The following is a 57,671-nucleotide window of genomic DNA, read 5'->3' on the forward strand; positions in this document are numbered from 1 at the left end:
AACTTCTGTATATTTACTTGCATAGGAATCACTCTTTGGTAATGACTATAAACTGAATTGATCAAAAATGAGGGTCTGTGTTTTTTTAGCGAATGATATAGTATAGCAATGGGTAATGCTTAAAAACGAGCTTTGTAATTATATCAATAAAAAGATATACCTTTGCAGCATGAATAAATACAGACTGGAAGATTGGTTGCCTACTACTAAAAAAGAAATAGAGGCAAGAGGGTGGGATTACGTGGATGTAATTTTCTTTTCGGGAGATGCCTACGTTGATCATCCTTCTTTTGGCCCGGCTGTAATTGGCCGAACATTGGAAGCCCTGGGGTTGCGAGTTGCTATTGTACCACAACCTAATTGGCGTGATGATTTACGTGATTTTAAGAAGCTGGGAATTCCACGGCTATTTTTTGCAGTTAGTGCTGGTGCTATGGATTCGATGATAAATCATTATACAGCCAACAAACGTTTACGTAGTGACGATGCGTACACTCCTGATAAAAGAGCTGGAATGAGACCCGATTATCCAAGTATCGTTTATACACAAATATTAAAGAAGTTATATCCTGATATCCCGGTTGTATTGGGTGGCATAGAAGCTTCTTTGCGCCGCCTTACTCATTATGATTATTGGCAAGATAAGCTTAAACCAGGTATATTGATTGAGAGTAGGGCTGATTTACTTATTTATGGAATGGGAGAACAGCCATTAAGATCTCTTGTAAACAAATTAAAAAGAGGTGTTCCATTTTCCGATATAAAGGATATTCCACAGACGGCCTATTTAACTTCGTCGGAGGATGTATCTGCTCATATACTACCTGGAGATATAAATCTCTTTTCTCATGAAGAATGCTTGCTTGACAAACTGAAACAGGCTAAAAACTTCAAACATATTGAAGAAGAATCCAATAAGATGGAAGCATCCAGGATTATTCAGCGAGTTGGTAATGAATCAATAGTTGTGAATCCTCCTTTTCCTCCAATGACAGAGGCTGAGTTGGATGCCAGTTTTGATTTGCCATATACAAGACTTCCTCATCCTAAATATAAAGGAAAGACAATCTCTGCATTTGATATGATACAGTTTTCTGTAAACTTACACAGAGGTTGTTTTGGAGGTTGTGCCTTTTGTACTATTTCAGCACATCAAGGAAAATTTATTGCTTCCCGAAGTAAAGATTCCATTTTAAAAGAGATAAAGATTATTACAGGTATGCCCGATTTTAAAGGGTATCTAAGTGATTTAGGCGGTCCTTCGGCTAATATGTACCGAATGAAAGGAAAAGATATATCGATATGTAGGAAGTGTAAAAGACCGTCTTGTATTTCTCCTAAAGTGTGTAAAAATCTGAATGCTGATCATACACCAATGCTTGAGTTGTATAAAGAAGTTGACAGTATTCCGGGGATAAAGAAATCATTTATTGGAAGTGGAGTTAGATATGATTTGTTATTAAACAGGTATGATGATAATGCGTTGAATGATTCGGCTAATAAATATATGAGGGAGCTTATTGCTCATCATGTGTCCGGTCGTTTGAAAGTGGCGCCAGAACATACTTCAGATGAAGTACTAAAACAGATGCGTAAACCTTCATTTACCCAGTTTGGTCAGTTTAAGAAAATATTCGATCGTATAAATAAGGAAGAGGGATTAAATCAGCAATTGATTCCTTACTTTATTTCAAGTCACCCGGGATGTACTGAGGCGGATATGGCTGAGTTGGCTGCAATTACAAAAGATCTTCATTTTCATTTGGAACAGGTGCAGGATTTTACGCCGACACCAATGACGCTTGCTACTGAAATGTATTACACAGGCTATCATCCCTATACATTGGAGAAGGTTTATACAGCCCATACAAAAGAACAAAAATTAGCGCAAAGGCAATTTTTCTTCTGGTATGACAAGTCTTATAAAAATCAAATAACCAAGACATTACAACGTTTAGGAAGAAAAGATCTTATTTCCAGACTTTTTGGAAAATAGTGATCGCCAGTATACTTTGATGCCATTGTAAACTATCATATACAGATAAGGCTTTCATAAATTATGAAAGCCTTATCTGTATATGATAGGGAATTATTATTCTTTTACAGCAATAACCTCAATTTCAACTAATCCGTTTTTGGGTAATGTTTTAACGGCAACAGCTGAACGAGCAGGGAAGGCACCTTCGAATTGAGATGCATAGACGGTATTCATTGCGGCAAAATCATTCATGTCGGCAAGAAAAACAGTTGTTTTAACCACATCATTCATCGTATAGCCTGCTTCCGTAAGAATAGCATTCATATTTTTGAAAGACTGAATAGTCTGTTCGGTTACTCCACCCTCGGCAAAAGCTCCGGTTGAAGGATCAATACCAAGCTGACCAGACATGAATAACATATTCCCAACCTGAATTGCCTGGCTGTACGGACCAATTGCAGCAGGAGCGTTAGATGTTGAAATTACTTTTTTCATATGAATCTAATTTATATTTGAGGTCTGAAACCTACTATAGTTAAATATTCAGCAAATTTTAATCGTTAAAACTTAGTGTTTTTCGTTCATTCTTTGTCTAACAACCTCGTAAACAAGAATTGAAGATGCTACGGATACATTCAATGAACCAATAGTTCCAAATTGAGGAATCTTTACCATTTGGTCGCACATTCTAAGGTTATCCATAGAAACACCCGTATCTTCAGCACCCATAACAATGGCTACAGGTCCGTCGTATGTCACAGCCGTATAATTTTCATAAGCTTTTTCGCTGGCAGCATAAACTTTGACTCCTGATTCCTGCAAGAATTTAATAGCTTGTGTAATGCTTTTTTCTTTACATACCGGAAGTACATGCAGTGCACCAGCTGATGTCTTCATTGCATCTGCATTTACTGTTACACTTCCTTTAGATGGAATAACAATGGCATCAACACCTGCACATTCACATGTTCTGGCAATAGCACCAAAATTACGTACATCTGTAACGCCATCAAGTAGAACAATGAATGGATTCTTACCCTGTTCGTAAAGAAATGGAATGATGTCTTCCAATTTCTGATAACTGATTGCCGGAATAAAGGCAATTACTCCCTGGTGATTTTTACGGGTAACACGGTCTAGGCGTTCAGCTGGGACACGTTGCACAGCAATCTCTCTTCCTTTAAGTGCGTCAAACAACTCTTTAGATAGATCGCTTTGTAAATCCCTTTTCACAAGGATTTTGTCTATTTCCTTTTCTGCCAGGATTGCTTCTATTACGGCACGGATGCCAAATATCATTTCATTTTCTTTCATCTGATTTGCGTAAAATAAAAGGTCGACAATTAATATCAACCTTGAATGTAATTGTTTATGTTGTCTGATTGACTACAAAGATAGCTCATTTCGATTTACATGATACCATGAATCATGAAAAATCTGGTTAACTGACCTTTAATAGTAAGTAAACCTTTTATCTTTAAGGTTTGTTTTGTTGGTATTGAATATATAAAGGAGTTAAATAAAAAGAAAATGCAAATATTGGAGGTTGCTGAAGGTGTAATTTTATCTAGACCGGATAGCTTTAATATGAATCAGATTATTACTTCCGGACAATGTTTCCGTTGGGATGAAATTAAGACGAATGTTTGGAAGGGGGTTGCTTTCGATACATTGTTGGAAATAGAACTTCTGGATGATAATTCTTATTTATTTAAATGTACAAAGGAGACCTTTTATTCACTTTGGTATGATTATTTTGACTTTGAACGAGATTATGAACAAATAAAAAGGAGTGTTTCAGGAGATAGTTTTCTTGAGAAGGCAGTTGTCGTTGGAGATGGAATACGTATTCTTCGTCAGGATCCTTTTGAAATGCTTATTACATTTATAATTTCGCAATGCAGTAATATTCCTAAGATAAAAACAAATGTAAATATCTTATGTCAAAAATTAGGAGCTTATGTCGAGGATAAACATGGAAAAGATGGATATTATCTTTTCCCCACTCCAAAGGCCCTGGCCGAAAATCCGGAATTGATTGCTTCTTGCGGTGTAGGATATCGTGATAAATACATTGTTAATGCAGCACGCAAAGTGCTGACAGGCGAATTGAATCTTGACCATTTACGAACGGTTAGCAGAGAAGAGGCCTTTGATGCATTGATATCTTTATATGGGGTGGGGCGGAAAGTTGCCAATTGTGTGTTGTTGTTCGGGTTGCAACATCTTGACGGCTTTCCCATTGATTTATGGATAAAGAAAGTGCTCGATAAACATTATCAAGGTCTGTTCGATACATCCAGATACAATGGTTATAGAGGCGTAATTCAACAATATATGTTCTACTATGGCCGTACATTGGGAGCTTCTTATTTTGAGTAAATAAGTAGATTTTGGCAAGTTGCTCATTTTTGTTTACCTTTGTACAATAATTAATAACACCCAAATTTATGGATGTAGAAAAACTTTTATCTGAAGGCATTGTTTTTAAAGGAGCTAAAAATCCGGTTAATCCCGATGAAGTTCGAAAAATAAAAACCAAAGCTAAGAAATCGACGTATGTTAAAGGAACTCACGGATCGGATTCTGCAAAGATGAAGGCCGAAATAAAAAGGCGTAAAGCTGCCAGATCCAGTCAGAAGAAAAGAGGTTGATTTTATTAAAAAGTATAAAAAAGAGGGTGTGTCAAAACAAAGTAATTGGCACATCCTCTTTCTTTTTTGTTTCGTTTTTCAAAAAAGCTTCAAGCCGCCCATTTTGGATTGATTTTTCTTTCGATTCGATTTTGATCGCTTATCACCTCATAAAACGCTGTTTTCAGAGTAATTTTCCTGTTATAAAAGCCCTTTGATATCCCTTTAGCTGCTTTTGCACACATCTTTTTTATGTTGAAGGCTATGGCAAAGAAGGCAAAGTCCATGGTGACTTTGTCGAGTCCGAAGTGACGGAATCGACGGTATGCCATATTGTATTTCATTTGTCCGAAAACGGCTTCTGGTTCTATAGGTCGTTTGGATCGGTGTTCAAGTCCCTCATCCGAGATCAGCTTCTCACGGGCTTTGCGTTTATATTCCACGAGTCTGCGGTTAACTTCGATGGAGCGATTCCCCTTGGCTTTGAAGCATCCGGTCCGAAGAGGGCATCCTTCGCATCTTGCTGCCCTGTAGCGATGTGATTCGGTAATATATCCGCTAGCTGTCCTTCCATGAGTCTTACCCACAAAGGTCATATGCTGCCCCATGGGGCAAACATAGTAATCATCTTTGGCATTATAATATAAATTATCCACCAGAAAAGGATTATTCTTAAACGAACGCTTCTGCTCTTTGTGGAACCAGTTGTATTTTACAAAAGACTCTATATCATGTTCTTCCATAAAACGATAATTCTCCTCCGATCCATAACCGGAGTCGGCAACGGCTTTGCCGGGAAGCCGGTTGTAACGTCCGGAAAACGAGCTAAGGAAAGGTATAAGGGTTAATGTGTCTGTAGGGTTGGGGAACAGGGAAAAGTCGGTGATGAATTGGTTCTCTGTCCCGATTTGTAAGTTGTAGCCGGGTTTGGTCTGGCCGTTGTTCATCGCATCCTCTTTCATGCGCATAAAGGTGGCTGAAGGATCACTTTTGGAATAAGAATTACGATCCCCGAGTGTTTGCAGATGCTGGTCATATTCGGCAAGCTTATCGCCGTGCTTCTCTAACTCTTTTATCTCTTTCTCCCTTGCCCGACGGGCTTTCTTTTCTTCCCTGGTCCTGGCTGCGGGTTGCTCTGCCAGCGCCTCCTTCAACTCCCGGGCAAGATCGGAGATGGCTGCCGGAGTAAACGCCACGGATTGATTCTCTGCTGCTTTATCCTGGGCGATCGTTTCATCAATCTGTTCAAGCAGGATTCTTATTTTATCGAGAAGTTTGTCCCGGTTCTTCTCCACGCTTTTGCGCCAGACAAAGGTATATTTGTTGGCTTTGGATTCAATCTTTGTCCCATCAATGTATTCCACATCCAGACTCACATAGCCTTTACCGGCAAGAAGAAGCACTAGTTGGGTGAAAATCTGGTTAATCTCATGCTTTACCCGATTACGAAAACGGTTGATTGTAATAAAGTCTGGTTTTTCATACCCGGCAAGCCAGATATAATGGATGTCGCGAAGAAGCAGCTTCTCAATCTTGCGACAGGAATAAACGTTGTTCATGTAGGCGTAGATAATCACCTTGAGCATCATCTGTGGATGATAGGGACTACGACCATATTCTTTATAAAGAGCCTTAATATTATTAAGGTCAAGATTGTCAACCAGGGCATTGACTACCCGGACAGGGTCATCTTCAGCAATATCTTCATCAATCCGGCTCGGAAAAAGAAGCGTTTGGTTGGATATATACGGGCGAAAATGTAACTTTGTCATATGAATTTTGAAAACCTAAAGTTACAAAAACTCTAGGAAATAGCAAAGGCCGAGCTTGGGAAAGTTCGACCTTTGTGCATAAAACGAGGGTGTGCCTATTTTGACACACCCCCTTTTAATTTATGAAATTTGATTAGGCAAGTTTTCTTGCACCATCGCTTATTACAACTTCATATAGTTTTGGTTCGTGACCAAACTTCTCTTTGTACGAAGCAAAGGCCTCTTTAATGAATGCATCATGCAATTCGTCTTTAACAAGGTTGATAGTACAACCGCCAAAGCCTCCACCCATTACGCGAGAGCCTGTAACGCCACATTTTTTAGCGATATCATTCAGATAGTCGAGTTCTTCACAGCTTACTTCGTAAAGTTTACTCATCCCATGATGTGTTTCATACATTTTCTGACCTACAGTTTCGTAATCACCACGCTCAAGAGCATCACAAACATCAAGTACACGTTGAACTTCTTCAATTACATATTCAGCACGCATGTAATCCTCTGCCGAAATCTGATCCTTCACCTCCTTAAGCATGTCCATAGTTGCATCACGCAAGAACTCAACTTCAGGATGGTTGTTATTACGGATTGCTGCTGCAGCAGTTTCGCATGACTGACGACGTTTGTTGTAAGCAGAAGAGGCTAATTCGTGTTTTACTACAGAGTCAAGTAAAACCAATTTATAACCTACCGGTTTGAATGGGAAGTATTTGTATTCCAAAGAACGGCAATCCAGACGGATTAAACTTCCTTCTTTACCAAAAACAGATGCAAACTGGTCCATAATACCACAATTAACACCACAATAGTTGTGTTCTGTTGCCTGACCTATTTTAGCAAGTTCAAACTTGTCAATACCAAGATTAAACATATCGTTTAATGCAAAGGCAAACGTACTTTCCAATGCAGCGGATGAAGACATGCCGGCACCCAGAGGAACATCACCTGCAAAAGCAGTATCAAATCCTTGAATTTTACCACCACGTTTGATAATTTCACGACATACACCGAAAATATATCTTGCCCAACTTGCTTTTGGAGCATCTTCTTCGTTTAAACCAAACTCAACATAGTCTTTTAAGTCGATCGAATAGGCCCGAACTTTATCTGTTCCGTTTACCTTGATTTCGGCAACCATTCCTTTATCAATGGCTCCTGGAAAAACAAACCCTCCGTTGTAATCAGTATGTTCTCCAATCAGGTTAATACGACCTGGAGAAGCATAAACTGATCCGACTTCATCATTGAAGTGCTTTTTAAAACGACTTCTTACGTGTTCAATATCCATCTTAATACAAGTTTATTATATACAATATCCTTACAATAAGCCTTACGGATTATTCTACAGGAATGTCTTTGTTAACATTTTTAGAACCGATAAGAGCATAGTAAAGAAGATATGCCATACCTAAGAAGATTACCCAGAAGCTAGCCAAATAGCTTGTTGCATCTGCTACAGCTCCCTGAATCAAAGGTAAGATACCTCCACCACAAACTAATACCATGAAGATACCAGATGCTGTAGCTGTATATTTACCAAGTCCTTCTACTGCAAGGTTGAAGATACCACCCCACATTACAGAAGTACAAAGACCACATAATACAAGGAACATTACACCGATGGGCACTTCAGCTAAACCAAATGAAATATCTGATTGGAATACAGGCATGAATACTTTTGTTTCAAGAGGTCCAAAGATTCCAAGTAATACGAAAATAAGACCAACTGTAGATGCTGCAGCCAACATTGCTTTACTTGAAACTTTTGCAGCAAGGCTGGCACCAGCAACACGGCCAATCAACATAAGGAACCAATATGTTCCGGCAATAGTACCTGCAATAGTTGTTTCGATACCTAAACCACCATTTTCAGGACTTGCAGTCATCAATAAGTTCAGGATGTTAGGAATACCTACTTCAACACCAACATAAACGAAAATAGCAGCAGCACCTAATACAAAGTGACGGAAAGAAAGGGCACTGTGAGAATCTTTTGTTTTAGCTTTGTCTTTAACCATGTGAGGTTCCGGAATGCTAACAAAATACAATACGATAAATGCCAGAGCAAAAATACCTAAAGCAAGGAATAATGCAGGATTGGCATCTTTAATTGTAGGTTGTGCAGCATTACCAATCAGGTAACCACCAAGTACAGGAACAATTGTTGCTCCGAAAGAGTTTACAGAACCAGCAACCTGAATTAACTGATTTCCTTTGTTACCACCACCACCAAGAGTGTTCAACATAGGGTTAACAACTGTATTCAACATACACATTGAGAAGCCTGAAACAAATGCACCAATCAAATATACAGTAAAGCTTTCTGCAAAACCTGAAAGAAACTGAATACCTACACCAGTGAATCCTACAATAATAGCTAATAAAGCTGTTTTTTTATAACCAATTTTTTCTAATAATAATCCTGCCGGAATACCCATAAACGCATAAGCGATAAAGTTAGCGGCATTACCCAACTGAGACATAAAGCTTGATGCTTCAAACTGACTCTTAACAATCAGGGCCATCGGGTTCTGAAGTCCTGTAACAAAGGAAATCATGAAGAATAGAGCAATCATCATTGCGATTGGCAATGCATAATTTTTTTTCTGCGTAGTATTCATTTCTTTTTTAATTAAATAAATTAGTTAGATAGTTTATAATTTGAAATTTTTTATTCGGTTGTAAATTTGAAAATAGTTTTGCTGTCAAACTTTTCTCCCGGACGAAGTGTCGTACTTGGGTATTCTGGTTTATTCGGACTATCAGGGAAATGTTGAGTTTCCAAACATAAGGCAGCTCTTTCCGGATATCTTTGCCCATTTTTTCCAATCAGTTTTCCAGTCATCCAGTTGCCTGTATAAAGCTGAACTCCTGGTTCTGTTGTATATGTTTCCATCACAATACCTGTTTTAGGAGAAGAGCATCTGGCACAAAATGACAGTTCGTTCTTTTCCTTATTTAGAATATACGTGTGGTCGTATCCTTTTCCAAAAATTAGTTGTTCGAAGTTTTCATTAATTCTGGCTCCAACTTCAAAAGCCTTTCTGAAATCCATCGGAGTGCCTTTCACCATTTCTTTCGGTCCATATGGAATGGCTGTACTATCTGTTGGCAGATAATAATCTGCATTAATAGTAAGTAGGTGATCTCCAATATAGGGATCGCCTGCTCCGGAAAGATTGAAGTATGAATGATTGGTAAGATTCAATACAGTTGGCTTGTCAGTTTCTGCATTATACAAAATAACAACTTCATTATTATCTGAAAGGTGATATGTAACAGTTGTTTTCAAATTGCCTGGAAAGCCTTCTTCTCCATCAGGCGAAATATAGGTTAGTTCAAGGGTCTGTGTGTCTTTTAAAACCGCATCCCAAACCACAGCATTAAATCCTTTAATTCCTCCATGAAGACTATTAGGTCCGTTGTTAATTGCCAGTTTATCGTAGGTTATACCGTCAATTTCAAATTTTCCTTTTGCAATACGATTTCCAAATCGACCGCAAATAGCACCGAAATATGGTTCTTCAGATGTAAGATAGTCATCTATTGAATCGTGCCCGGTAACTACATCTACCATTTTGCCTTCTTTATCTTTTACCAACAGCGATACTATTTTGGCTCCAAAATTAGTGACAGTCAGCTCCATTCCACTTTTGTTAACAAGGACGAAGAGCTGAGTTTCTTTACCGTCAATGAGTTTGCTAAAGTTAGCTACCTTTAACCCAGACAGCGTAAGTTCGTTTTTCATGTGTACTTATTTTTCTAAACGGGTGTAAAATTACGTTGTTCTTTGTATTTATGAACTATATAAATGATGTTTTAAAGCATGCATTTGTTTACTTATGCAAATATATAACTTTTTATTGTCTCGACTTCTTACTTTCTTTTACTTTTGTGGCTAGTTTTAGAATAATATTTATGAAAAACCTACTATTATGAATTCTAATTTAAAAAAAGGATTATGTGTTCTTTCATTTTTGACAGCCGGTTTCTCACTTTTCGGTCAATCAACAGAATCTGATTATTTAATTAAAATGGATGTTGATAAAATAGGATCTACAATTCAACCAACCATGTATGGCGTATTTTTTGAGGATATTAACTTTGGTGCTGACGGAGGTTTGTATGCCGAACTAATAAAAAATAGGTCATTTGAATTTGAGTATCCTTTTACAGGATGGACCCCTTTTGGAGATGTATCTATCCGATCTGATAAACCTTGTTTTGACAGAAATCCGCATTATGCCCGGTTAATTAACCGAAAGCAGCTTACAGGAACGGGTTTAATTAATGAAGGATTTAAAGGTATAGGTATCAAGACAAATGAAAAATATGATTTGTCTTTTTACGCCAGAACTTTGAAAAATGAAACTATGAAATTGAAAATTGAAATAGTTTCGGATAAGAACGATATTATTGAATCTAAAGAGGTAAGTATAAATAGCAAGTCCTGGAACAAGTATATGATAACCTTTGCTCCGATGCAAACATGTTCCAAAAGTTCGATTCGCATAACAATGCTTACTACCGGAGTATTGGATATAGAACACATTTCTCTTTTCCCGCAAGAAACATTTAATAATCGATCCAATGGTTTGAGAAAAGATCTGGCAATGGCATTAAAAGACCTCAAACCAGGTGTATTTCGTTTCCCAGGAGGATGTATTGTAGAAGGAACCGACCTTTCTACCCGGTATCAATGGAAAAATACAATTGGTCCGGTTGAGAATCGTCCGATAAATATTAATCGTTGGAACTATACTTTTTCTCATAAAAAATTCCCGGATTATTATCAGTCTTACGGCCTTGGATTTTACGAATATTTTGTACTGAGTGAAGATATTGGAGCGGAGCCATTGCCTGTTCTCAACTGCGGACTTTCCTGCCAATATGAGAATAATGACCCGAATCAGAATTGCCCAGTCGATAAACTCGAGCCCTACATTGAAGATGCCTTGGACTTGATTGAATTTGCAAATGGACCAATTACTTCAACCTGGGGTAAGATTCGTGCGGATATGGGACATCCAGCCCCTTTTAATCTTAAAATGATTGCAATTGGCAACGAGCAATGGGGTACATTGTACACTGAAAGATTGGAGCCATTTGTAAAGGCCATACGCGCTAAATATCCAAATATAAAAATTATTGGAAGCTCAGGCCCTCAAGCAGAGGGTAAAGACTTTGATTTTTTGTGGCCAGAGATGAAGCGGATCGGTGTCGACTTGGTGGATGAACATTATTATCGTTCTCCGGAATGGTTTTTGTCTAACGCAAACAGGTATGATTCTTATGATCGTAACGGACCTAAAGTATTTGCTGGCGAATATGCTTGCCATGCTCCTGACAAAGAGAATAGTTTTCTTTCTGCTTTGTCTGAAGCGGCCTTTATGACCGGACTTGAAAGAAATGCAGATGTAGTTCATTTGTGTACTTATGCACCTTTGTTTGCCCACAAAGAGGCCTGGCAATGGCGTCCGGACTTAATTTGGTTTGATAATTTATCTTTTGTTAAAACTCCTAATTATTATGTACAGCAGTTGTTTGGTAATAACGCCGGTACACATGTGCTAGCCCTTACAATGAATGGAAAGGCAGTATCAGGGCAACAAAATTTATATGCTACTGCAGCAAGCGACGCGAAAGACAACACACTTATTATAAAAATTGCCAATACTGGAATAGATCAGAAAAAGGTCTCATTTATTTTAGATGGATTAAAGGCAGGAGTACACGCGGTAATATTAACACATTTGAATTCATCTGATCTGAACGCTAAGAATTCATTTGAGACTCCCGATCTCATTACCCCTAAAGTTGTTCATTCATATATTAAAGACAATAAAATGGACATTGCTTTACCACCGTTGAGTTTTACTATGTTACGAATTGCACGATAAAACGAATTGAAACAATTGCATTTAGTCCCCGTAGATAGAAGAATTATCTTATTTACGGGGACTTTTAATTATTCACTGCGTATCTTTCAATAATATTTTTTTGAAATTAAGTGTGAAATAATGTTTATATGTTTATATCTTTGTAAAGCCATTATTCGATAAATCTGAATTTTATGAACGTAAATATTAAATCTGACAAAGAATTGGTTTCTCTGCTTATAAGGGGTGAAGAGTCCGCTTTTTGCGATTTATACGTACGCTATAAAGATAGGCTATTCTTGTTTTGTTATAGTCTCTTAAAATCAGAAGAGGAAGCCAACGACGTTGTTCAGGAAATATTTGTTAATATTTGGGAATCCAGGTGCTTTATTAATCCGGATTTGTCTTTTTCATCATTTCTTTATACAATCGCAAAGAATCGGATTTTAAACTATTTCAGACATGCTGAGATAAAAGAAAAGGTAATAACAAGCCTTGCTTCTCAATCTCAAACATATGAAGATAGAATTGAATCTGATATTGTATATGAAGAATATCAGGAGATATTATTATCTGCTATAAACAAGTTACCACCACAAAGAAAGAGGATATTCAATCTTAGCCGTATAGAACATTACACACATAAAGAGATTGCTGAAAAGCTTGGAATTTCTGTGTATACCGTACAAGAGCATATTTCTGAGTCATTGCAGTTTATTAAACGTTATTTAGCGAAACATGCAGGAATTGAGGTAGGGATATGGATCCTGTTCCTGTTTAAATAAAAGAGAGTGTCATTGCATTTTGACACTCTCTTATTATTACATGGAAAATTTTTTAATTTTAGGTTCTTCGTGAGCCTCAGCCATTTTATTCTTTAATTCAGTTACAATTTCTGGAAATTGGTTTGCAATATCATTTTGCTCGCGAGGATCAGTATTTAAATTAAATAGCTGCATTGTTGTATTTCCTTTTTTAATACCCCCGATATATCCTTTCCAATTATTCATTCGGATGGCTTTTGATCCGTCGCCTTCTGGAAACTCCCAATATAAGTATTGATGTTTTACTTGTTTTTTGCCTTCGAATGTTGGTAAGAGACTAATTCCATTATTTGGTGGAGGTAATGTTCCTGTGATCTCGGCCAAAGTAGGCATTATATCCCAAAAAGCAGAAATATGGTCTGATGTTGTTCCTGCATCGATTTTTTCTGGCCAGCACGCAATCATTGGGACACGGATTCCTCCTTCATGCAACGATGTCTTTCCCCAACCGATTTCACTTTTAAAGGGATTGGCACTATCGAACCAGGGTGAATCAGTTCCTCCGTTAAATGTTGGCCCGTTATCGCTGGTGAAAATAATTAAAGTGTTTTCATAAAGTCCCAATTCTTTAAGTTGATTTATAAGAATTCCGATCTGTTCATCCCAGTAACTAATCATTGCAGCATAAGTGGCACGAGGGTATCTGCAAGGGAAGTATCCACTTTCTCCGTTATAAGGTAATTCGTCTCCGAATTTCTCAATATAATGACGTACCCACTTTTCAGGAGCTTGTAGTGGAACATGTGGAACAGGAGTAGTCCACATCAGAAAAAAGGGATTTTCCTTGTTGGTTTCAACAAAATTGCTGATTTCATTTAACATCAAATCCGGAGCATATACCTTTTGCGTAAACTTAGAATAGCTCTCAGGATTTAATGGGTCGGCATCAGCAGCAATTTTGGTTCCCGGAACCAACAGCTTGTTGTCAAGGTATTCGCGTGTTTCGTTTCTATAAAGAAATGGGGGATAGTAAGTGTGTGCCTGACGTTGACAATTATAACCGTAAAAGAAATCGAACCCCATCTTATTTGGTGTTCCTTCCGAACCAGGATATCCCAATCCCCATTTTCCAATACATGCTGTTTTGTAACCCGCTTGTTTAAGAACGAGAGGGATAGTTATCGTTCCTTTAGGTAAGGGGCGCTGCCCTTCAAGAGTAGAATCTGCAAGCATAGCTTCATGACTCCAAACATTTCCCCGTTCAGACATTTCGTCATTTCCTCTTATATATGCATGTCCTGTATGCTTACCCGTTAGTAAAACGCACCTGGAAGGTGCGGATACAGCAGTACCTGAGTAATGTTGGGTAAAGCGCATTCCTTGTCTTGCCAACTCATCTATATGAGGTGTTTCAATCTTTTTTTGTCCGTAGCATCCCAAATCTCCATATCCCAGATCATCGGCCAAAATATAGATTATATTGGGTTTATTATTTTGAGCAGAATTGTTGTTTGCATACAAACACGTTGACATACCTAAAATGGTAATGCATAATGCAGTTTTTGAATTCTTCATTGTTTATTGTTTAAATTGGAAGAGAGGTAATAAGCAATCACCTCTCTTCTCAGATTATTATTACCAACCTGGATTTTGTTTCAATTGAGGATTTAGCTCAATATTATTTGTTGGTATCATATACAAATAATATTTATCCAACCATCCTTTGCCATCAATGACCGGATCGTTGAACAAATAAATATATCCTTCAGTGAGGGTGGCATCTGCCATTTTTGTGTTCAGATTCACTAACTTACCCGATCCAACCTCTGCTTTGGATGCCCACATACCGTATTGTTGTTTATTTACAAACCAAGGAGCTTTTTTCCAACGGCGAATATCATAAAATCCAAATCCTTCACCCATAAGCTCGATAATTCTTTCGCGTCTTATTTCCCACAAAACCGGATTTACTGATGGATCTCTCTGAGGATCGAACATTTCATTGATTTCAGAAACAATCATATTGGCTATCTTGGCCCTCGGACGAAGTTTGTTGATTGTCTTGTCTGCAATTGTTTGGTCGAATGCGCCCAATTCATATTTTGCTTCCGCATAGTTAAGCAATACTTCCTCAATCTTAAACAAAGGCTTGTCGGCTGTATTGGTTTGTCCATTGTTGTAATTTAAATCCCACGTAGTATAATTTTTATAAACGTAGTATCCTCCACGGCATGACAGGAACTGCTGACTCGATTTTGTTGTAAGGTTCGGAAATGAAAGAACAATGGATCCTGACCAGTTCATCAATGGCATTACTTTGTGTTTCCCAGCTTCTCCGGGATTGGCAATTACCTTTGTAACACCCATAATATCCAGATATTCTCTGTATGCTGGGTCTGCCGGATAATCCCATGCAGTCGTTGTGCTGTTGGCCGACAATTTATACGGAGGAACAACTGTTTCAAGTAATCTATGGTCCCTGTTGCGGAATGTTGCATAGGGTGTTTTATCTCCGGAATAAAGCCCACTGGTTGAAATAGGTTTACCATCCTTGCATAAATAAAGGTCAACAGTACTTTGCGGCATTTCCACAGTATGTGAGGAGGTCCGTTCATAATGACTGTGCCATGCGGTTAGCACGTCAGTCATATATTCTTTATATAAAATTATACCGGAGACAGAACTTAGGTCTGGACTCGTAAATACTTCTCCCCAGTCTTTGTGTACAGTAGGGAAATTTAGCATTAAGGCTTCAGATGCCCTAGCGCATTCGGCAAGATATTTTTCGTAATCACCTAATTCATGATATTTTCTCCAAGTTCCTTCAAATAGGCAAAATCTTGAAATCAACGCCCTTACACAATGGATGTTGATGGTGTTTGGTCCGTCTCCGGCTGTTTTGATATGAGTTTCTGCATATTGAAGGTTGGCTAATAAACTGTCGGCCACCTCTTTCCTTGGAGTCCGAGGCCCGTAAATTAAATCAGTATCTGAGTCAGACACCACTTTGTTAATCCAGGGTACATCTCCAAAACGAGCAATCAGTTCAGCATAATAAAATGAACGAAAAAAATATCCTACGGATCTCCAATGTTCTTTTTCTGAGGCACTCATTGCCGATTTATCTACGTTGTCCAACATCAGATTAACAGAACGGACATAGGAAAAATCCCATCCGTTACCAGATGAAGCATCAGTAACAGTTTGAAATGCGTATGGATTATATGAACTAGTCCCTTTTCTGGTTAGATAGCCTGAATAGATATCACCCACATAATAACCATCCAATCCGTAACTTCCAACTTTCCTCAATATGTTTGCATTGTTGAATACACCATATAGTGACCAGGCATAGGTCTTGAAATTACCATAAGTACTGAACGCTGTTGCTTCTGTTAAGGATTCTACAGGATATTTTTCCAGAAAATCATCATTACATGATGTCCATGCAAGCACTGTAGCTAATAATATGAATATATATTTTTTCATTTTATTCTGTTTTTGATTATAATGTAATATTAAGACCAAATGAAACTGTACGATAGAATGGATACCCCCAGCTTAAGCGTTCCGGATCATATCCATTGGGTAATGAAGTCCATGTATGCAGATTTTCCACACTGGAAAAAACTTTTAATCCGCTAATCCCTATTTTATTAACTGTTCTTTGGGGAACGTTATAACTTAAAGATATGTTCTTAATGCGTAGATACGAGGCATCTAAAAGATACTTTGTTTGTGTACGTGTATTAGAGCCTGCATTGTCTCTTTGATCGTAAATACGGAAATATTTTGCGTTTGGATTAATAGCATTATAGTTACCATTCGCAGCATCAACTGGTTTCCAATAATCAAGCTGATCGGCAAATATTGTTCCAAACTCATTAGAGTTGAATCCCCATCTTCGGTCATCGCTAACCCAGTAATCTCGCTTTCCTGTGCCTTGCAAAAGAATACTCAGGTCGAATCCTTTCCAATTTACACCTGCAGTGATACCGTATTGATAGCGAGATTGTGTGTTTCCAATAATCTTTCTATCGCCAGGATTTTCAAGAGTACTTGTGCCTGGATCAATTTGATTCACACTACCTTCGTCATCTCTTAGATTTTTAAATTTAACATCACCAGGTCTTACGTTATAACTTTTAATGGAGGTTACTCCTTCTTTAAGTTTCCATGTGTTTGAATCTACAAAATCATCCATGCTGTAAAAACCATCCGTTACATATCCCCAAATCTCGCCAACTTCGTATCCTTCATAATAATTACTTAGCAATCCGGCCGCGTTATCATATTTGGTTACGTGGGTTCTAGAATCGTATAGGTTTAGTCCTACATTATAGCCCCATGCACCAATTTTATCTCTCCACGAGATAGCAAGTTCCCACCCCTTTGTGCGCAAATCTGCTACATTTTGCAATGGAGCAGGGGCTCCAACCACGCTAGGTAGTTCCATTCCGGCTGCAAGCATATCCTTTGTATCTCGTTGATACCAATCGTATGTAAGTAATAGACGACTATTTAACATGTTTACATCAACACCAAAGTCAAGTGTTTCTACAGTTTCCCATGTAAAATTACTACTTACCAAGCCTGGAGTTGCTAATGTTGTAGGTAACTCTCCATTCACTATCCAGGAAGCTTTTCCTGCATCCATAATGGGCATATAAGCATACGGATTAATAGCCTGGTTCCCAATTTGTCCCCATGATCCTCTTAACTTAAATTCATTCATCCAACTGGAAGACCATGCCATAAAATCTTCACGGGCTACATTCCAACCCAATGAAAATGATGGAAAGAAGCCAAAGCGGTCATTTTTTGGAAATTTGGAAGAACCATCATATCTGCCGTTCGTTTCAAACAAATATTTGCCTTTATAATCGTAGTTGAAGCGATAGAACCCCCCACGTACCGTGTACTCATTGTAGGTATCTGTTGCAGTAGTTTCTCCGGTTGCACTACTGAATGAAGGCATCTCCTGATTTATCATATCCAATCTTGTAACATATAGCTGTTCGAACATACTTGATTCCTGATTATAGCCTGCCATAAATTTGAAATGGTTATCTTCATTCAGATCAAGACTATAAGTTGCATAGGCATTCAGCGCATTATAATCGGTCGAGCTTTTTGTGTTTTCATATTTGGATGTAGAAGCCGAAGCTGACTTGCCTAACTGAATAGATGTGAAATCATAAGGCGAATTGTAGGCTTTCAGATCATAGATTTTTTTATCAAATGTATACTCTACAACAGCTTCCAATCCTTTGAACGGTTTAATGGTTGTTCTGGAGAGAATACGGGGATTTTCATTTAAAGTAATACTGGGAGCTGAATATAAAAGCATGTTTTTTGGCGTATTCATAGGGAGGGTGGTTCCATCGTCCAGGGTAAGGTCTCCTTCGGGAGTAAGACTGCAAAGTCTCATTCCGTAAAGTGATCCACTTACTTCGTTTGGCATTGATTTTGTGCTTTTTGCATAACGGATATCAACAGCTTGAGTAAGCCAGTCAGTAATATCTGCAGAGATATATGAACTGGCTGAAATACGTTTGTAACTATCTTTGTCTGTGATAAGTATTCCTCGCTCGTTATTGTATCCCAATGATAGCCTGTATGAAAGATTCTCGGTTCCTCCTGATGCTGAAACATTGTGTGATTGAAGAAATCCATAGTCTTCCAACATGTTGTCATACAGATCTTTTTCGTTCAGATAGTAGCGTATTTTTGCTGAATTATTATCTGTAGGTATGTATACCCCGTCGCCTGTTGTTTCAAATTTACTCGGATCCTTTCTATACTCCGTAAGATAGTTTATCCATTTATCAATATTCTGGCCTGCAAAATAGTTTCCGGAAAGAAATTCTGCATCTTTATATGCATGAAGGAAATCTAGAGCCGAAGCCTGTTCCGGTCTGTTTATAGACGACTGAAACCCAAAGTTATTATTGTAATTTAGCTGAAATCGTTGCTCTTTTTTACCTTTTTTCGTTGTAACCAATATTACGCCGAATGCTGCACGAGCACCATATATGGCAGAAGATGCCGCATCTTTCAGTACAGAAACAGATTCAATATCTTCAGGATTTATCATATCAATATTACCGGGAACATTGTCTATCAATACCAATGGTTCTCCTCCATTTAATGAGGTGGTACCACGGATATTATAGTTTTTAGTCTGCCCCGGACTTGATGCCCCGGATATAACCAGACCCGGCATGGTGCCCTGAAGTGCATTCATGACATTTATAACAGGTCTTTCACCTAATACCTCGTCCATCTTGATTTGAGAAACAGCTCCGGTTAGGTTTTCTTTTTTCTGAACGCCAAAACCCACTACCACAACTTCATCCAATGTTTTTGAATCTTCCAAAAGAACTATATTGAATGAGTTCTGACCTTTTAGCTCGATAAGTTGGGCTAAATATCCAATATATGATACCTTTAAAACAGCTCCGGAAGGTACGTTTTTTAGCTCAAATTTTCCATCCAGGTCTGTAATTGTTCCCAAACTTGTTCCTTCAACAAGGATGTTAACCCCAATAATTGGTTCTCCGTTTTTGTCTTTAACGACACCTGTAATACTGCCATTCTGTTGTGTAACTACGAGTGAAGTGGTTGCGTTACCCTTTTTACTGACTGATATAGTATTATCAATTATTTTAAAAGACAAGTTGGTCTGACGCGACAATTCATTCAATATTGTACCTATTTCGGTGTTTTTAACATTTATTGAAATACCTTTTACTCCTTCTATAACCTCTTCATTGTAGAAAAAATAATATCCGGTTATTTTACTAAGTTGATTGAATACATTTACAATTGATGCGTTTTTAATATTGTACGTTATGTTATTTTCTTTTAATGCTTGCCCGTTTGCATTTTCTGCTACAAGAAACGGTACAAACAGACAGATAATTAACAAAGTGAATAGTGTTCGCATAACTATCTTTTTTAATATTGAATTATTATTCATACATTTGTTCTGTTTTAATGGATTATTAATTTATTAAAGCAAGGCCTGGTTTTGAACTGGTATGTTGGTCGCATTCGTTCAAAACAGGCGTCTTTTTTGAGAGAGTGTCTTGCTAGGGCACTCTCTTTTTACTTTAGATTATAGGCATAGGCATTCATAGATTTAAGAGTTGAACATATTCTATTATTCGTGTATTATAATTGTATTTCTATTTTGAGTATATTTTAATCCGGTTGTAAAACATATGGCATCAATTACAGCTTCTAGGCTTTTATTATCATGCGATCCTGAAATTTGCTGATTACAGGATTTGCAACTAAGAATCACTTTTTTATCGTATTTTCTGTTTAATTCTTTAATTACATCATCCAAAGGTTCTTTGTCAAAATAAAGAATCCCCGATATCCATTTGCTATAATTATTCTCTTCAATAGTAGTCTTTGAAAATTCGGAAGTATTTTTGTCTACGGATAGGTGTTCGTTAGGTAACAATTTTAGCTGTAAGTCCATTGCATCTATATTTACCATCACTTTTCCTGTAGCAACGGTTACGGCCATCAGTTTGTCTTCTTTGTATGCTTTAACATTGAATGATGTTCCTAAAACTTTCACTGTAGCATCTCCACTCTCAATGATAAAAGGTTTTTCTGCATTTTTAGCAACATCAAAAAATGCTTCACCTTCCATCTGGACAAATCTCGACTTGTTGTTGAAATTGTTTGGTAATTTTAAACTACTGCCCGAATTAAGTGTAACCAAGGTTCCGTCGGTAAGTTTGATTTTTTTTATTTTTCCGTGTGCGGACTTAAATTCAGTATAAGTAATGGATGTAACAGCCGGATCTTTTAATTTGTAAATAGAAGTTCCAATGCCAAGCAGCAAAAGAATAACTGCGGCCACTTTTAAAAGCCAGTTGAGACCAGATGGTTTATGTTTCTTCAGTTTTTTTATACCTCTGATTTTTTGTCTGATAAGTTCAAATTCGTTTTGCAACTCTTTTTCTCTTAATTGATCAGGTGTACGCACTTCATTCATTATTCTCTCCCAATGAGTATTCAATATAGAATCAATCGGATCATAACAATCGGTTTGCTTAAGCCAGCTTAGAAGTTCGTCCCTTTCCTTGTCAGAGCATCTGTTTTCGATGTATAATTGCATCAGACGAATAATTTTGCTATCTTCTGATTGTGTATTTTTCATAAAATAATATATTATTTCTTTAATATAATACACATCCGAAGAATTCGTCTGGGGGTATACTCCTAAATTTTATATACTTTTTTTTTATTTATTTGTATTCGAAATCGTATATTGTTCTTTATTAGTGTTTTATTATTTTTTTGCTTCATGCTTATAATTCTGTCGTATTACATATATTTAATAAAATATAAATCAATAATTAGTTTGATCTTATTTGATAAATAGTTATATCTTTACATCCAAAACCAATTGAAAATAGAATTGATATGAAAAAATTACTAATGATTTTGGGGGTGTTGATGCTATTCAGCTCCTGTTCAACCTATTATTACTCAACCCTGAGTTCATCTGAAGGTGTAGCTGAGAAAGATGATTTTGGCGATTTTGTTTACGAAAACGATAGTGTCAAGGTGGTGTACAGTTTCTTTGGATACAATCTGCCTATACATATTACTGTTATAAATAATTCAGATCAGCCGTTGTACGTTGATTGGCAACGTTCAGCTCTGATAATTGATGATGTTGCGACAAATTATAAGCAGAATAAATTAACCTTCGATGGTAATATTAGCGCTAATACACTGAATTATAACCGTAATTTTAGTTCTACCGACGGAAGTTTCAATGGAAGCATAAGTCTACCCGACGGTGTTAGCTTTATTCCTCCTAAATCAAGAACAGACCACACACCGATGACTTTGGGTGATTTCAGTTTTGATAGAATACCGAAGAAGAGTTTTACTAAAGTAAAATTTGCCAGAGAAAACCTGGCTCCATCTAAAATAAACACCATGCGCTTTGCCGAATTTAATTCTCCATTAAAATTCAGAAGCTATCTAACCTTATACAGCGGATCGCTAGATCCGGAAAAAGGAAAACCATTTGTTTTAGATCAACAGTTTTATATTTCGGAAGTAATGAAAAGTGCTGAGATTAAACCAGAGGAGGTGTATGGATATTCAAATAAAAGAGGAGATTTCTTCTATTATAAAAAGACTAAAGGTTCTGGTTTTGGTGCTGTAATGGGTACAATTGCAGTGTGCGCAGCATGCATAGCCATTGATGCTGCAATACCTGATGCGGAAGAATATTGACTTCCCTTTTTGCATGGTTCAATTATAATTGCTAATATTGCAGTTTAAATGCTAACGGCCTTTCTTATAAAAAGAAAGGCCTTCTTAAATTTGGTATAAACTTAATAAAACAAGAAAACACAATGAAGAAATTTCTCGGGCCCCTGATGCTCCTGTTCTTGCTTATTGCTGCTTTGCCGGCATTCGGACAAAAGAAGCACACATTTGAAATCAAAGGTGGAAACTTTGTGTATGATGGTAAGGCCGTTCAGATTCATTCGGGCGAAATGCATTATGCACGTATACCTCACCAATACTGGCGCCATCGTTTTCAGATGATCAAAGCGATGGGTTTAAACACAGTTGCCACTTATGTATTTTGGAATTTACATGAAACTGAGCCTGGTAAGTGGGATTTTACCGGGGATAAAAATCTGGCCGAATATATTAAAACTGCAGGAGAAGAGGGGTTGATGGTTATTCTTCGTCCTGGTCCTTATGCCTGTGCCGAATGGGAATTTGGTGGTTATCCATGGTGGTTGCAAAATGTTCCGGGTATGGAGGTGAGAAGAGATAATGAGGCTTTCTTAAAACACACAGAGCAATACATCAATCGTTTGGCTAAAGAAGTTGCTCACTTACAAATTACCAATGGCGGGCCTATCATTATGGTTCAGGCAGAAAACGAATTCGGATCTTACGTGTCTCAGCGTAAGGATATTCCTTTGGAAGAACACCGTGCTTATAATGCTAAAATCAAGAAACAGCTGGAAGCTGCCGGATTCAACGTACCGTTGTTTACTTCAGACGGTAGCTGGTTGTTTGAAGGTGGTGCTACTCCGGGGGCTTTACCTACAGCCAATGGCGAAAGTAATATAGAGAATCTTAAAAAAGTTGTGAATCAATATAACAACGGACAAGGGCCGTATATGGTAGCGGAGTTTTATCCGGGTTGGTTGGCACACTGGGCGGAACCTCATCCAAAGGTTGATGCTTCCGGAATTGCCCGTCAAACAGAGAAATACATCACTAACGATGTTTCATTTAATTTCTATATGGTGCATGGCGGAACGAACTTTGGCTTTACAAGTGGTGCTAACTATGATAAAAACCACGATATCCAGCCGGATCTTACCAGCTATGATTACGATGCGCCTATCTCTGAAGCAGGTTGGGTAACACCCAAATTCGATTCAATCCGCAATGTGATTAAAAAACATGTAAGCTATAAAGTCCCCGAAGCTCCAAAACAAATTTCGTTGATAGAGATTCCTTCTATTAAATTAGATAAGGTAGCCAACGTGTTTGATATCGCTGCTACGCAGAAACCGGTTTACAGTGATAAGCCGCTAACATTCGAACAATTGAATCAAGGATATGGGTACGTTCTGTATTCACGCAAATTCAATCAGCCGATCAGTGGAACATTATCAATTGAAGGCCTCCGCGACTTCGCTGTGATTTATGTTAACGGCGAGAAAGTAGGCGAGTTGAACAGATATTACAAGAATTACACTATGGAGATTGATATCCCATTTAACTCAACTTTGGATATTCTGGTTGAGAATATGGGCCGCATCAATTATGGTGCAGAAATTGTAAGAAACAACAAAGGCATAATCAGTCCGGTAAAAATTAATGATATTGAAATTACCGGCGATTGGGCTATGTATAAACTTCCGATGAGTGAAACTCCGGTACTTTCCGATCTTAAGAATGTAAAAGTGTATGACAATACTCCGGCTAATGCAGCGAAACTGAAAGGTTGCCCGGTTGTGTATCAGGGAACCTTCAACCTAACGGAAACAGGTGATACTTTTATTGACATGGAACAGTGGGGCAAGGGTATAATCTATATCAATGGAATTAACATTGGCCGTTATTGGAAAGTCGGTCCCCAGCAAACACTGTATATCCCCGGAGTTTGGCTTAAGAAAGGAAGCAATCAGATTGTAATTTTCGAACAGCTAAACGAGGAAGCTAAAAGTGATGTGAAGACTGTAAAGGTACCGGTATTAACAAAACTGCTTTCTAATTAAAACAGTAAGATTAAGATAATAATATATGAAATGCTTCAGCCGTTCTGGTTGAAGCATTTTTTTTATTTTCACGGTCAATATCATCGTGTATTTTTTATTTCTCACTAAAAAATAAGGATAAAATATGTTATCTTTGCCGAAGTAAAATGCTAAAAATAATAAATTAATAATCATATGTTTCAAATAGGTATTTATAAAAATTATTCTTGATCGATGAAAAAAGTAATATTATTTTCACTGTTTTTAATGTTTGGTCTTGTCGCGTCTCAAACCTTCCCTGGTTTGATGGGTGAGAATTATATTTATTTCAAGCAAATTTCCAATATACTGCTTTTTATCTGTTTATCCTTCATTATGATAAATGTTGGCAGGGAGTTTGAAATAGAAAAAACGAAATGGAGGTCTTATTCTAAAGATTATTTGGTTGCAATGGCAACTGCAGCCTTCCCCTGGATATTTGTTGCTATTTACTTCGTTTTCGTTCTCCTTCCATCTCAATATTGGTTTGATTCGGAAGCATGGAAAGAAAATTTACTCCTAAGCCGGTTTGCGGCTCCTACCTCTGCAGGTATTTTATTTACAATGTTGGCTGCAGCAGGGTTAAAATCTACCTGGGTATATAAAAAAGTACAAGTATTGGCCATATTTGATGACCTGGATACTATTTTGTTAATGATTCCCCTCCAGGTTATGATGGTCGGTCTCAGGTGGCAATTATTTGTAATCGTATTTATCGTATCATTATTATTGATTATTGGTTGGAAAAAGCTTGCTTCGTACGATATGCGACAAGATTGGAAAGCCATTCTTTTTTATGCCATAGTTGTTTTCTCAATAACTCAATCTGTGTATTTAGGGACCAAATATCTTTATGGCGAAGAGGCTAGTATTCATATCGAAGTGTTGTTGCCAGCCTTTATTCTTGGTATGGTAATGAAGCATAGACATATTGATACACCATCAGAACATAGAGTTACAGATTTGATATCTTACATTTTTATGTTTCTGGTAGGATTGAGTATGCCTGCGTTTTTTGGCGTTGATTTTAAGGAGATATCAGAAGTCGTAACAATAACCGGATCTCAACCATTTATGTCGTGGGAAGTAATAGCTTTTCATGTTATAATTGTTACTATTTTGTCTAATATAGGAAAGCTGTTCCCAATATTCACTTACAAGGAAAGATTACTAAAAGAGCGATTAGCTATATCCATAGGAATGTTTACGAGGGGAGAAGTTGGAGCAGGAATCATATTTATATCTATTGGTTACAACCTGGGAGGACCAGCATTGATGATATCGGTACTTACCCTGGTCCTTAATCTTATTCTGACAGGCTTCTTCGTAATTTGGGTTCGAAGATTGACTAAAAGCGCTATGGAGCAAAACAAGTTAGCAGGTATCGAAGATTAATCGTGTAGCTGATAAGTCTATGCTAAAAATGACTATGATCTACTCCTAAGATATTGGATTCTTACAAATAGAACTTATACTTTCAAAACAATATAAATAATTTAATAAGTGAATGGAAAATCGTATTAAGATTGTAGCGAAACCATTTAAGAAACTTGCAGTTCACAAACCAAGCTCGAGTATGTTGCTTTTTATTGCAACTTTTGTGGCTTTGTTTCTTGCTAATTCTCCTTGGTCTTCATTCTATGATGACTTTTTGGTAAGACCTGTTGTTTTTCAAATTGGAAGTTTCAATTTTTTCTCCCATCATGGAGCATCAATGAGTGTTCTGGCATTTGTAAATGATGCACTGATGGCTTTGTTCTTTCTTTTGGTTGGAATGGAGATCAAGCAGGAGTTTTTAGTAGGTGAATTGTCATCTTTCAGAAAAGCGATGTTCCCCATAGTGGGAGCGTTTGGGGGAATGATTGTTCCTGTTATTGTTTTTATTTTAATTTGCTCATCACAGCCCGAAATCAGAGGCGCTGCTATTCCAATGGCAACAGATATAGCTTTTGCTCTTTCTGTACTTGCTTTGCTTGGAGATCGGGTTTCGGTCAGTCTGAAAGTGTTTTTAACGGCATTGGCTGTTGTTGATGATATTGGTGGTATTATTATTATTGCACTGTTCTACAGTAGTCATGTAGTTATTCTACCCCTTATCCTTTCTTTTGTCGTTTTGTTGATTATTTATCTGGGAGGTAAACTTAGGGTAAACCATAATTCTTTTTACTATATCGGCGGCTTTATTGTATGGCTTTTGTTTTTGGAATCGGGTATCCATCCTACTATTTCAGGAGTACTTGTTGCCTTTACAATTCCAGCCCGGCCTATTGTAAATCTGGAAGGTTTTTCAGAAAATCTAGCACAGTATTTGCGCGTACTTCCTTTAAAACAGGAAGAGGTTACACCTAAAGCAACTGTTCTTTCCAATACGCAAATAAGAATTCTCCGCAAAATAGAGGAAACATCAGACAAAGCAATTAGTCCACTTCAAAACATGTCGGATTCTTTACACCCTTATGTTTATTATTTTATTCTGCCATTATTTGCCTTTGTAAATGCAGGTATCTCATTTAACAGCATTGAACCTTCCATGTTGATTGGAATTCCTTTGGGAGTTTTTTCAGGTTTATTCATAGGTAAAGCTCTGGGAATTTTTTCATTTGCTTACTTGTTTCTTAAATCTGGGATGGGAATATTCCCGCGTGGAATGAATGTGAAAAATCTTTTTGCTCTTTCTTTGTTGGGAGGTATCGGATTTACCGTATCGCTGTTTATTGCGAACCTATCCTATACCGGTGTGCCAGAAGTAGGAGCAAACCTTCTAAACCAGGCAAAACTTGGTGTATTTGCCGGTTCGTTGGTTTCCGGTTTATGCGGTTATTTTCTTTTAAAGAAAGTGTTGCCGCCGGCAAATGCTAAAGAATAAAACTATCGGAAAGTAATTCCGTAATCATTGTCAGGTAGCGGGCATCTGTAGTATCAAAACTATTAAGGTGCTCGCTATCTACATCTAATACTGCGACTACAGTTTTGTTAACCAATATTGGAACAACAATTTCTGATCTGGATGCCGAACTGCAGGCAATATGTCCCGGAAACTTATCTACATCCGGAACTAGCTGGGTTTGCTTTTCCTTCCAGGCAGTACCACACACTCCTTTGCCAAATCCAATACGTGTACAGGCAACAGGTCCCTGAAAAGGCGCTAACACAAGCTTGTCTTCTTTCACAACATAGAATCCAACCCAGAAAAACCCAAATACCTGCTTTAAGGCGGCAGCCACATTGGCCATATTGGCTACCACATCTGATTCTCCCTGAAGTAATGCTGCAATTTGGGGGACTAACTCTTCGTACTTTTCTTTTTTATTTTCTCCCTTAGAAATAATCTCTTCCGCCATATCCGAATATTTTAATGAACGGACAAAGGTATATATTTTAAGATAAATGCGTAACTTTGCAGACTCATAAATACCCGTGAAGGGCAAATAGATTCGTATGACAAAAGATAATTCACCCTTAGTTTTAGGTTCCGAACCCATAGGAAAGCTTTTAATGAAATATGCTTTACCTGCCATCATCGCAATGACAGCTACCTCGCTTTATAATATTGCCGACAGCATTTTTATAGGACATGGAGTAGGGGCGTTGGCTATTTCTGGTTTGGCAATCACTTTCCCATTAATGAACCTTGCAGCAGCCTTCGGATCTTTGGTCGGAGTTGGAGCATCTACGCTTATATCTGTAAAGCTGGGGCAGAAAGACTATGAAAATGCCAATAAAGTGCTTGGCAATGTACTTATTCTTAACGTGATAATCGGGGCATTGTTTACTCTTTTCGCATTGATCTTTCTAGATCCAATGCTGTACTTTTTTGGTGCCAGCGAACACACCATTCCCTATGCGCGAGATTTTATGCAGATTATCCTGATCGGGAACATCATTACGCATATGTATCTGGGATTGAATGCTGTGCTTCGTTCCGTTGGATACCCCAAGCTTGCGATGTATACAACCCTTTTGTCGGTTGTGTTTAACTGTGTGCTGAATCCTCTTTTTATCTTCGGCTTCGGGTGGGGCATCAAAGGATCTGCTATTGCCACTGTAATCTCTCAGGTATTGTCTCTTGCTGTTCAATTAATACACTTTGCCAATCCTAATCAGCTTATCAGATTTCGTACTGGAATATACGCTCTCCGAAAAGATATCGTACAAGGTATCCTGTCTATCGGAATGTCACCCTTTCTAATGAATCTGTGTTCGTGCCTGATTGTACTTCTTATCAACAGAGGGCTTAAAACTTACGGTGGCGATATGGCCATTGGGGCTTACGGAATTGTTAACCGGGTTTTGTTCCTTTTTGTGATGATTATAATGGGGCTTAACCAAGGTATGCAACCAATAGCTGGATATAATTACGGAGCCCGACTCTATCAAAGGGTTACTGGCGTTACACTACTCACTACCTATTGGGCTACCGGAGTAGCAACACTTGGTTTTCTATTGTGTCAATTATTGCCCGAATACATTGTAGGCATGTTTACTTCAGATCCTGAACTTGTTCATACAGCGGTAAATGGTCTGCGAATTGCTTTCCTTGTTTTTCCAATTATTGGTATTCAGATGGTTTCCACCAACTTTTTCCTATCCATTGGAATGGCAAAAAAAGCAATATTCCTTTCCCTAACCAGACAACTTATCTTCCTGATACCATTCCTTATCATTCTGCCTCAATACTTTGGAGCATTGGGCGTTTGGATCAGTCTTCCGTCTGCCGATTTTATTTCAACGATTGTAACTTTAATTGTGATTATCCGCCAGTTTGCAACATTTAAACGACTTAATGCCGCTGAAATAAAAGATAATCATTAATTTTAGGGCAACAATAAACGTATGCATGGATTATGGAAAACAAAATCATTGTAACAATTGGACGGCAATTTGGAAGCGGTGGACGCGAGATAGGTCAGAAACTTGCTGAAATATTAGGAATTGCCTATTATGATAAGGAATTGATGGCGATGGCTGCCAAAGATAGCGGATTGTGCGAAGAGTTTTTTGAGAAAGCCGATGAGCGCGTATCCGGCAATTTATCCTATGCTTTTTCTTTGGGGTATTCATATATGGGAGCCTACGCACCTTTTAATGATATTTTGTCAAATGATGGCCTGTTCAAGTTGCAGTCGGACACCATCCGGTCATTAGCCGAAAAGCAATCGTGTGTGATGGTAGGTCGTTGTGCCGATTATATTTTACGTAACGAGCCTTCTTGTATAAGTGTATTTATCCATAATACAGCAGAGAACCGGATCAACCGAATCATGGAATACGATAAAGTAACAGAACAAGAGGCCAAAGACCGTATGGCATCCATCGACAAATCCCGCTCTTCATATTATAACTATTACACCAACAAAGCATGGGGAGTAGCCTCATCCTATAATTTATCTATTGACGCTTCAATGTTGGGAATAGATGATACCGTACTGTTTATAAAGGATTTTGTAATGCGAAGAATGGAAATACTATCGCATCAATAACTTGATTATTGTATTCGTGAAACTAAGAACATGCTGACCAGTAGGTAATCTGCTGCCTGTTGTTAAGTCTTTATACTTACGGATAGTATTACAAAGTGTACGATGAACAATGCCTGAACTAACGAAGATCTATTCAGTATGCAGCTGGATACTGCAAGTTCAACATATGGATAACTTACGGTATGCAGCTGCATACTGAACGTTACACAGCTGCATACCGGATAGTTGCTCGTATATAACAGGGCAGACGCATATTATTTTAGAGCTAAAAGAGTAAGGATTATTACTTAATGTGTATATATATAATGCAGATATTCAATATATTAAACATAGCATATCTGACGTTCATAATTTATTGTATCAAAACATCGTCAATTTAAAATAAGATTAAAATAGCCATATTTAATATTAATCGTACATATTGTATGTGATAAAATTTGCTTTAAAAATAATAACCGTCTCTAAAAATTGGATGTATCTTTTTGCTACGACAACTTTGTTAAGTTAAAACTTTAATCAGAATATTTAAGTTCAGTTTGAAGTCATATTGACATTACTAAAAAGAGCCCAAAAACGGTAATTACAACTACGAAAAGAAAGATAATAAATCTTCAAAATAATCACTTAAACTCATTGATATCTCAGTAAAAAATCGTATATTTACCTTATTATCAATAGTTTAAATACATAAAATATGACATTGCTTGCTTTTGCTTCAAGTATCGAAGATTATCGTTTTGACAGAAATAAGGTTCACTCTGCAGAAACTATTATTTATATTACGTTAGCTGCCGTTATTTGCGGGGCCGAGACATGGAATGAAATAGAAGACTTTGGTCATTGTAAAATTGATTTCTTCTCTCGTACGATCCCTTCTTTTAATGGAATACCCTCACATGATACATTTAACCGATTTTTCACAGTCTTGGATACCTCATATTTTGAAAATCAATTCAGAGAATGGGTTAAATCCATATGTGGCAAGTATAAAGGCGTGGTTGCTATCGACGGCAAAACAATATGCGGAGCATATGAGTCTGAAGAGGCTAAATTATTCAGAGGTACCTACTTAAAACCATCGAGTCCCAAATATAAACTTCACATGGTAAGTGCCTGGGCCGCAGACAATGGAATAAGCCTTGGACAAATCAAGACAGAAGAAAAATCCAATGAAATTACCGCTATCCCCGAACTATTGGAAGCATTAGATATTAAAGAGTGTATAATCACTATTGATGCTATGGGATGTCAAAAGACAATAGCATCTAAAATAATAGACAAAGAAGCTGATTACGTTTTGGCTGTGAAAAACAACCATATGCATTTATACAAAGAAATAGAACATTTTTTCACCATTTGGAGTGCTGAGAAGCCCAACCGGGTAAGCGTTTACGAGAAGAGCGAGACTGGACATGGTCGTTTGGAAAAAAGAACTTGCATAGCCTGTGACAACCTATACTGGTTAAATACTAAAGACTTCACTCAATGGGCTGGTTTGAAAACATTTGCCTGTGTCATTACAGAGCGTACCGTTCCAGGCGAAAAAGGCCCTCGTAAACAAAAAGAAACCAGATACTATATTTCTTCATTAGCTTTAGATGCTGAATTAATCGCTAGTTCTGTCAGAAAACACTGGTCTGTGGAAAATAATTTACACTGGCAATTGGATGTCTCGTTTAATGAAGATTACGGAAGAAAGAAGAACAATGCTGCCGTCAACTTTTCGCTTGTCTCTAAAACAGCTTTATCTATGTTAAAGCACTATGAAAGTAAAAGTAGCATTGCTCGCAAAAGAAAATCAGCAGGATGGTCTGACGACGTTCTCCAAAGCATACTTTCTGTGGAGAAATTTTAATGCGTCTGCCCTGTCGTATATAAAAAGATAAAAGCTTAGGAGTCTTTTGTTTATGATCCTATAAGAAAGGCCAGAGCATTACTGCCCAGGCCTTCTTGATGTATTATATAAACAATGTGTATTGCTTTATCTGTCTTACAAGGTCCTTTCCGGATACAAGGTGTCCCACCAAGCGGAATCATCCTGCAGGTATTTTGCAAACCAGGCAAATATGGAGTTCTGCCATCCAATTCGTTTGCTGTAGCCAACAATTCCATGATTTTCGCCATCTACCTGAATAAACTCTACGGTTTTTCCAAGCAGTTTCAATGCAGCGAACATCTGTATACTTTCGCCTACAGGCACGTTGGTATCTGAATTTCCATGTAAAAGGAGTAGGGGAGTCTTGATCTTATCTGCATTGAACAGGGGACTTTGTTTCGTGAATAGTTCCGCATTGTTCCATGGATAGCTTCCGGCATTGGCAACGGCGCAATAGCCATATCCCCAATAGCCTTCACCCCAGTAACTGCTTAGTGCGCTGATACCGGCGTGACTAATGGCCGCCGCAAACAGATCGGTGCGGGTTTGCAGGTATTGTGTCATAAAACCACCGTAGCTTGCGCCGATACATCCAATCTTTTTGCTGTCTACAAAAGGGTGTTCATGACAGAATGTTTCTGTTCCCTTAATAATTTCATCGGCTGTAACCTTACCCCAGGCATTTACATGGCGGGCAGAGAATTCTTGTCCGAAGCCGGTTGTTCCACTGGGGTTCAATGTATACACAACATATCCTTGTGCCGCATACATGTGCATCGAATAACGAGCTTCCAAGGCTCTGTTTGTTGGCGATGTACCGCCGTAATAATAGACGATCATCGGGTATTTTTTGGTTTTGTCGAAGTTGGATGGCAGGTAATAACGTCCCTGGATTGTTGTCCCTTCATCCGAAATGAAATTCCAGTCATGTACTTCGCCAAATGTAATGTCTTGTAGTTTTTCGGCTGACAAATCGTAAACCAATCTGCTCTTGGATCCTTTCAGATCGTAGGTGTACAACCGGTTGGCATTGGAAACGCTCTGTCCGTAATACATCAGTACCGGAGCGGTCAGGGCAAGGCTGTATGAATTGATAACATCTTCCGTAACAGCTACAGGTTTAATCTGTCCCGTTTGCGGATTACAGCAAAATATACGTTGGTAATCTTTGTCTTCTGCCATGAAATAGATCTGCTTGTCGTATATATTCCATACGCCGCCTACTACACTGGGGTCAAACTCTTTGGTAAGGGCTTTTGCCTTACGAGTTGCAAGATCAAATACAAAAAGCTGACCGTCGTACGAGTTCGAGATCTGTCCCTCTTTTACTTTCAGTCCAATGCCATCGAATGCATCGCCCGATCCGGAAACCAGTAATTGTTTTCCATCCGGCGAAAAGGTAGCCTGACTTACATAAGGAGCTTTTTCCCACAAGGTATCAACCGCCATTGTCTGCAGGTCGAGTTTATAGGTGGAGTTTCTCGAAAAGGGTAGAGAAGTGAGTACCCGTTCACTGGTGCTGAACAATATATAGCGGCTATCGGCGCTAACGTCGTTCAGATACGTACTGTTGTGTCCGTAGGTCAACTGTTCCATCAGGCCTGTCGATAATACATACCGATGTATAAAACTACGGTTACGCCATCCCGGTAAGCGGTCGGACGGTTCAAGTACACGGATAAGGTCTGAATTTTCTTTGGGTCCTTCTTCTTCAATAGAGAAGAGCAGTGTTTTTTCATCCGGAGTAAACTGAAAACTGCCTTTAGGTAGATCGTCTACCAATTTTACTTTTTCCATTGTTTTGGGATCCATTACAATCAGCTCGGTTCCCTTCATACCCGTGGCTGTATAATATAGCTTGTTGCTTACAGGCATCCAGCGTGCATCTCTGGCAGAACCGTCTTCTGTAAACAATACTTTGCCTGTGGCAACATCGGTAAGCTGGGTATATTGTTTGCTTTTACCAGCAGTAAATCGTTCAATGTATTTTACCAACGCATACTTTCCGTTGGGTGAAAGGCTTACTCCCGAAAAGTCTTTGCCTTCAATAATATTATTTACCGTATAGCGGGCATTGGGGTTCACTGATGCTTCTACAACAGCTTTTCCTTTACTCTTAAACCCGGCTTTCAGTACAGGTTCGGCCGGATCGTTATCTGTAGTGAGGTATTTAATCACCACCTCGTAACGGCGGGGCTCAAGGGTGAGTTGCGATGAGGCAGATCCCGCTTTACTTTGAGTAGAGTCGACAGAACTCTTTTCGCACACTTTCTTGTCGTCTACGTATACTTCAAAGCGTCCGGTCCCTTCTACCTCCAAAGTTCCTTTTACAAAGCGATCGCTGTTCAGGTAAAACGAACATACATGCAGTCCGTTAATTCCTTTTTGATAGGCTAACCGAACAAATCCGGCGGTGTCGGTTTCCAATGTAGTGGCTTGTTGTAACACTTTCCCGAAAGCCAGAGGGGTTTTCATCAGGTTGTTAAGCTCAAAAGCTTTGCCGTTAACATTCAGACTGTCTGATATGACAGGCTTTTGAACGGCAAACGGTCCGGCGTGTTTAAATTGGCGGACTTTAATATCTTCTGCTGCCGAAACCGAAACAGATGCCAATAGCAGAAGACAAGCTGCGTTTTTTATTAAATTCATTATTCAGGTATTATGGTTTATATAACAATTACTGTAATTTTCCTTCCCATACAAAGCATGAGGTAAATTGGTCCTTCAGATTAGTCGGCTTTTTAAAGAGACCGAATACCGATGATCCGGAACCCGACATCGATGCATATACTGCACCCTCTTCGTAAAGAGCATTTTTTAGGGCTTCTATTACGGGTTGTTTCGCAAAAACACTCTTCTCAAAAGCGTTAAACATAACTTCACGCCATTCTTCTACAGGCATCTCGATGATCTTCTTCAGAGAGACAATGGGTTGAGCTGGTTTTACAAGAGAATAGGCTTCGGGGGTGGATACCGATATGTCCGGTTTGATCAGGCACAGGTGATAGTCTTGTAAAGACAGGTTAACCGGTTCAAAGATATTTCCGATACCTGAAGCAAAAACGGGTTTGTTTCGGATAAAGAAAGGACAGTCGGCCCCCAGGGTAGAAGCCATAAGTTCTAAATGTTCTTCCGGAATCCGGAGTGAACAAAACTCGTTTATAAGCTTCAGCATACATGCTGCATCGGCCGATCCTCCTCCCAATCCGGCTCCGAATGGTATGTTTTTCAGTAAACGAACCTCTAGCGGAGGGATATCGTATTGAGACTTTAAGAGATTCAGCGCCTTTATAACCAGATTCTTTTCTGCTGGGCCATCCACCGGAATTCCACTTTGTATGAACGTGGATTCGTTGGACTGCACCACTTCAAGTGCATCCTTAACAGGAATAGGATAGAATACCGTTTCGATGTTATGATAACCATCCGGTCGCTTACTTACAATATCCAGTCCCAGGTTAATTTTGGCATTAGGGAAACAAATCATATATTTTCTTTTTAGATATTCAACGTTACTTTTTCCCGTGGTCGATCAGGCATCTTTTTTTCCAGTGGCCTCCCTTATAATAAATATAAGTAGCCACCATGCCCAAGGCTATACTTAATCCGATTGCCCACCATATTCCGGTCCTTCCAAGCTCTCCGCTAAGCCAGTAGGCAAGCGGAATGCGGATGATCCATAGAGTAATCAGACTGGTAACCATAGTGAACAGGGTGTCGCCGGCGCCTCTGAGGGCTCCGTTATATACATTTAATGTGCCATGTATAATGAAAAAACCGCCTACAATCAATAGATATTCTTTACCGATGGCGATTACTTTCGGATCGTGGGTAAAGGCTCTCATCAATTCTTCGCCAAAGAAGAAAACGGCTGCAAAGGCCAAAAGGCTGAATACGGCATTCACACTCATTGAAAAACGAAGTCCGGTTTTTACGCGGTCGAATTTTCCGGCCCCGATGTTCTGTCCTGTAAAAGCAGCTAAAGCACCCGAAAGAGTCAGTATTGCCTGAGTAATGATCGTATCTATTTTGCCTGCAGCCCCATAAGCTGTCAGTGTGTCTGTGCCAAAACTGTTTACAATACCCAATAAAGCAATCAGTCCCAACGAGATGGCGCATTGCTGTACGCTGGTGGGGAGACCGATCCTGAGGCCTTGCTTGAACAGTTTCATATCAAAGACCAGGTCCTCCTTCTTGATAGAAAGTAAGGGATGGCGGTCGTTGATATAGAAAAGAGCTATACACATGGCGATTCCCTGAGCTGCTACGGTTGCCCGTGCCGCACCTTCAATGCCCCAACCGAATCCAACAATAAATAATACGTCGAGCACCACGTTTAGCAGGGTGGAGACAAGGATAAAAATCATAGGACGATTTGACTCTCCAATGCCTCGCAGAATAGAAACGATGCTGTTGAATGTTACAAACAGGAATGTACCTCCTATATAGATCTTAAAGTATTTTACAGCCTCGGGTATAACTTCGGCAGGGGTGTTGGTTAGTCGGAATATAGGTTCGGCAAATATGATTCCCACTATCGATAAAATGATTCCGGAAACCAGCATGAATATAAAGAAAGACGAAAAAGCCCGTTGCACCATTTTATACTGGCGTGCACCGAAGTATTGCGATACAACCACCGATACACCGCTTCCAATTCCTATTACGAGCGAAATGATAAAATAATAAATGAAAAAAGAGGCACTAACGGCTGCAAGCGCTTCTTTACCCAAAAACTGTCCTACTATGATGCTGTCGGTTATATTATATAACTGTTGTAGTATGTTGCCAATAAGTAACGGAACTGCAAATCGTACAATCACCCTCCACACAGGGCCCCTGGTTAGGTCGCCCGTTCTTACCTCTTCTGTACTGGTCCAATTTTGATTTTCCATTCACTTCTGTTTACAGGTCTTTCAGCAAAATTTTGTCATTTGCCTGATACATGTCATTTCTGGTTTTAAGTAATGTTTCCCACTCCCGGTTTACAAGTCCCGAAGTGTCTATCTTGAAGTTTTCGGAACCGAATTCATCCATTTTACTTAGCAGGTAACTTACCGTAATTTTATGAATGTCTAACGCCGGTTGATAATACATAACCCGATCGTCTTCTCCATAGTTTACCTCAATGATGATTTTTAACTCTGTAAGATGATACAATATCTGAGTTGTGATACGGATAGGGATACAATATTGTTCGGATATTTCATCTGCAGTATAGGGTTTCTCTCCCTTTTCAAACCGCTTTACAATTAGGGAAGCGATCAGTAAAGTTAGGAAATCATTGTAACGTCTGCTGATACTTTTGGTGTCGCGGTCGAAACTGAACTTCTTTACATTCTGAGATGCGTAGGAAAGTTCGGCTCCGAAAAGACAGATCAACCACGAGAGTTGCAGCCAGAGTAACAAGAGTGGAAGGGCTGCAAAGCTACCATAGATGGCGTTGTATTTAGAAACCCAAATCTGTCCGCTGATGTATATAAACTGAAAAAACTGAAAGGCACAACCGGCAATGACACCGGCAACCAGACCGTTTACAAACTTAACCTTGGTGTTGGGCAACGAGATGTACAATGCCGTAAAGGCCATGATGGTGATAATGTAGGGAGCAACGTTCAGTATCACGCCAACTATAGGGCTGAGCAACACAAACTCGCTGAGGTAGGTGCTCTGCATGGTAGACATGAAAATTGTCGAACCACTCGAGATAGTCATAAGTAGCGGCAATACAATGAAAAGAGCCAGGTAGTCTGTTATCTTACGGTGCCACGGACGTGACTTCTGGATTTGCCATATGTCGTTAAAGGTATCTTCTACAGACGATATCAGGTTGATTACTGTATAAAACAGAAGCAATAATCCGATTCCAATAATTACGCCACCCTGGGCCTCGGCCAGATAACGTTCTACATACTCGAATGCTTTAATCAGTTCGAGCTCGTGCCCCGGAAAATAGGTGAAAAATTCCTGTCTAACAGTATCCTGAAGTCCAAATCCCTTGGCAATTCCAACAATAACAGCCAACATGGGAACGATGGAAAGAAGCGTGCTGAAGGTAAGTGCCGATGCTTTGGTTTGCAACTCCTGATTAATAAACCCCCTTACAGCCAAAATGACAGTCTTTATCGCATTAAAATAAAAGACCTTCAGTCCGCTGACTTCACTTTCTGTTATCCGCCAGATGTCGTAAGTGATAAAGCGAATTGTCCACGACAATAATTCGTTTACGCGTTCGCTGAATGGTATTTTCTCCTTATTTTTCATACGAAAATCATTACGTGCTCTTTTTAAGATAAACATTCAAAAAAAGAATTGCAGCAGACCTATAAGCCGGGTTCTGTACCTTTGTCCGAAAACAAAGGCGCCTGCCATTTATCTCGACCAGTTGTCGCCAACTGGCTCTAGCGGTCTACCCCCCGGCATCGGACGAGCAATCCTACTGCGCCGGTATACATGACCTTACAACCCATAAGACGTACGGCATCGCGTATTGCTACGCAACCCGGTGAGCTCTTACCTCACCTTTTCACCCTTACCGGCATGCCGGCGGTTATTTTCTGTTACATTACTCTGCTCTCACAAACAGCTTCCCGTTAGGAAGTATGGTGCTCTGCGTTGCCCGGACGTTCCTCCCACATAGAATGTGAGCGACAGACCGGTCTGCTGCAATGACGCAAAGATAGATTTTTTTTGTTGATTTCTCCTATTATTATGTCAGTAAAGAAAAAACATTCTGCCGTAGTTGCTGTTATAATACATATATGATGACCTTTTGACAGTTGATTATTTCTTAAAAAAGTACCTTGTTATACCTGTTACTGTTAACACCGGTTAAGCAATGAGTATGAGGAGTTAAAAGAGATAAAAAATAACTGCAAAAAAGAATAATTGCACGTTTTTTGAACTTAATTTGTCGCAAGAAAAGTGTTAAATTTAAGTTTTAAAAAATAAGATGAATATGAATACAACGATGAAAAATGTACTTGGTATTGTCTTGGTAGCGGTAGTTAGTTCCGGTCTTACTATTGGAGCAAACGCTTACATGAACAGACAGCATGCGAATGTTGCTACAGTAGATAACTCGTATGGATTTAATCAGCCTTTGCGACTAACGAACTACAGCGGTGTTGCAGCCGAGAATACGGATTTTACAATGGCGGCCGAACGCTCGGTACACGCTGTTGTGCATATCAAATCGGTAACAGAAGTTCAGGTGTCCGGCGGACAATACATGGATCCGTTTGAATTCTTCTTTGGAAACGGACGCGGAAATCAGCCAAGACAACCGCAAAAGCGGGTAGGAGCCGGTTCGGGCGTTATTATCTCGACAGATGGTTATATTATTACAAATAATCATGTTATCGACGGAGCATCGGAATTGGAAGTTACGTTAAACGACAACAGGAAGTTCAAAGCCAAAGTGATCGGTTCGGATCCTTCAACAGATATTGCACTTATAAAAGTAGATGCCAAGGATCTTCCCACCATCCCGTTTGGTGATTCAGAGCAACTCAAAGTGGGAGAATGGGTATTGGCAGTAGGTAATCCTTTTAATCTTACTTCTACTGTAACAGCAGGTATAGTAAGTGCAAAAGGCAGGTCTATTTCCACTGGTAGCGATGAAGATGTAAGTAAGATACAATCATTCATTCAGACCGATGCGGCTGTAAATCCGGGTAACAGCGGAGGAGCTTTGGTAAATACCAAAGGAGAACTGGTTGGTATTAATACGGCTATTTATTCTGAAACAGGGAATTTTGCCGGATATTCATTTGCAGTACCTATGAGTATTGCCGGTAAGGTTGTACAGGATTTAAAACAATATGGTAATGTTCAGCGAGCCATTCTGGGTGTTTCTATTCTCGATGTATCAAAATTAAATGATGAACAGAAAAAAGATGTGAAAGTAACCGAAGGAGCTTGGGTTGGTGGATTTGCAATGCCTAGTTCGGCTAAAGATGCAGGAGTTGAGATTGGAGACGTGATTGTTGCCGTTAATGATGTTGCCGTGCGTTCTACCAGTCGTCTGCAAGAGGAGATCAGTAAGTACAGACCGGGTGACAAGGTAAAGATTACCGTAAACCGCAAGGGTGTGCAGAAAATATTCAATATTGAATTACGTAATATGCAAGGTAATACCAAAATACTTGATAAGGCAGATCCTTCTGAAGTATTAGGTGGAGCATATCAAGAGCTGTCCGATAAGCGCAAGAGGGAACTGGGGGTTAACTACGGTATCGAGGTAACAGGTGTAACTAACGGTAAGTTGAAAGATGCGGGCATAAAGAAGGGATACATTATCATGTTGGTGAACGACGAAAAAATTAGTACTCCCGAAGATCTTGAACGTATTGTAGATAGTATTCTAAAAGGCAGATCGAGCGAACAGGGACTGTTTATCAAAGGATTTTATCCGAACGGTAAAACAACTTATTATGCGATCAATCTATCAGAATAAAGGTTAAAAGGATAGTTAATAGGCAAAAGATTGTTAAAGGTTTTTAATTGGTCGAGGCATAGGGTGCCCTCGGCCAATACTTTCAATTATTTTTGTTATCTTTGCACCCCGAATTTGTCAATTAAATTAATTGAATGAGACAGTTAAAGATTACAAAGTCCATCACCAATCGCGAAAGCGCTTCATTGGATAAGTATCTTCAGGAAATTGGCCGTGAAGACCTTATTACAGTTGAAGAGGAAGTAGAATTGGCGCAGGCTATTAAAAGAGGAGATCGTAGAGCGTTGGAAAAATTAACCAGGGCTAATCTGCGTTTTGTTGTTTCAGTTGCTAAACAGTACCAGAATCAGGGATTAAGTTTGCCCGACCTTATTAACGAAGGAAACCTCGGACTGATCAAGGCAGCAGAGAAGTTTGACGAAACGAGAGGCTTTAAGTTTATTTCGTACGCTGTATGGTGGATTCGTCAGTCCATTCTTCAGGCTTTGGCAGAACAGTCAAGGATTGTTCGTTTGCCCTTGAACCAGGTTGGCTCGCTGAATAAAATCAGTAAGGCCTTCTCTAAATTCGAGCAGGAAAACGAGCGCAAACCTTCACCGGAAGAGCTGGCCGATGAATTGGATATTCCTGTAGATAAGATTTCGGATACACTGAAAGTGTCCGGACGTCATATCTCTGTGGATGCTCCCTTTGTGGAAGGCGAAGACAACAGCCTTTTAGATGTGCTTGTGAATGACGATGCTCCCATTGCGGACCGTGCGTTGATGAACGAATCATTGGCTAAGGAAATTGACAGAGCATTAGCTACGTTAACCGAAAGAGAATGCGAGATAATCAAAATGTTTTTCGGTATTGGAAGTCAGGAGATGACACTAGAAGAGATTGGCGACAAATTTGGCCTCACTAGAGAGCGCGTCCGCCAGATCAAGGAAAAAGCAATCAGAAGATTAAGACAGGGTACTCGTAGCAAACTGCTCAAATCGTATTTAGGATAACTTCGTAAAGCGGTTGTCGCAAGGCCTTCAGTCGGCAGACTGAGGGCCTTTTGTTTTTTATTACACCAGTATAAATTGTTTTCCGGCTACCTCTTTCCCTTTGTAGTACACCGAAAGTTTCCAGATACCTTTTTTGTCTTCCACAGGTTCCCATACAGTATCTCCCAGAAAAAAACGGAAATCGTTGCTGCTTATATAGTAGGTGCCTTCAAAGGGCGGAGCTATATTCCCTTGTTCATCTGTAAATGGTGGATGGTCGATCCTATATTCCAATACTTCTCCTTTTGCTTTTTTTACAGACAAGATCAATCCGAATTCTACACCGGTTTCAGCATTTATCTCGAGTGTGTGTTTGCGTATTTTAGGAAGCTCTTTGGATTCGCGGTCCCATGCTGTATATAGTCCAAAGCTGCAGATTTCGAATTCAGGTTTTAATCTTGGCATACATGAAAATAATTTGGATTTGTATTAAATGCAAATATAGGCTTTTTGCAGGATAAGGAAAACCGTATAAAAAAAGATGCCGGCTAAAGGGGGTAACCTTTGCCGGCATCTTACAGGGAAGTATACTTATTTGTACTCTTTACCTTTAAAGAAGATGCTATTCCTTAAGCCATTTGTCTAACCAACGGAAGAACACACGTTGGAACAGTATACCGTTTTGAGGCTGAGCTATCCAATGGTTTTCGTCGGGGAAGATGAGCATTTCGGAAGGAATACCTCTCAACTGAGCTGCATTAAAGGCGCTCATACCCTGAGAAGCCAGGATGCGGTAATCTTTTTCGCCGTGAGTTACCAGAATAGGGGTGTCCCATTTGTCTACAAACTTATGAGGAGAGTTGGCAAAGGTGCGTTGGGCTGTAGCATTGCTTTTATCCCAATAGGCTCCACCCATATCCCAGTTGGCAAACCACATCTCTTCGGTTTCAAGGTATTGTTGCTCCAGATTGAATATACCTGCATGAGCGATAAAGGCCTTAAAGCGTTTGTTATGGTGTCCGGCAAGCCAGTACACTGAAAAGCCTCCGTAGCTTGCGCCTACAGCACCCAGGTGGTCTTTATCAACATAGGGTTCTTTTGCCAGCTCGTCGATGGCTGAAAAGTAATCTTTCATATTCTGACCGCCGTAATCGCCACTGATCTGCTCGTTCCATTCTTGTCCGAAGCCCGGAAGTCCCCTGCGGTTCGGAGCTACCACGATGTATCCCTGTGATGCCATGATGGCCAGGTTCCAGCGATACGACCAGAATTGACTTACTGTGCTTTGCGGACCACCCTGACAGTACAGAATAGCCGGATATTTCTTGGCAGGATCAAAATGAGGAGGATATACCACCCAGGTAAGCATTTGCTTGTTGTCGGTTGTTTTGATCCAACGGGATTCCGACTTAGGCATGTTTAGCTGATCCAGAATGGCTTTGTTCTCGAAACTTATTTCGGTCGCTTCGCCGGATTGTGTATTTACAGCAAATACTTCGGAAGGGTTTACCTGCGACTGGCGGATAGCTGCCATTGTATTACCAACCGAATGCATGCTTACATAGTCGTACTGACCATTGGTAATCTGACGGATCTGCTTGTCGGCAACGCCTACCTGCCAGATATGGGTTACAGCCTCTTTACAAGCAATCATGTACAGCGATTTTCCATCGGGAAGCCACTGGATGGCATCCGCATTATAATCGAACGACTGTGTCAGATCTTGCTTTTCGCCGGTTTCGAGATTGGCAACAAAGAGTCTTTTTTTGTCAGATTCGTATCCGTCGCGCTCCTGACTTACCCAGGCGATGGATTTACCGTCGGGCGAGAACTGGGGCATAATGTCGTATCCCATCATTCCTTCTGTAAGGTTGCGGGTGTTTTTACTTGCCAGGTCGTAAATGTAAATGTCTGAGTTGGTAGATAACGCATACGCTTTACCCGTTTTCTTTCTGCTGGCATAGGCAATCAGTTTGCCATCCGGGCTCCAGGCCAGGTCTTCAATTCCGCTGTTTGGTTTCATCGGACACTCAAAAGGCTCACCTTCCATAATGTCTGCCATGTCCGTAAGTCCGCTTTCAGTTACAGAAGCAACAAAAGGATGAGGAACGGTTTCCACCCATTCGTCCCAATGCTTATAAAGTAAATCATCTACAACACGCCCGGTAGCCTTGGGAAGATCGGCATATAAATCCACGGTACGTTGTCCGAATTTAATGTCCTGGATGTATAACACCTTCGATTCGTCCGGCGAGAGAGCAAAAGCATTGATCCCGTTTTCGAGCTTGCTCAACTGTCTGCGGTTACTTCCGTCTGCATTCATCACCCAAATCTGCGAAGATCCGCTTTCGGATGATAGGAAGGCTATCTCTTTACCGCCTTTAATCCAAACAGCATTTTGTTCGCTTTGGGGAGTTTCTGTAATCTGTTTCTTGTCGCTGCCATCTGCATTAACAACAAACAACTCGCGATTGCCTTTATTCTGTTCAACACTGATAAAGGTAACTCCGTAAAGAACTTTGCTCCCATCCGGAGAAACTTGTGCATCACTTACGCGGGCCATGCTATACAGTACTTCTGGAGTAAGCACTCCATTTTCCGATTTCACCTCTGTACGTTTGATCAGGGGTGCTGCTTCGTCCGTTTTTTTAGTTTCCTGCGTACAGGCGCCAAGTAAAACGGATGTTGCCATTACCATTGTTCCGATAGATTTATTCATTAATTTATATTATATTATATTTTGAATGCGAAAGTACTAAATTTAATTTATATCTTTGCATATCTAAATTTAAGAACTGACTGGTATGAAGAAGATTTGGTTATTTGGAGCCGCTATCGCTATGGTTGTGTCGTTCGGCTCATGTAAACCTAAACAGAGTGCTTATAAGGCCGCTTACGAACAAGCAAAAGAGAAAGAGATGACTACAGCTCCCGCACAAGTTGAGGAAGAGGTGATTGCTCCGGTATCAAAGCCCAGAACATCAAGTGCTGCGGTTCGTCAGGAAAGAGTTACTGCTGTTACAGGTGAAGACGCAAACGGTTTGAGACGCTACAGCGTTGTAATCGGTAGTTTTAAAAATAAAACAAATGCATATGCATTGAAAGAACGTATGCAGAATGCAGGTTACAAGGCAATCCTTGCTCAGAACGAAGAAGGTATGTTGCGTGTAATTGTTTCAAGTTTCGATGAAAAGGCTGATGCTGCTGATAGCCGCGATGCCATTAAAGCAAAATATGCACCTAATTTCCAGGATGCCTGGTTGTTGGAAAGACAATATTGATTTTGCAATTGAATATCTGAAGCAACAGGCTGCAGGTTATAAAACAAGGGAGATCCGGTTTCGGACCTCCCTTGTTTTGTATCAGGAGTTTTTATGCAGATGTATGATTCGCTGGTTGCTGCTTCCTCTGAACGCCAGCGACGGGTTAAATAATTCCCGGTCGAAACGGCCGTCCACAAGCACATCGATGTAGGGAAGACAGGCCTTCAATGCCGTTGATTGCACCATCTCTTCGTACGTATAGCCTGTATAGCACCAGACTGGCAGGTTTGTTTTCTCCTTCAATATTTTAAGAAGCATCCGGGCACCTTCTGGGTGGAACATCGGATCTCCCCCCGAGAGAGTGATGCCATCTAATAGGGGATTCCTGCAAATCTCTGTCAGCATATCTTGAAGCATCTCTTCCGTAAGCAGCGTTCCTTGCTGTGGGTTCCAGCTTTCGGGATTGTGGCAACCCGGGCAGTGATGACTGCAGCCCGAAAGGTAGATGGCATACCGAAGTCCGAAACCATCGGAGATGGTCTCGGGATAAATATTCAGTACGCGTATGTTTTGGGCGATCAGTTGTTTAACGTCATCCATCTTACCGGTGCTTGATGCGATCTTTTTCTTCAGCCTTTTTTGATGAATTCCAGCTATCCAGATTTCCGGTAAGATAACCTGTGATACGGCGCAGACGCAGTATGTTTTCTCCACGGCATACCGGACATTTGTCGTATATCACTCCCTTGTACCCGCATTGTTTACAGGTGTCTACCGGATGGTTGATAGAGCCGTACCCAATCTGCTGATCATACATAACCTTTACAATCTTAAGAATGGCGGAAACATTCTTCTTCGCTTCGCCGTCCAGCTCCACGTATGTGATATGTCCCCCTCCGGTGAGGGCATGAAAAGGGGCCTCTTTCTTTATCTTTTCAAGGATAGATATTGGTTCCTTCACGTCGATATGAAATGAATTTATGTAGTAGTCGCGATCGTTCACGCCGGGGATGATGCCGTAAACCTTCCGGTCTATCTTAGTAAAACGTCCGGATAATCCTTCGGCTGGTGTTGCCAGAACAGAATAGTTGAGTTTGTATTTATCCTTGTATTCGTTTACCACCTGATTCATCACCTCGAGGGTTTCGTACAGGGTTTGCCATGCCTCCATGTGGCGTGCATGACCTTCGCCATAAAGAGCCACCATGGCATTGTGACCGCCGATAAAGCCAATACCCAGAGTTCCGGTTCGAATGATATCGCCCACTTCATCGTTTGCCTGCAGCGTTGATCCTCCTTTCCAGACATCGTTGCCCATCATAAAAGGAAACTGACGGGCCAGAGCGGTGCGTTGGTATTGATAGCGATCGTACAGCTGTTCGGCAATAAGTGCACACATGCTGCGTACGGATTCTATAAAAAGCTGTTTTGCCTCCTTGCGGATAGTGTGTTTGTCGCCGTCCGGATGTAATTCTTCTGCCTCCCGTCTTGCCTTGATTGCCAGACGAGGCATATTTAAAGAGGTGAAGGACAGGTTCCCTCTGCCCAGCGAACTCTTTTCGCCGTGCATATTTTCGTATACCCGCGTACGGCATCCCATGGATGCCACTTCGTAACGATATCGTTTCGGATCGTCTGCTTTCCAAAGGGGATTCTGGTTAAAGGGGGTATCCAGAAAGATAAAATTAGGAAACAAAGCAACCGAGGTTGTCTTGCAGGCTTCCAGTAGCAGGTCGAAGTTAGGCGCATCAAAAGCAATCTCTCCGCTCATGGCCTTATCGAAATCGGCCATGGCCTTGTTATAATCGGCTTCGGTATAAGAAACGCCCTCTTTCACCTTAAATATCTGTATCGGGAATACCGGAACTTCTCCTTGTCCCAATCCTTCGCTTGTGGCGGCCAACAACTCCCTTATAAGCAGGCGTCCTTCGGCCGAAGTATCCGTTCCATAGTTGATGGAGCTGAAAACCACCTGGTTTCCTCCACGGGAGTGCATGGTGTTTAGGTTATGGATGAATCCCTCCATGGCCTGGTGGGTATCTTTCCGGGTGGCTTTAAGCGATCGTTCCCAGATAGCTGAAAGATTTTGAGAGGAAAGTATAATATTTTCCTGTTTCAGCATTTCCAGAATTACCTCAGATTGCTCTTCACTCCATTGAATGGACTGGATAGATCCGGTAAGCCGGTTACGCAGTTGACTCTCGTTGGAGTCTGCGTTATCCCGACTGATGTTATGAAGAAAAGAGATAAAAGTGGTAAGGTGTTTTATAAAGGTCTTGCGAACGCCTTTAGCCATAAAGAAATCGAATGCCGGAATGGATTGTCCACCGTGCTGTTCGTTCTGGTTTGTCTGAAAAATGATGGTGGCCAGTGTCGCATAGCTCTGTATCGACTGTGGGGTACGGATGGAACCGTTCTTTGTACGGAATCCTCTTTCAAAAAGATCGTCCAGGTCGTACTGTATGCAGGTGGTTGTTTTGGTTGGATAATAATCAAGGTCGTGTATATGTATATCGCCGTTGCGGTGTGCTCTTGCATACTTAATACCCAACAGGTATTTATTGGCATAATCTTTGGTTACCTCCGAGGCGAATGTCATCATCTGACCGGCAGGGGTGTGGGCAGACATGTTGGCATTGCTCAGATTCACATCATTTTTCTCGATAGCCACAATCCCGTCCATCACCTGTTTCATGTGTGTCTTCTTATCGCGCTCGATGGTACGCCATTCACGATAGATAATATACTTTTTGGCTACGTAAGGGTTGCGTACCATAAGTTCTTTTTCTACCAGATCCTGAATCTCTTCCACACTGATTTGAGTGCCCACAATTGCCGAGGCTACTTTCTCGGCAACTTGATCGATGGTACTGTTTTCTTCCTGAATGCCACTCGCTCTGTATGCTTTCAGAACCGCATTCTTAATCTTGTCGATGGAAAAAGCTTCGCTCATACCATCGCGCTTGGTAATTAAAATGTTCGAATACATCTTGTATAACTTGTTTGAATGTTCATACCCCTGATCCTCGCAGGGTGTAACAATGCGTGCAAAGGCAGGTCTTCTGACTCGCTTCCTCCGGACGCCTTCCCGTTTTTTAGGTTCTTTTGAAACCCGAACAGTGGCAAAGAAATGTCCGTACGTTTTAATGAAGCTCACAGCAGCGGGACTGTTCGGGATTTTCACCCGATTCCCTATTAATCCCTTTCTCCGGATGGAGAGAGAGAACCATTGCGACAACAAAGATAAATGAATACTTTTCAAAAAGGCAAAAAAATACCCAACTATCTCTCGTCGTTTTGTGAAAAATGAAACAACGAGCAGCTAGTTGAGTCTTTCTTTATTGTACGATAGGTGTTACAGCTTAGCCCCGTAAGCCAGATCGCCCGCATCGCCCAATCCGGGGATGATGTAGGAGTGATCGTCCAGTCCTTCGTCCAGTGCCGCAATCCAGATGGTACAGTTTTCCGGCATTTTTTTCTTAAGATATTCCAGAGCAGGCTTACTGCAGATGATGGAAGCTACGTGTACATGTGCAGGAGCTCCTTTGGTAAGCAGTGCTTCGTAAGCCAGTTCCATGGAGCTGCCTGTTGCCAGCATAGGATCTGTCACGATAAGCGTTTTTCCTGTGATAGATGGAGAAGCAATGTATTCGATATGGATATCGAAATTAAGCCTGTCTTTGTATTTACGGTAGGCAGATACAAAAGCATTTTCGGCATTGTCTAAATAACTTAAGAACCCGTGGTGAAATGGAAGTCCGGCACGAAGGATGGTGCTTATTACCACTTGGTTGTCTGGAGTGTTCATTGGAGCGATTCCCAATGGAGTAGGGATGTTCTTTTCGCTGTAAGCGAAATCTTTACTGATTTCGTAAGCCATGATTTCGCCGATTCTTTCAATATTACGACGAAAACGAAGGCTGTCATGCTGGATATTCACGTCCCGCAACTCGGCAACAAACCGGTTTAATACGGTGTTGGATTCTCCAAGATTCACTATTTTCATTCGGATGTATAACTTTGTTTATTAAAATTCCGAACGCAAATGTACAAATAAAATGGAAATAGAGAATAACGTCTGTTAAAGTTACTCTCTATTTCTTTATTTATTAACGATAAATTGATTTAGTTTACATATACAGATGTCTCTGTTCGTACGGTTGGACGGATGGAAATCTCCTCTTTATCCTTACCTCTTTTAATAAGGAATGTAGTTACATTGGTGCCAACCGGATTTACGTAGGGGGTGAAATTATACAGATAGGAGAACCCTGTTATATTGGATGGGTTCTTGAAGAAGTCGGCTATCTTGGGATAATTCATCACATTCCAATACATACAACGGCTAAATCCGTTCGCATCCGTAAATTGAGTGGCCGGATCGCGTAAATCCATTGTGAGGGTTATGAATTGCTTGTATGCAGAGGTAAACTCATCCGATGAATAATTCATTTTCTGATTACCGATGCGTTCTATCACATCGCCGGCCTTTATTCCTGCAGCTTCAGCTGGTGAGCCTGGCTCAACCTCCGCAATACGTTCCAAACGGTTTATGTCGTAGCTTATTCCGGTGTAGTTGTAATTCTTTACATCTACTTTTACAGGAACATTCCGTGTATATTTTACAAAAGGATACTGCAGGCACATTAAAGGAATATGGATGGCTGCATAATCATCCAGCCGATATGACTCCGTAAGAAGTTCATTGGATTCGCATTCCCACACAACCTGGCCGTGCAACACTTTCTGATCGATGAATCTGAATCCGAATTGAAGCAGGTAAGGAGCTTTCGATTCGACCGACCCTACTGATAGGAAAGGTAATTCAATCATCTTGCCGGATGCTGCAAAATAACGGAATGTTTTTTCCGCTGGTTGAGCACCGTTAGTTACAGCTCCTGTGTAATTGGGATTTTTATCGAAGAAATAATAGGTCTGAATAAGCAGGTCAGGGTTGGACGCATTGTAAGTCAGCCCCTTTTTCACAAGTTCTTTTTCAATACGCTGGTTGATGAAGTTCTCTAATTTGCTGTTGTTTTCGTCAATGGGAGCAAAGCCAAACGTCTTATACGTATCGAACGAAATTTCTTCGCGGGTGGTGGTTGTCTTGAAAGGACATATAAATTCCCTTTCCGAAGTGCTTTCCAGACTATACATATTGAAGGCAAGAGCAAGCTGGTCTTCCGTAATTGCCTGACTCAATTTGCAGTCTTTATGGATCATCAGTTGTTTTCCTTCACTCGACAGGTTACGTACTGTAAGGATAATTTCGTCTTTTGTTTCATTGTTTAACAGCTGACTAATCTCCATAGCAGTTAATTCATTTACCGGAATACCATCCACCGATTCAATAATGTCATTCAACTTCAGTCCCGACGACTCTGCAGACGAGTAGGGAACAATTCCCGTAATCACCGGTTTGTTTAATCCCCAGTGGATACTGTTGCTAAGTGCATATGTAAAACCAGGACGGCATACTATATTACTTTTCTTTTGAGCTGTGACTGTAACAACAGTCAGAAGCAACAGCAGGGATAACAATGTTTTATTAATCATACTCAACATGTTTGTATACTTGTTACATAAGTAATTGGTAAATAATAAGCAAAGGTAAAGAAAAATAAGCAGAAGCGGAATACTTGGCAGCATATTTGCTGTTATTCTATGGAGAGATGACAAAAATAAGGATGTGCTACATGCGTTGTTGCAGCATGCTTATTTCTGTATGTTATTGTATTACAGATAATAATAAAAAACAAGAGATAGATTATGATGGGAAAAAGTGCGCAGAAGAATAATCAAAATCCTGAAAACGATCCAATCGTGACAGATCAGGAGGCGACAAATGTGCAGAATGAACAGGTAAATGAGTCAGCCGAAACTTCAACGGCAGACAATCTGACAGTTCAAATGGTCGAATTGCAAAAGAAGTACGATGAACTTAACGATACTCATTTACGTTTGATGGCCGAATACGATAACTATCGTAAACGTACGTTACGGGAGAAAGCCGATTTAATTAAGACCGGAGGTGAATCTGCCCTGGTTAATCTGCTTCCTGTGGTTGATGATATGGAACGTGCCGTAAAGAATGCGCGTGTATCAGAGGATATGACTGCCGTAGTAGAAGGTGTAGAATTGATTTACAACAAATTTATCTCTTATCTGGCTCAGCAGGGTGTTAAACCCATCGAGACAGAGATGAAAGATTTCGATACGGACCATTTCGAAGCAATTGCAACCATTCCTGCTCCGGCCGAAGAGTTGAAAGGCAAAGTGATTGATTGCGTACAGACAGGTTATGTGCTGTTCGATAAAGTGATTCGTCACGCCAAAGTAGTAGTAGGAGAATAAGCTAATAACAACAAAGATGGCTAAAAGAGATTATTATGAAGTGCTGGGCCTGGAAAAGAATGCCTCAGCAGATGATATAAAAAAGGCTTACCGGAAAAAGGCGATTCAGTTTCACCCCGATAAGAATCCCGGAGATAAGCAGGCGGAAGAAAACTTTAAAGAGGCTGCCGAGGCTTACGACGTACTAAGCGATCCACAAAAACGTCAGCGTTATGATCAGTTTGGTCATGCGGGAATGGGTGGTGCTGCTTCAGGTGGTGGTTTTGGAGGTGGTATGTCCATGGATGATATCTTTTCTCAATTTGGCGACATCTTTGGTGGTCATTTCGGAGGATTCGGTGGCTTTGGTGGATTCAGCGGCGGAAGTCGGGGTGGTCGCAGGGTTAACCGTGGATCTGATCTCCGCGTAAAGGTGAAACTTACCTTGAAAGATATCGCCAACGGTGTTGAAAAGAAGATAAAGGTCAAGAAGTACGTAGCATGTTCCAAATGTAACGGAAGCGGAGCAGAGGATGATCACAGTAAATCTACCTGTTCAACCTGTAACGGCAGCGGAGTAGTTACCCGTATTACAAATACGATCCTGGGACAAATGCAGACTCAGTCTGCTTGCCCTACCTGCGGTGGTGAAGGAAAGATAATCACCCACAAGTGTTCGGCCTGTGCCGGCGAAGGAATTGTAAGAGACGAAGAGGTTATTACAATCAATATTCCGGCTGGTGTGGCAGAAGGTATGCAACTTTCTATGAGTGGAAAGGGTAATGCGGCGCGCAGAGGCGGCATCAACGGCGACTTGTTGATTTTAGTGGAGGAAGAGCCACATCCTGAATTGATCCGCGACGAAAACGATTTGTTATATAACCTGTTGCTGAGCTTCCCTCAGGCGGCATTGGGCGATACTGTCGAAGTACCTACCATAGACGGCAAGGCGAAGGTTAAGATTGATCCGGGTACACAACCTGGTAAAGTGTTACGTTTGCGTAATAAGGGACTTCCTTCGGTAAATAGCTACGGTACGGGCGATTTATTGGTGAATGTGAGCGTCTATATTCCTGAAACATTATCGTCTGCAGAGAAAGAAACACTTACTAAACTGAAGGACGAGGCTAATTTCCAGCCTAAGAAATCGGTAAAGGACAAGATCTTCAGTAAATTCAGAAATTTATTTGATTAATACTGTACTCTTATTATTTTTTAAAACGCCCTGTTGAATTTATTACAACAGGGCGTTTTTTTATGCTTTCGAGTTAAAGGAAGTTAAATATTAAATAAAGCAAGTAAAATATTATGCTGCAAAACATAAAATGCATATATTTGCACTGTGTTTTTCATGGTATTAGATTTAAGGTTAACAATGAAGATTGGTTGTCGGGATGACAACCTTTTCTTTTTTATGCACATTCGCTTTAAATGACTACCTTTGCAGTAATTTAGAAACATTCCCACAGTATTATGAAGCGCGTATCTGAACAAAAGGCTTCGCTTACCGCGAAACAAAAGTTTTACTGCGAGTTTTGTACTTCCTATAAAAATAAGTATTTGTATGAAAAAAGTATTTTGTCCGAAATGCGACAATCTCACAACATTTGATGAAACAAAGTATCCGGTTGGAAAACCGATTGCACTGGTTTGTGCACAATGCGGATCTCAGTTTAATGTTAAGTTAGGTAAGAAAAAGGTTCAAGCTCCTTCCGGAAGTGAGAGGCAGCTGGTTGAACAAGATTTCTCCAATGGCTATATTAGTGTGATTGCCAACTTTTTCGGAGACAAACAAGAATTCGGATTACAACTGGGCGATAATGTAATAGGACGAAGAAACAGAGATACGGATGGCGTGGATATTGCCATCATTAATACCGACCCAAGTATGGGCAGAAAACATTGTGTAATCAATGTAAAGAAAAATGCAGCTGGCAAGCTGATATATACGCTTCGCGATTTTCCCAGTTTAACAGGTACATTCTTAAATAATGTCTGTCTGGGGAAAAAAGAACAGGTGGTTTTGAATCATGGGGCGGTTATTACCTTAGGAGCAACGACCTTTATTCTTCATTATCCTGAGGGTCAGGAAGAAGAAGAGATGATGTATTAATACATCATCTCTCGTTTTTTTTATAGAAAAGAAGGAATTTTATAGAACGGCCTTAACCTGATCCAATACTTTCTTGGCAGCTTCTCTTTCGGGCGAAATTTGCAATGCCTGTTCCAGGTATTCGCTCGCTTTCTTAAAGTCTTCGTCCGCTACAGCTTTTTGTTTGTCGTATTCGGCACGGTCTGTCGTTGCCAGCGGAGTTGCTTTTTGCATCAATTTAGCTCCATTGTTAAACATCATTACTCCCAGACTGTACAAAGCATCTGTTTTGTACTTCTTGTCGGTAATGCTTAGAATACTTTTATAAGCCTCTTCTGCTTTGGCCTGATCGCCAGCCTGCTGAAATTTTTGTCCCTCTTTCAAGTAGTGAATAGCATACAGCTTTTCCAGATTGTTATCGCCCGGAACCACTTTAAGTCCTGCTTCAATGGTTGTAAGCATCTCGGCAGTTTTACCCATATTTCGCAATGCTTGTGCTTTTCCTGCATACGACATTGGTAGTTGATAATTGTTTTTGATGGAGATATCAAAATACTTCACAGCACCTGCATAATTTTTGCTGTTCAAACCGGAAAGTCCGCAGTTAAATACAGTTACCGAATCCTGGTTGTTGTTTGTCTTCAGGTACTGGTCGTACTTAGTAAACGCAACAGTGTAATTTTTTGCTTTTAAAGCCTCATCTCCTTCACTCTTTACTTTGTTTGCATCCTGTGCAAACACACCGCTAACACATAGGCTTAATGCCATCAGTAGAATCTGTTTTTTCATGTCGATTTATATATAATTAGTAATTGCACATGAAAAGTACGCAACTTATCGTTTAAACGAAAATTTATTCATATATTTTAACAAATATAAAGATAACTTTTAGTCAAGGAATTCCACTTTTATTGATACTGAATGTAGATAGGTTGCGGAACAAGCTTTAGTATTTCGGACGGGGTAAGCATGTGGTGAGGTGGACGTTTCAAATCATTCTTGTAAAATAACTTGAATCCGGTAAATTGTACAGGCTCCCTGTAGATATATTGTTTATAGGTATCTCTTTTCAGGACAGGAGCTCCCCAGCCATCCATATTGACAACCAATTGTACTTCGGGGTGAAGCTTGATCTGATCGTATCCTTTTACCATGCCTTGGGTAAAGCGGTGTACAATCAGTATCTTGGGTGTAAGTTTATGTTTTCGCACCAGACCGGTGAGGTACTGCGAACAATAATTAATATCTCCTGCATCAAAGGATCCGATCTTGGTCCCCGGTCTGCTACCGTCCTTCATGGAAAATTCCGGATCGATAGCTAGGTGCACGTGGGGCATTGAAAGAAACTTTTCCAGTAGAGGCACCTCTTCCTGTACCGTACTTAAAGCCACCTGTATGTCCAGAAATACAATAGCCTTTCCCATGGCGGCAATTGATAAGGCGGAATCAATCTGACTTTCGGGCATACGTTTGCGGTAGGTGCCGTCTTTCTGAGCACTTCCCTGGGCAACAACAGCGATATAATGGATAGCCGGTTGAACGGGAGTGGAAGGATCTGCTTTTTCCCAGACCTTCATCTCGGCATGCAATCTTTTCCATACCTCCTGAGGTGGATATTCTCCCAATATTCCCATCTTTTTTGAATACAGATTTCCATAATAGGCAATAATCCGCTTAAAAGGAAGAATAGGATCTCCGGAAGGGAAGGGCTGTGGAGAAACGGGCCATCTGCCGGTTGTATCACCATTGGCTATTTTTGTAAGTTTATTTGAGTATGATAGGGTGTCGATGTTCGTTATGTCATCATTGCTATCCGTTTCTGCAGCAGATTCAGATTTCAGGGTACAGCCGTATAAAGACATACATAGCATAGAAATGAGCAGATAGGGAATAGTTCTGTACATGGTAATCACAGGTAAAGTTTATATTCATTATTCTTCATCCATGATCAAATATATAAAGAAAATCCGGGATTTGAAACAGGACCGTCTATAAACAATTAAAGGATGTCATCCCGACATCCCCTAACCAAACTTTGTTAACCTTAAATCTAATACTATTATGAAAAAACCACGATACAAAGTTACGGATATTTCTGAATTTGTCAAGGTTTTGGATTGTAATGTATGTTAAATAACATATATCGTTGTTAACGAATCACCTCATTGTAAGCTTGTGTTTGACGGTTCATATAAATTGATACCTTTGCAACGGGAATCAAATACAATCAAAATATATGCAAAAGAAGAGACGGTTGGTTGTTCTGTCTGATTTGTGGGGATGGGAGAGGGCCGATTGGTTGACATATTATCTTGATCAACTGCAAGGTGTGTACGATATAACTTGCTACGACAGTTGCAGCTTAGGTAATGTAAGTACAACCGATCGTAACGAGGCCACTTTGCATGCTCAATTTATGGATGGTGGATTGGAGACGGCTGTTTCACGCTTGTTAGAGCTGGAGAGTGCCATAGCTTCCCAAGATAACAGACCCGTTGATGTGCTGGCCTTCAGTATAGGAGGAACCATCGCCTGGAAAGCTTGCTTGTCAGGACTTGAGGCACACCGGATATTTGCGCTGTCTTCTACCCGGCTGAGGTATGAAACGGTTTTACCTGCTGCCGGTATATATCTCTATTATGGAGAAACAGATCCATATAAACCCGATGAAGTATGGATGAGACAAATGAATCTATCGTGCCGGATCTTTCCGGAAACCGGACACTTATTATATCGTGAATCGATTTTTGCTTCCCAAGTTTGCCGGGATATACTAAATGGAGCGTAGTCAGCAACTGGTTGTACTACCAGCTTCTTGTTAATGTGCTAAAAAGGTAACAGATTTGCATTTAATCCAACTGAGTTGTACCACCTGCTTTTTGTCGATGTGCTTGTCAAAACGGCGAATGAAATGTAGTCCATATTTAGTTGTACCATTGGGTATACATCATTAAGATAAGAAGAGGGAGATCTGTTTGTCTTAAATTTTTGAACCAGAAATCATAGCATACTTTATTAAAATAAGAAGAGGGAAGCTCTGTTCATGAAGCCTCCCTCTCAGTAGTTTTATAAACTATCCTTATTAACGGGGTTGACCGGATTCTTCCCGAACGACGAATACAGGAATTCAATACGTTCGGCATATGCCTTCTCAATTTTACCACGTACCATCTTCATCGTGCTGTTTATCATCTGATTCTGCTCGGTAAACGGCTCAGGCAGAATGGCAAAAGTGGTTGGAAGCCAGCGGTCGGGGAACATGGCCGCATGTATCCCCCCGGTTTTGAACCGGTTTATCTGCTCCTGTATTATCTGTATCGCAGCCTCTTTTCCTTTGTCGGACGATAAATCCAGGTGCATCCGGGCAAGCTTTGTCTTCAGCCGTTCCTTGTTGGGAACCACCAGTGCCACCGTGTAAGCATTCTGATTGTTATGAAGCATCAACTGGTCGATGCAGCTTGACTTCTCAACCAGAGCCTCTTCGATCCCTTCGGGACTATATTTCTCGCCATCACTGCCGATGAGTAAACTCTTAAAGCGTCCCTTTACATACAGAAAACCGTCGGTTCCCATATACCCCAGGTCACCTGTAAAAAGCCACCCGTTACGGATGGTTTCGGCTGTGCTGGACGGGTTCTTCCAGTATCCGGCCATTACATTCTCTCCTCTGATAACGATTTCGCCCGCTTGTCCCACCGGCAATTCATTCCCCTCGTTGTCGCAAATCTTCAATTCGATGGGGGCAACCAATATCCCGCTGCTTCCAAAGGTATGTCTGGACGGCACATTCGACGAGATCACGGGTGTAGCTTCGCTCAAACCGTATCCCTGATACATGGGGATACCCAAAGCGTAATAGAACTTTTGTAAATCTTTATCCAATAAGGCACCTCCTCCCACAAAGAAACGGAGTTCGCCACCAAAGTTGAGACGTACCTTTGAGAACAGCAAAGCATCAAACATTTTTACCAGCGGATTGAGCAGGAATCGCAGACCGGCCCCCTTATTGTGCCCATCGCCATTGTAAGCATATGCAACGGCCAGTCCTTTGTTAAACAACCAGGTCGCAACCTTACCCTGGGCGCGTACGCCCTGTTCGATGTTTTTCCTGAAACTCTTTGCCAGAGCAGGTACGCTTAATATAAGATGAGGTTTAAATTCGCGTATATTTAAAGGGATGTTTTTCAGAGTCTCCATCCCGGTTTTACCTACCTGAACGGTTGCCACGGAGGCACCCACGCTCATAAAGATATAGAACCCAACTACGTGTGCGAAGCAATGATCTAACGGAAGTATGATAAGGGTACGCCAGGTTTCGTCTATCTTGACCAGCGTAAGCGACTGTTCTACGTTGGACGTGTAATTCCGGTGGGTGAGGATAACCCCTTTCGGATCGGCCGTGGTTCCGGAAGTATAGGTGATGGTTGCATAATCGTCGTTGGTAAGCGAACGTCCAACGGATAGAAACTCTTCAAGCGTATGGGTTTCCAGCCATGCCCGGCCCATTGCCTGTACTTCGCCGAGCAGGATCTCCTTCTCCTGCAGGGAAGGTTGCTCGTCGAACACAATCACCTTCTCTAATAAAGGAAGCTGATCGATGATGGTGCGGATCTTTTTAAGCTGATTACCCGATACCATGATGAATTTAACCTCTGCATGGGTAAGACGGAAAAGCAAGTCGTTGCTTTCTTCCAGTTTAACAGACAGCGGAACATTGCAGGCTCCAGCATAAAACATGGCCAGTTCGCCAATAATCCAGGCGTTGCGTCCTTCAGACAATAAGGCCATGGTATCACCTTTACGCACACCTAAGGCCTGTAGTCCGGCTCCCAGGTTGTATACCTGCTCCCTAACTTC

43 protein-coding genes, 1 other RNA gene and 1 riboswitch (1 of these 45 cut by a window edge) are annotated in these 57,671 nt (G+C 40.3%); of the genes, 19 read left to right on the top strand and 25 right to left on the bottom strand.

Features of this window, described 5'->3' with window-relative positions; translation table 11 throughout:
• The first annotated feature begins 169 nt into the window (after positions 1-169).
• Entirely contained in the window at positions 170-1,996 is a 1,827-nt protein-coding gene (locus F5613_RS08835; RefSeq protein ID WP_179399454.1) for a YgiQ family radical SAM protein, read from the top strand.
• 96 nt (positions 1,997-2,092) lie between these two features.
• On the opposite strand, the gene F5613_RS08840 is transcribed toward F5613_RS08835, so the two are convergent.
• Positions 2,093-2,473 carry a RidA family protein gene (locus F5613_RS08840; RefSeq protein WP_179399455.1) on the bottom strand — a complete coding sequence of 127 codons (381 nt, stop codon included), beginning with the start codon at positions 2,471-2,473 and terminating at the stop codon, positions 2,093-2,095.
• A 72-nt stretch (positions 2,474-2,545) separates the two neighbouring features.
• Positions 2,546-3,292, bottom strand: coding sequence for a 23S rRNA (guanosine(2251)-2'-O)-methyltransferase RlmB (rlmB, locus tag F5613_RS08845; RefSeq protein ID WP_179399456.1), 747 nt, complete (start codon positions 3,290-3,292; stop codon positions 2,546-2,548).
• A gap of 216 nt (positions 3,293-3,508) precedes the next feature.
• On the opposite strand from rlmB, the gene F5613_RS08850 reads away from it, so the two are divergent.
• Positions 3,509-4,360 (top strand): DNA-3-methyladenine glycosylase family protein, encoded by an 852-nt coding sequence (locus F5613_RS08850; protein WP_179399457.1) that lies wholly within the window; start codon positions 3,509-3,511, stop codon positions 4,358-4,360.
• A gap of 68 nt (positions 4,361-4,428) precedes the next feature.
• Positions 4,429-4,632, top strand: coding sequence for a hypothetical protein (locus F5613_RS08855; RefSeq protein ID WP_079683369.1), 204 nt, complete (start codon positions 4,429-4,431; stop codon positions 4,630-4,632).
• 89 nt (positions 4,633-4,721) lie between these two features.
• On the opposite strand, the gene F5613_RS08860 is transcribed toward F5613_RS08855, so the two are convergent.
• From F5613_RS08860 to F5613_RS08875, 4 genes are all read right to left on the bottom strand, one after another.
• Positions 4,722-6,383, bottom strand: coding sequence for an IS1182 family transposase (locus F5613_RS08860; protein WP_246303380.1), 1,662 nt, complete (start codon positions 6,381-6,383; stop codon positions 4,722-4,724).
• Between the two features lie 133 nt (positions 6,384-6,516).
• On the bottom strand, positions 6,517-7,671 hold the full coding sequence (gene galK / locus F5613_RS08865) for a galactokinase (protein WP_179399458.1): 1,155 nt from the start codon (positions 7,669-7,671) through the stop codon (positions 6,517-6,519).
• A gap of 49 nt (positions 7,672-7,720) precedes the next feature.
• On the bottom strand, positions 7,721-9,004 hold the full coding sequence (locus tag F5613_RS08870; RefSeq protein WP_179399459.1) for an MFS transporter: 1,284 nt from the start codon (positions 9,002-9,004) through the stop codon (positions 7,721-7,723).
• A gap of 50 nt (positions 9,005-9,054) precedes the next feature.
• Positions 9,055-10,131, bottom strand: coding sequence for an aldose epimerase family protein (locus F5613_RS08875; RefSeq protein WP_179399460.1), 1,077 nt, complete (start codon positions 10,129-10,131; stop codon positions 9,055-9,057).
• Positions 10,132-10,318: 187 nt separating this feature from the next.
• Here F5613_RS08875 and F5613_RS08880 point away from each other — a divergent pair, with 187 nt between their 5' ends.
• Both F5613_RS08880 and F5613_RS08885 read left to right on the top strand, forming a co-directional pair.
• A complete protein-coding gene (locus F5613_RS08880; protein ID WP_179399461.1) occupies positions 10,319-12,283 on the top strand; it encodes an alpha-L-arabinofuranosidase C-terminal domain-containing protein in 1,965 nt (654 codons plus the stop codon).
• A 173-nt stretch (positions 12,284-12,456) separates the two neighbouring features.
• A complete protein-coding gene (locus F5613_RS08885; protein ID WP_179399462.1) occupies positions 12,457-13,047 on the top strand; it encodes an RNA polymerase sigma-70 factor in 591 nt (196 codons plus the stop codon).
• Positions 13,048-13,083: 36 nt separating this feature from the next.
• Here F5613_RS08885 and F5613_RS08890 read toward each other — a convergent pair whose 3' ends face one another.
• From F5613_RS08890 to F5613_RS08905, 4 genes are all read right to left on the bottom strand, one after another.
• A complete protein-coding gene (locus tag F5613_RS08890) occupies positions 13,084-14,601 on the bottom strand; it encodes an arylsulfatase (RefSeq protein ID WP_179399463.1) in 1,518 nt (505 codons plus the stop codon).
• A 60-nt stretch (positions 14,602-14,661) separates the two neighbouring features.
• Positions 14,662-16,515, bottom strand: a complete 1,854-nt coding sequence (locus F5613_RS08895; protein WP_179399464.1) for a RagB/SusD family nutrient uptake outer membrane protein — start codon at positions 16,513-16,515, stop codon at positions 14,662-14,664.
• Positions 16,516-16,531: 16 nt separating this feature from the next.
• A complete protein-coding gene (locus F5613_RS08900) occupies positions 16,532-19,975 on the bottom strand; it encodes a TonB-dependent receptor (RefSeq protein ID WP_179399465.1) in 3,444 nt (1,147 codons plus the stop codon).
• A 216-nt stretch (positions 19,976-20,191) separates the two neighbouring features.
• On the bottom strand, positions 20,192-21,208 hold the full coding sequence (locus F5613_RS08905; RefSeq protein ID WP_179399466.1) for a FecR family protein: 1,017 nt from the start codon (positions 21,206-21,208) through the stop codon (positions 20,192-20,194).
• A 266-nt stretch (positions 21,209-21,474) separates the two neighbouring features.
• Here F5613_RS08905 and F5613_RS08910 point away from each other — a divergent pair, with 266 nt between their 5' ends.
• The 4 genes from F5613_RS08910 (at position 21,475) to nhaA (ending at position 27,204) form a co-directional block, all read left to right on the top strand.
• Entirely contained in the window at positions 21,475-22,302 is an 828-nt protein-coding gene (locus tag F5613_RS08910; protein WP_179399467.1) for a hypothetical protein, read from the top strand.
• Between the two features lie 122 nt (positions 22,303-22,424).
• Positions 22,425-24,320: a glycoside hydrolase family 35 protein gene (locus F5613_RS08915; protein ID WP_179399468.1), complete on the top strand. Its 1,896-nt coding sequence runs from the start codon at positions 22,425-22,427 to the stop codon at positions 24,318-24,320.
• A 213-nt stretch (positions 24,321-24,533) separates the two neighbouring features.
• A complete protein-coding gene (locus tag F5613_RS08920) occupies positions 24,534-25,733 on the top strand; it encodes a cation:proton antiporter family protein (RefSeq protein ID WP_179399469.1) in 1,200 nt (399 codons plus the stop codon).
• Positions 25,734-25,845: 112 nt separating this feature from the next.
• On the top strand, positions 25,846-27,204 hold the full coding sequence (gene nhaA / locus F5613_RS08925; RefSeq protein ID WP_179399470.1) for a Na+/H+ antiporter NhaA: 1,359 nt from the start codon (positions 25,846-25,848) through the stop codon (positions 27,202-27,204).
• Here nhaA and F5613_RS08930 read toward each other — a convergent pair.
• Positions 27,194-27,679 carry a GAF domain-containing protein gene (locus F5613_RS08930; RefSeq protein WP_179399471.1) on the bottom strand — a complete coding sequence of 162 codons (486 nt, stop codon included), beginning with the start codon at positions 27,677-27,679 and terminating at the stop codon, positions 27,194-27,196. The two genes, nhaA and F5613_RS08930, sit on opposite strands and share 11 nt — an antisense overlap.
• 97 nt (positions 27,680-27,776) lie before the next feature.
• Between F5613_RS08930 and F5613_RS08935 the strand changes: the two genes are divergently transcribed.
• The 3 genes from F5613_RS08935 to F5613_RS08945 all read left to right on the top strand — a co-directional run bounded on the left by F5613_RS08935 (position 27,777) and on the right by F5613_RS08945 (position 31,673).
• Positions 27,777-29,150 (top strand): MATE family efflux transporter, encoded by a 1,374-nt coding sequence (locus tag F5613_RS08935; protein WP_179399472.1) that lies wholly within the window; start codon positions 27,777-27,779, stop codon positions 29,148-29,150.
• 32 nt (positions 29,151-29,182) lie between these two features.
• The gene (locus tag F5613_RS08940) at positions 29,183-29,818 is read left to right on the top strand and encodes a cytidylate kinase-like family protein (RefSeq protein ID WP_179399473.1); all 636 of its coding nucleotides are present in this window, start codon (positions 29,183-29,185) and stop codon (positions 29,816-29,818) included.
• A 694-nt stretch (positions 29,819-30,512) separates the two neighbouring features.
• Positions 30,513-31,673, top strand: a complete 1,161-nt coding sequence (locus F5613_RS08945; RefSeq protein WP_179398492.1) for an ISAs1 family transposase — start codon at positions 30,513-30,515, stop codon at positions 31,671-31,673.
• Between the two features lie 135 nt (positions 31,674-31,808).
• Here F5613_RS08945 and F5613_RS08950 read toward each other — a convergent pair whose 3' ends face one another.
• From F5613_RS08950 to rnpB, 5 genes are all read right to left on the bottom strand, one after another.
• Positions 31,809-34,343 (bottom strand): S9 family peptidase, encoded by a 2,535-nt coding sequence (locus tag F5613_RS08950; protein WP_179399474.1) that lies wholly within the window; start codon positions 34,341-34,343, stop codon positions 31,809-31,811.
• Positions 34,344-34,371: 28 nt separating this feature from the next.
• On the bottom strand, positions 34,372-35,181 hold the full coding sequence (ispE, locus tag F5613_RS08955; RefSeq protein ID WP_068183481.1) for a 4-(cytidine 5'-diphospho)-2-C-methyl-D-erythritol kinase: 810 nt from the start codon (positions 35,179-35,181) through the stop codon (positions 34,372-34,374).
• A gap of 25 nt (positions 35,182-35,206) precedes the next feature.
• A complete protein-coding gene (locus F5613_RS08960; protein WP_079683346.1) occupies positions 35,207-36,589 on the bottom strand; it encodes an MATE family efflux transporter in 1,383 nt (460 codons plus the stop codon).
• Positions 36,590-36,599: 10 nt separating this feature from the next.
• Entirely contained in the window at positions 36,600-37,958 is a 1,359-nt protein-coding gene (locus F5613_RS08965) for a YihY/virulence factor BrkB family protein (RefSeq protein WP_179399475.1), read from the bottom strand.
• A gap of 46 nt (positions 37,959-38,004) precedes the next feature.
• Positions 38,005-38,361, bottom strand: an RNA gene (gene rnpB, locus F5613_RS08970) — RNase P RNA component class A.
• A 291-nt stretch (positions 38,362-38,652) separates the two neighbouring features.
• Here rnpB and F5613_RS08975 point away from each other — a divergent pair.
• On the top strand, positions 38,653-40,152 hold the full coding sequence (locus tag F5613_RS08975; RefSeq protein WP_179399476.1) for a Do family serine endopeptidase: 1,500 nt from the start codon (positions 38,653-38,655) through the stop codon (positions 40,150-40,152).
• A 134-nt stretch (positions 40,153-40,286) separates the two neighbouring features.
• Positions 40,287-41,147, top strand: a complete 861-nt coding sequence (locus F5613_RS08980) for a sigma-70 family RNA polymerase sigma factor (protein ID WP_079683345.1) — start codon at positions 40,287-40,289, stop codon at positions 41,145-41,147.
• Positions 41,148-41,207: 60 nt separating this feature from the next.
• On the opposite strand, the gene F5613_RS08985 is transcribed toward F5613_RS08980, so the two are convergent.
• Together F5613_RS08985 and F5613_RS08990 are read right to left on the bottom strand one after the other, a co-directional pair.
• Positions 41,208-41,591: a DUF3859 domain-containing protein gene (locus tag F5613_RS08985; RefSeq protein WP_179399477.1), complete on the bottom strand. Its 384-nt coding sequence runs from the start codon at positions 41,589-41,591 to the stop codon at positions 41,208-41,210.
• 157 nt (positions 41,592-41,748) lie between these two features.
• Entirely contained in the window at positions 41,749-43,845 is a 2,097-nt protein-coding gene (locus tag F5613_RS08990; protein ID WP_218858903.1) for a S9 family peptidase, read from the bottom strand.
• Positions 43,846-43,930: 85 nt separating this feature from the next.
• Here F5613_RS08990 and F5613_RS08995 point away from each other — a divergent pair, with 85 nt between their 5' ends.
• Positions 43,931-44,407 carry an SPOR domain-containing protein gene (locus tag F5613_RS08995; RefSeq protein WP_079683343.1) on the top strand — a complete coding sequence of 159 codons (477 nt, stop codon included), beginning with the start codon at positions 43,931-43,933 and terminating at the stop codon, positions 44,405-44,407.
• Positions 44,408-44,488: 81 nt separating this feature from the next.
• Here F5613_RS08995 and nrdG read toward each other — a convergent pair whose 3' ends face one another.
• From nrdG to F5613_RS09015, 4 genes are all read right to left on the bottom strand, one after another.
• Positions 44,489-44,956, bottom strand: a complete 468-nt coding sequence (gene nrdG, locus F5613_RS09000) for an anaerobic ribonucleoside-triphosphate reductase activating protein (RefSeq protein ID WP_179399569.1) — start codon at positions 44,954-44,956, stop codon at positions 44,489-44,491.
• A 34-nt stretch (positions 44,957-44,990) separates the two neighbouring features.
• Entirely contained in the window at positions 44,991-47,378 is a 2,388-nt protein-coding gene (locus F5613_RS09005) for an anaerobic ribonucleoside triphosphate reductase (RefSeq protein ID WP_179399478.1), read from the bottom strand.
• Positions 47,379-47,424: 46 nt separating this feature from the next.
• A riboswitch (cobalamin riboswitch) is annotated at positions 47,425-47,635 on the bottom strand.
• 109 nt (positions 47,636-47,744) lie between these two features.
• Positions 47,745-48,395: a uracil phosphoribosyltransferase gene (gene upp, locus F5613_RS09010; protein ID WP_079683341.1), complete on the bottom strand. Its 651-nt coding sequence runs from the start codon at positions 48,393-48,395 to the stop codon at positions 47,745-47,747.
• A gap of 119 nt (positions 48,396-48,514) precedes the next feature.
• Positions 48,515-49,945, bottom strand: coding sequence for a PDZ domain-containing protein (locus F5613_RS09015; protein ID WP_179399479.1), 1,431 nt, complete (start codon positions 49,943-49,945; stop codon positions 48,515-48,517).
• Between the two features lie 213 nt (positions 49,946-50,158).
• Between F5613_RS09015 and F5613_RS09020 the strand changes: the two genes are divergently transcribed.
• The 3 genes from F5613_RS09020 to F5613_RS09030 all read left to right on the top strand — a co-directional run bounded on the left by F5613_RS09020 (position 50,159) and on the right by F5613_RS09030 (position 52,835).
• Positions 50,159-50,743, top strand: coding sequence for a nucleotide exchange factor GrpE (locus tag F5613_RS09020; RefSeq protein WP_179399480.1), 585 nt, complete (start codon positions 50,159-50,161; stop codon positions 50,741-50,743).
• Between the two features lie 16 nt (positions 50,744-50,759).
• Positions 50,760-51,917 carry a molecular chaperone DnaJ gene (gene dnaJ, locus F5613_RS09025; RefSeq protein ID WP_179399481.1) on the top strand — a complete coding sequence of 386 codons (1,158 nt, stop codon included), beginning with the start codon at positions 50,760-50,762 and terminating at the stop codon, positions 51,915-51,917.
• 369 nt (positions 51,918-52,286) lie between these two features.
• Complete coding sequence (locus F5613_RS09030; RefSeq protein WP_179399482.1) at positions 52,287-52,835, top strand: FHA domain-containing protein; 549 nt, start codon at positions 52,287-52,289, stop codon at positions 52,833-52,835.
• A 39-nt stretch (positions 52,836-52,874) separates the two neighbouring features.
• On the opposite strand, the gene F5613_RS09035 is transcribed toward F5613_RS09030, so the two are convergent.
• On the bottom strand, positions 52,875-53,603 hold the full coding sequence (locus tag F5613_RS09035; RefSeq protein WP_079683337.1) for a tetratricopeptide repeat protein: 729 nt from the start codon (positions 53,601-53,603) through the stop codon (positions 52,875-52,877).
• Positions 53,604-53,722: 119 nt separating this feature from the next.
• Positions 53,723-54,718, bottom strand: coding sequence for a hypothetical protein (locus F5613_RS09040; RefSeq protein ID WP_179399483.1), 996 nt, complete (start codon positions 54,716-54,718; stop codon positions 53,723-53,725).
• Positions 54,719-55,050: 332 nt separating this feature from the next.
• Between F5613_RS09040 and F5613_RS09045 the strand changes: the two genes are divergently transcribed.
• Complete coding sequence (locus F5613_RS09045) at positions 55,051-55,602, top strand: alpha/beta hydrolase (RefSeq protein ID WP_179399484.1); 552 nt, start codon at positions 55,051-55,053, stop codon at positions 55,600-55,602.
• Positions 55,603-55,880: 278 nt separating this feature from the next.
• Here F5613_RS09045 and F5613_RS09050 read toward each other — a convergent pair whose 3' ends face one another.
• Positions 55,881-57,671, bottom strand: the 3' portion of a protein-coding gene (locus tag F5613_RS09050; RefSeq protein WP_179399485.1) for an AMP-dependent synthetase/ligase. 108 nt of this gene lie beyond the right edge of the window; 1,791 of the gene's 1,899 nt are visible here — the last part of the coding sequence; its start codon lies off the right edge, out of view; its stop codon occupies positions 55,881-55,883.

Origin of the sequence: Macellibacteroides fermentans (genome assembly GCF_013409575.1) — a bacterium.
GTDB lineage: Bacteria > Bacteroidota > Bacteroidia > Bacteroidales > Tannerellaceae > Macellibacteroides > Macellibacteroides fermentans.

Bases quoted from the DNA above. Each gene is read 5' to 3' on its own strand.
- F5613_RS08835 (WP_179399454.1), top strand. From the start codon at position 170: ATGAATAAATACAGACTGGAAGATTGGTTGCCTACTACTAAAAAAGAA.
- F5613_RS08840 (WP_179399455.1), bottom strand. From the start codon at position 2,473: ATGAAAAAAGTAATTTCAACATCTAACGCTCCTGCTGCAATTGGTCCG.
- rlmB (WP_179399456.1), bottom strand. From the start codon at position 3,292: ATGAAAGAAAATGAAATGATATTTGGCATCCGTGCCGTAATAGAAGCA.
- F5613_RS08850 (WP_179399457.1), top strand. From the start codon at position 3,509: ATGCAAATATTGGAGGTTGCTGAAGGTGTAATTTTATCTAGACCGGAT.
- F5613_RS08855 (WP_079683369.1), top strand. From the start codon at position 4,429: ATGGATGTAGAAAAACTTTTATCTGAAGGCATTGTTTTTAAAGGAGCT.
- F5613_RS08860 (WP_246303380.1), bottom strand. From the start codon at position 6,383: ATGACAAAGTTACATTTTCGCCCGTATATATCCAACCAAACGCTTCTT.
- galK (WP_179399458.1), bottom strand. From the start codon at position 7,671: ATGGATATTGAACACGTAAGAAGTCGTTTTAAAAAGCACTTCAATGAT.
- F5613_RS08870 (WP_179399459.1), bottom strand. From the start codon at position 9,004: ATGAATACTACGCAGAAAAAAAATTATGCATTGCCAATCGCAATGATG.
- F5613_RS08875 (WP_179399460.1), bottom strand. From the start codon at position 10,131: ATGAAAAACGAACTTACGCTGTCTGGGTTAAAGGTAGCTAACTTTAGC.
- F5613_RS08880 (WP_179399461.1), top strand. From the start codon at position 10,319: ATGAATTCTAATTTAAAAAAAGGATTATGTGTTCTTTCATTTTTGACA.
- F5613_RS08885 (WP_179399462.1), top strand. From the start codon at position 12,457: ATGAACGTAAATATTAAATCTGACAAAGAATTGGTTTCTCTGCTTATA.
- F5613_RS08890 (WP_179399463.1), bottom strand. From the start codon at position 14,601: ATGAAGAATTCAAAAACTGCATTATGCATTACCATTTTAGGTATGTCA.
- F5613_RS08895 (WP_179399464.1), bottom strand. From the start codon at position 16,515: ATGAAAAAATATATATTCATATTATTAGCTACAGTGCTTGCATGGACA.
- F5613_RS08900 (WP_179399465.1), bottom strand. From the start codon at position 19,975: ATGCGAACACTATTCACTTTGTTAATTATCTGTCTGTTTGTACCGTTT.
- F5613_RS08905 (WP_179399466.1), bottom strand. From the start codon at position 21,208: ATGAAAAATACACAATCAGAAGATAGCAAAATTATTCGTCTGATGCAA.
- F5613_RS08910 (WP_179399467.1), top strand. From the start codon at position 21,475: ATGAAAAAATTACTAATGATTTTGGGGGTGTTGATGCTATTCAGCTCC.
- F5613_RS08915 (WP_179399468.1), top strand. From the start codon at position 22,425: ATGAAGAAATTTCTCGGGCCCCTGATGCTCCTGTTCTTGCTTATTGCT.
- F5613_RS08920 (WP_179399469.1), top strand. From the start codon at position 24,534: ATGAAAAAAGTAATATTATTTTCACTGTTTTTAATGTTTGGTCTTGTC.
- nhaA (WP_179399470.1), top strand. From the start codon at position 25,846: ATGGAAAATCGTATTAAGATTGTAGCGAAACCATTTAAGAAACTTGCA.
- F5613_RS08930 (WP_179399471.1), bottom strand. From the start codon at position 27,679: ATGGCGGAAGAGATTATTTCTAAGGGAGAAAATAAAAAAGAAAAGTAC.
- F5613_RS08935 (WP_179399472.1), top strand. From the start codon at position 27,777: ATGACAAAAGATAATTCACCCTTAGTTTTAGGTTCCGAACCCATAGGA.
- F5613_RS08940 (WP_179399473.1), top strand. From the start codon at position 29,183: ATGGAAAACAAAATCATTGTAACAATTGGACGGCAATTTGGAAGCGGT.
- F5613_RS08945 (WP_179398492.1), top strand. From the start codon at position 30,513: ATGACATTGCTTGCTTTTGCTTCAAGTATCGAAGATTATCGTTTTGAC.
- F5613_RS08950 (WP_179399474.1), bottom strand. From the start codon at position 34,343: ATGAATTTAATAAAAAACGCAGCTTGTCTTCTGCTATTGGCATCTGTT.
- ispE (WP_068183481.1), bottom strand. From the start codon at position 35,181: ATGATTTGTTTCCCTAATGCCAAAATTAACCTGGGACTGGATATTGTA.
- F5613_RS08960 (WP_079683346.1), bottom strand. From the start codon at position 36,589: ATGGAAAATCAAAATTGGACCAGTACAGAAGAGGTAAGAACGGGCGAC.
- F5613_RS08965 (WP_179399475.1), bottom strand. From the start codon at position 37,958: ATGAAAAATAAGGAGAAAATACCATTCAGCGAACGCGTAAACGAATTA.
- F5613_RS08975 (WP_179399476.1), top strand. From the start codon at position 38,653: ATGAATACAACGATGAAAAATGTACTTGGTATTGTCTTGGTAGCGGTA.
- F5613_RS08980 (WP_079683345.1), top strand. From the start codon at position 40,287: ATGAGACAGTTAAAGATTACAAAGTCCATCACCAATCGCGAAAGCGCT.
- F5613_RS08985 (WP_179399477.1), bottom strand. From the start codon at position 41,591: ATGCCAAGATTAAAACCTGAATTCGAAATCTGCAGCTTTGGACTATAT.
- F5613_RS08990 (WP_218858903.1), bottom strand. From the start codon at position 43,845: ATGAATAAATCTATCGGAACAATGGTAATGGCAACATCCGTTTTACTT.
- F5613_RS08995 (WP_079683343.1), top strand. From the start codon at position 43,931: ATGAAGAAGATTTGGTTATTTGGAGCCGCTATCGCTATGGTTGTGTCG.
- F5613_RS09005 (WP_179399478.1), bottom strand. From the start codon at position 47,378: ATGTATTCGAACATTTTAATTACCAAGCGCGATGGTATGAGCGAAGCT.
- upp (WP_079683341.1), bottom strand. From the start codon at position 48,395: ATGAAAATAGTGAATCTTGGAGAATCCAACACCGTATTAAACCGGTTT.
- F5613_RS09015 (WP_179399479.1), bottom strand. From the start codon at position 49,945: ATGATTAATAAAACATTGTTATCCCTGCTGTTGCTTCTGACTGTTGTT.
- F5613_RS09020 (WP_179399480.1), top strand. From the start codon at position 50,159: ATGATGGGAAAAAGTGCGCAGAAGAATAATCAAAATCCTGAAAACGAT.
- dnaJ (WP_179399481.1), top strand. From the start codon at position 50,760: ATGGCTAAAAGAGATTATTATGAAGTGCTGGGCCTGGAAAAGAATGCC.
- F5613_RS09030 (WP_179399482.1), top strand. From the start codon at position 52,287: ATGAAAAAAGTATTTTGTCCGAAATGCGACAATCTCACAACATTTGAT.
- F5613_RS09035 (WP_079683337.1), bottom strand. From the start codon at position 53,603: ATGAAAAAACAGATTCTACTGATGGCATTAAGCCTATGTGTTAGCGGT.
- F5613_RS09040 (WP_179399483.1), bottom strand. From the start codon at position 54,718: ATGTACAGAACTATTCCCTATCTGCTCATTTCTATGCTATGTATGTCT.
- F5613_RS09045 (WP_179399484.1), top strand. From the start codon at position 55,051: ATGCAAAAGAAGAGACGGTTGGTTGTTCTGTCTGATTTGTGGGGATGG.